This window comes from Pseudomonas sp. NFPP02 (assembly GCF_900119355.1).
Lineage (GTDB): Bacteria > Pseudomonadota > Gammaproteobacteria > Pseudomonadales > Pseudomonadaceae > Aquipseudomonas > Aquipseudomonas paracarnis.
Genome location: NZ_FPJI01000011.1, coordinates 169,529 through 227,199 on the forward strand (window position 1 = coordinate 169,529; position 57,671 = coordinate 227,199).

Below are 57,671 nucleotides of genomic sequence, written 5' to 3' on the forward strand. Positions count from 1 at the left end.
TCACCAGCGACACCGATGAAACCTGCGTGCTGGTATGCAACGACCACGAAGAAGTCGGCTCCTGCTCGGCCTGCGGTGCCGATGGCCCGATGCTGGAACAGACCCTGCGTCGCCTGCTGCCCGAAGGTGAAGAATTCGTACGCACCATTCAGAAATCCCTGCTGGTATCGGCAGACAACGCCCACGGCGTGCACCCCAACTACGCCGAGAAACACGACGCCAACCACGGCCCGAAACTCAACGCCGGCCCGGTGATCAAGGTCAACAGCAACCAGCGCTACGCCACCAACAGCGAAACCGCCGGGTTCTTCCGCCACCTGTGCATGGCCCAGGAAGTGCCAGTGCAAAGCTTCGTGGTGCGCAGCGACATGGGCTGCGGCTCGACCATCGGCCCCATCACTGCCAGCCACCTGGGCGTGCGCACCGTGGACATCGGCTTGCCGACCTTTGCCATGCACTCGATCCGCGAGCTGTGCGGCAGCCATGACCTGGCGCATCTGGTCAAGGTGCTGGGGGCGTTCTACGCCAGTCGCGATTTACCCTGAGACCCAGGCGCGCCCATCGCGGGCAAGCCCGCTCCCACATTTGATCTGTGAATGCATTTCAGTGTGGGAGCGGGCTTGCCCGCGATGGGTTTCCAAACAGATATAAGGCTATCTGACTCACATCAACTGCACTTCTGCCAATCCGGCCTAGACTTGTCAGAACTTCCAGTCCGACAAGGCCGCCCCTCGCCATGATCTCAATGTCCTCATTCCACGCCATGCTGATCCCCATCGTGATCGGCATGATCATGCTCGCGGTCGGCTTCAACTTTCGCGACAAGCCTCTGGGCGTGTTTGGCATGTGGATCGGCATGCTGTTGATCCTCGGCACCGTGCTCTACAAGATCCTCGCCAAACTGGCGCAGTGACAAATGCGCTCGCATTGGGCATAGCGGCCTCGTACACTCGGTCAATTCGTCGTTTTCAAGGTTGACCGCCTCGTGCTTTCCCGTCTGTTTGCCCTGCCCTGCTACCTGCTGATCGCCCTGCTCACGCTGCTGCCAGTGATGCCCGCCCAAGCCGTGGGCTTGCCCGGGATGCTGGGCGGCTCCAGCAAGACCCAACCCCGGGCGGAAGTGCCCCTGGGGCAGTCGCTGGACGAAGTGATCAAGACCCTGGAAAACGACCAGCAACGCACCCAGTTGCTCAGCGACCTGAAAAAACTGCGCGCCGCCACGCAAAAGGCCCAGCCCGCCGCCGAACTCGGGGTACTCGGGTTGATCGGCAGTACGCTGTCGGGCTTTGAGCAGCAGTTTTCCGGCGCCGACAGCCCGCTGGGGCGCTGGTCCAATGAAGTCGACCTGGCCAAGGATGAACTGGCCGCCCTGATGTTGCCGGCCAGCGAATGGCTGCCGATCATCTTCGGTTTTGCCGTGATCCTGGCCGTATGGAGTCTGCTGGCCGCTGCGCTGATCTGGCTCAGCCATCGGGTGCGCGAGCGTTTCGGCCTGCCCGAAGAGCTGCCGCAGCACCCGCGCACCTGGGACATGCTGCGCTTTGCCCTGCGCAAGCTGGGCCCCTGGCTGATCGCTTTGGTGATTACGGTTTACCTCAGTTACGCCCTGCCTTCCTCCCTGGGCAAATCCCTGGCCATGGTGCTGGCCTATGCCTTGGTGGTCGGCACCTGTTTCTCGGCAATCTGCGTGATTGCCTTCTCCGTACTCGACGGCCCGCACCGCCACCGCGCCTTGTATATCCTGCGCCACCAGGCGTTCCGCCCGCTGTGGTGGATCGGCAGTTTTGCCGCCTTCGGCGAAGCCTTGAGCGACCCGCGCCTGGTTGCCGCGCTCGGCCAGCATCTGGCCCACACCGCCGCGACCGTGGCCAATGTCATGGCGGCGTTGTCCACCGGGGTGTTTATCCTGCGTTTCCGCCGGCCCATCGCGCACCTGATTCGCAACCAGCCGCTGTCGCGCCGACTGACCCGCCGCGCCCTCACCGATACTCTGTCGATCATCGGCACCTTCTGGTACATCCCGGCTCTTCTGCTGGTGGGCATCTCACTGTTCGCCACCTTCCTGTCGGCCGGCGACACCAGCACCGCCCTGCGCCAGTCGTTGCTGTGCACGGTGCTGCTGGTGTTGTGCATGGTGATCAACGGCCTGGTGCGCCGCCACGCTCTCAAGCCGCAACGCGGGCACAAACGCCACGCGCTGTACTCCGAACGCCTCAAAGGCTTTGTCTACACCCTGGTGCACCTGGTGGTGTGGCTGGTATTCATCGAACTGGGGCTGCGGGTCTGGGGCCTGTCGATGATTCGCTTTACCGAAGGTGAAGGTCATGAAATAGCCGTAAAGCTGTTCGGCCTCGGTGGGACCTTGTTGTTTGCCTGGCTGATCTGGATCCTCAGCGACACCGCGATTCACCACGCACTGACCCGTTCGCGCAAAGGCCTGGCCAACGCGCGTGCGCAAACCATGATGCCGCTGATCCGCAACGTGCTGTTCGTGACCATCTTCATCATCGCCGCCATCGTGGCCTTGGCGAACATGGGTATGAACGTCACGCCCCTGCTGGCCGGTGCGGGCGTGATCGGTATCGCCATCGGCTTTGGTGCGCAATCGCTAGTAGCCGACTTGATCACCGGCTTGTTCATCATCATCGAAGACTCCCTGGCCATCGACGACTACGTGGACGTCGGCGGCCACCTCGGTACCGTAGAGGGCCTGACCATCCGTACCGTGCGCCTGCGCGATATCGACGGCATCGTGCACACCATCCCGTTCAGCGAAATCAAGAGCATCAAGAACTACTCCCGCGAGTTCGGCTACGCCATCTTCCGGGTGGCGATCCCTTACAACATGGAAATCGACGACGCGATCAAACTGATGCGCGAGGTCGGCCATGCCATGCGCAACGACCCGCTGCAACGCCGCAATATCTGGTCGCCGCTGGAGATCCAGGGCGTGGAAAGCTTCGAGTCCGGCAGCGCGATCCTGCGCGCACGCTTCAAGACCGCGCCGATCAAGCAGTGGGAAGTGTCGCGGGCATTCAACCTGTCGCTCAAGCGGCACCTGGATGAAGCCGGGCTGGACCTGGCGACACCGCGCTTGAGCGTGCAGGTGCAGACTGCCGGCAGCGTGCAGGAGAAAGATCCACAACAATAAGCAAGGAGAGGTTGGTATGCGAATGAACGGTCTGACACACCAATGGGTTTTGGGTCTGCTCGGCGCGGTCGCGAGCAGTGCAGTGATCGCCGCCAGCAGCGGCCAGGACAGTGCCCGGGAAACCATTGCCGCCCAGGCAAAAATCCTCGAACCCAGCCTGTTGGAAACCCGCCGCGATATCCACGCCCATCCGGAACTGGGCAATACCGAAACCCGCACCGCCGAGTTGGTCGCCAAACAGTTGCGCGAACTCGGCCTTGAGGTGAAGACCGGGGTGGCCCGCACTGGCGTCGTCGCCATCTTGAAAGGCGCCCTGCCCGGCCCGACCGTGGCCCTGCGCGCAGACATGGATGCGCTGCCGGTCAAGGAAGTCGCCGACCTGCCCTTCGCCTCCAAAGCCAAGGGCACCTACCTGGGCAAAGAAGTCGACGTGATGCACGCCTGCGGCCACGACGCCCATACCGCTATCCTGCTGAGCACTGCGAAGATTCTCACCGGGATGCGCGAGCGCCTGCCCGGCACCGTGGTGTTTTATTTCCAACCGGCCGAAGAAGGCCCCAGCGACTTTATCCCCGACGGCAAGAACACCTGGGGTGCGAAGATGATGGTGCAGGAAGGCGTGATGAAAGCGCCCAAGCCCGATGCGGTATTTGGCCTGCATGTGTGGGCCGGTGTGCCTGCCGGGCAAATCGCCTACCGCCCTGGCCCAACCCTGGCCAGCTCCGATGACCTGCGCATCAGGATCCTCGGCAAACAGACCCACGCCGGCCGCCCCTGGGACGGTATCGACCCGATCACCGTTGGCGCTCAAACCATTGTCGGCCTGCAGACCGTGGTCAGCCGCCGTACCGATATTTCGTCATTCCCCTCTGTGGTGAGCATCGGCACCATCAACGGTGGCACCCGCTATAACATCATCCCCGAGTCGGTGGACATGAGCGGCACCATTCGCTCCTACGACTACGGTATCCGCCAGAAGCTGCATGCAGACGTGCGTCAAACCGTAGAGAAAATCGCCGAAAGCGGTGGCGCCAAGGCCGAAGTGACGATCATCGAGAAGTACGACCCCACCATCAACAACCCGGCGCTGACCGAGAAAATGCTGCCGAGCCTGCGCTGGGCGGCTCAGGATGATGTGGTGCAAGGCCCGTTGGTGGGTGGCGCCGAAGACTTCTCGTTCTATGCCAAGGAGGCGCCGGGGCTGTTTGTCTTCCTGGGGGTGACCCCAAGGGATCAGGACATGAGCAAGGCGGCGCCGAATCACAACCCAGGGTTCTTTGTGGATGAGTCGGCGTTGGTGGTAGGCGTGAGGACGCTGGCGTCGTTGGCGACGGATTACCTCTATACCCATACCCCCCTGTAGGAGCGAGCTTGCTCGCGAAAAACTTCAGAACGCCGCGTTTATTCAGGGTAAACGCGGCGTTCTTGCGTTCTTCGCGAGCAAGCTCGCTCCTACAGTGTATTGGGGTGAATCAGTTGGCGAGGGCCGCGCCATCCATTTTCTGGCGCAGGCTCAACGGCCGCATGTCGGTCCACACTTCCTCGATATACGCCAGGCATTCCTTCTTCATGCCACTCTTGCCCACGGTGCGCCAGCCTTCCGGCACGGCCTTGTAGTCGGGCCAGATCGAATACTGTTCTTCATGGTTGACCACTACCTGAAAGAGGATGTCGTCGCGGTCAAATACTGAGGTCATTGCTGTTCTCCGTCGCTCAAAGGCTGGCTGCGCACCACGCGCAGCACCGATATCTGTAGAAACGTACCAAGGGCCTGGAAAATTACAGGCTGGCCACGGCCGCCGCCAAGGCACGCCCGAAAATCTCAGCCACCTGGTCGACTTCGCCAGCGGTGATCACCAGCGGTGGCAGGAAACGCACCACACTGCCATGGCGCCCGCCCAGTTCCAGGATCAGCCCGCGCTTGAGGCATTCGCGCTGCACCAGCGGCGCCAACTGGCGATGCACCGGTGGGTGGCCCTGACTATCAGGCGTGCCAGTCGGGTCTACCAGCTCCACCCCCAGCATCAGCCCACGCCCACGGATATCCCCCAGGTGCGGGAAGTCGCGCTGCAGGATGCGCAGGTGTTCGCCCAGGCGCTCGCCCATGGTCGCCGCATGGCCTGCCAGGTCGTGATCCTTGAGGTAGCGCATCACCGCCGAGCCCGCCGCCATCGCCATCTGGTTGCCGCGGAACGTCCCGGCATGGGCGCCCGGCAGCCAGGTGTCGAGCCAGTCGCGATACACCACCACCGCCAACGGCAGGCTGCCGCCAATCGCCTTGGACATGACCACCACGTCCGGAATGATGCCGGCGTGTTCGAAGGCAAACATTTTGCCGGTACGCCCAAAACCGCTCTGGATCTCATCGACGATCAGCGCCACCCCCGCTTGCGCGGTGATACGGCGCAGGCCACGCAGCCAGTCGAGGTCCGCCGGGATTACGCCGCCCTCACCCTGGACCACTTCGACAATCACCGCCGCTGGCAACAGCACGCCGGCTTCCGGGTCGTTGAGCAGGTTTTCCAGGTAATGCAGGTTGACCCGCACACCTTCGGCGCCACCCAGCCCAAACGGGCAACGGTAGTCATACGGGAATGGCAGGAATTGCACGCCATTGCCGAGCAAGGCGCCCAAGGGTTTCTTTGGCCCCAGGCTGCCCATCAAACTCAGCGCGCCCTGGCTCATGCCGTGATAGCCGCCCTGGAACGACAGCACGGTGCTGCGCCCGGTAGCAGTGCGCACCAGCTTCAACGCGGCTTCCACCGCATCAGTGCCGGTGGGGCCGCAGAACTGGATTTTCGCTTCTCGCGCCAGTTCCGACGGGAGCAAACCGAACAGGTCCTGCACGAATTGATCCTTGACCGGCGTGGTCAGGTCCAGGGTATGCAGGGGCAGTTCGTCGCTCAGCACTTGCTGGATGGCCTGGATCACCACCGGGTGGTTATGCCCCAGCGCCAGGGTTCCGGCGCCGGCCAGGCAGTCGATAAACCGCCGCCCCTCCACGTCCTCCACGTAAATGCCCTTGGCGCGTTTGAGTGCCAGGGGGATGCGCCGTGGGTAGCTGCGGGCGTTGGATTCCTGCTGGCGCTGGCGGGCCAGCAGCGGGCTTTCGTCAAACTGATAGAGCGTTTCCGCGGCCTGCACCGGGGCGTCTTCGATACGGCTGGTAGCGACTGACATCTGTGGATCCCTCAATACGCTGATGATCGTGACCAAACTGCCGATCCGTTGGCGTCTGGCCCAAGGGCATGCGCACGGATTTCCTGTTGTGGAGACGCTTCAGCGTGAAAAGGATTTAGGGGACGAGGGTTGTTAACTGATGAATGAAGATCCAATTGTAGGAGCGAGCTTGCTCGCGAAAAACTCCCCGGCGCCGCGTTTATCCAGAAAGCCCGCGGTATCGTTGACGTTTTTCGCGAGCAAGCTCGCTCCTACATTTGAACAGTGCTCGGTATTAAATCCCGCGGTACTTTTCGTTCAGGGCATACAAGATCGCGCACGTCTCTGCATCCAGGAATCCACAATAATCCCGTGGCCGAAAGTGCATCTGGAACGCCCGGGTGCGCTGTTCAAAGGCCCGGCGATTCTGCGCGGGCTTGTAGCCATAACGCTGAAACGCCCGCTCCACTTCGACCTCCGGCGGCAAGCCGAGACAAAAGCGGCGCTGGTACATCGCCCGGCTCGATTCATCAAACCAGGCCCCGATGCCGGCCTCATGCAGCACACGCCAGGGCAACCGAGGCCCAGGGTCGCTCTTTCGCCAGTAGGCCACGTCCGAATGCCCGAGCCAGTCAGTGGGGCCCACCTGTGGATAGCGCTCCAGCAGGTCGCGAAGCAATTCAATCAGTAGGTCAATCTGTGCCGGTGCGTACTCCGGAAAGGTAAAGACCCCCGCTTCATCCCGCGCCAGGTTGACGATTTCAATGCCCACCGAGCGGCTGTTGAGATCGGCCTTCCCCGCCCAATAGCTCACGCCTGCGTGCCAGGCGCGCTGGTCCTCGTCCACCAGGCGAAACACCCGCAGCTCTTCATAACCGGCAGCGCGGTAGCTGGGTTCAGCGGGATCGGGCACCAGATAGTGGGCGCTGACGCCATCTTGGGTGAGGGTGCGTAGCGAGGAAGCAAAGGGCGCGGCGGTGTAGTGCACAAGCACCTGCTGCACGGATTCGCCGCGGCGGTCGTTGAAATCCCTGGCGGGGAAACTGGTGTCGATCACCAACATAAGAACAGTCCTTTTCAATTCAGGCCGACTCATTCGGCCCGTTCAAGCGCAAAAAAATTACCGCCATCCTGAAGGCTTGAGCCTCAGGCGGGCGGTAATTATTTGCCACGTGAATAGGACTGCTCAGCGCCGCAACGGCATGCCCAGGTCGACCCGCATACCATCGGGCTGACTGTCGAAGTGCAACGAGCAGGAACAGCGCTGCACGATCGCCTGGACAATCGCCAGGCCCAGGCCACAGCCTTCGCTGCTGCCATTGCGCCAGAAGCGTTGGGTGAGGTATTGCAGGTCTTCGCTGGAGATTTGCTGGCCATGGTCACGCACGCGGAACACCACGTTAGCCGGAGTAGAAAACACCTGCAGTTCCACGCGGGTATCGGCCGGGGTATGGCGCAAGGCGTTGTCCAGCAGGTTACGCAAGGCCGCGACGGCAAGGCCCACAGGCATTGCCACTGGAACAGGGGAAAGATCCGGTGCCAGGATCAGATCAATGCGTGAATTGTCGCCGGCGTTGGCATCCTGGATCGCCAACCGAGCGACTTCCTCGGCACTGGACTGCAGGCCATCGTCAAACGACAGGCTGCCCTCCACCCGCGCCAGCAACAACAGTTGCTCCAGGGTGCGATGCAAGCGATCGGCGCCCTCCTCGGCGTGCGCCAGGGACTGGTCGCGGGCCGCGCCCTCGGTCATGCGCGCGACTTGCAGGTGGGTCTTGATCGCGGTCAACGGGCTGCGCAGTTCATGGGCGGCGTCACCGGTCAGGCGACGTTCGCGCTCGATGGTCTTGGCGATGCGCTGCAGCAATTGGTTCTGGGTGTCGAGCAACGGCTTGAGTTCACTGGGCAGCGGGTGAATCTGCAGAGGCTCGAGGGAGTCGACACTGCGCCGCATCAGGGCATCCCGCATACGGTTGAGCGGCACCAGGCTCTGGCCAATGCCCAGCCACAGCAGGCACAGGCAGCCCAGCAATGCCACGCCGACCGGCACCGACGCCGCCAGCAGGATCGACAGGTTGAGGGCTTCACGCTCCACCTGGCGGTCGGCGGTGGTGATCAACAAGTCGCCACGGGACAGGGTAAAACTGCGCCAGCCCACGCCGTCGATGATCTGGTCGCGAAAGCCGCTGCGGCGCGACTCCAACCCTTCCTCCGGCGTGGTATGGCTGCGCGCCAGGATCTCGCCACGCAAGGAGCTGACCTGGCAAGCCATGCCACCCGGCACATTCAGTTGTTCGGTGCGCAAATGCGCGCCCCCGCTGACGCTGGCCAGGCCCGGCATCTGCTCGGTGAGCCCGGCCACCATGCGCGCAGAAGCCACCAGGCGCTGGTCGAGGGAAAACATCATCTGGTTGCGCAAGTCGTTGAGCATCCAGGCGGCCGCCAGCACCCAGATCAGTACAAAAGCGGCGCCCAGCTTGAACGTCAGGCGCAGACGCAAGCTCTTCACGGCGTGTTTTCTCCCCCATCAGCCGTGCCGAGGCGATAGCCCAGCCCCCTGACGGTTTCGACGATGCCATTGCCCAACTTGCGCCGCAGGTGGTGGATATGCACGTTGAGGGCGTTGCTTTCCAGTTCGTCGCTGAAGCCGTAGACGCTGTCCTTGAGCTGTTCGCTGGACAGTACGCGGCCCTTGTTGTGCAACAGTGCCTGCAACAACGCCTGTTCACGCCGGGACAGATCCACCGGCTGGCCGCCGAGGAAGGTCTCGCGGCTGCTGGGGTCGTAGGCCAGGCGCCCATGTTCGATCAGGTTGACGCTGCGCCCCGCCACCCGGCGCAACAGGGTTTGCAGGCGAGCGGCGAGTTCACGCAAGTCGAAGGGCTTGAGCAGGTAATCGTCGGCGCCGGCTTGCAAGCCATCGACGCGGTTGGTCACCGAGTCCCGCGCGGTGAGGATCAGCACCGGAATGTCCAACCCCTGGCTGCGCTGTTGTTGCAGCAGCTTGAGGCCGTCTTCGTCGGGCAGGCCAAGGTCGAGCACCATGATGTCGAAGGCCGCGGCCTTGAGCATCGCCCGCGCCGCCGAGGCCGTGGCCACGCGCTCCACGGTAAAGCCCTGGGCGGTCAGGCCGGCCACGATGCCACTGGCGATCAGTTCGTCGTCTTCACAGACCAGTACGTGCATGGTTAACCCTTCATGAAAGATGGCGCGATTAGAAAAGCCACGGATTAAGCGCGCATTATGCCGCTAAAGTTCGCAACACCGGACAATCCCTACGCTCTAGAATAGCGGCGGTTAATCATCGGTTAATCAACGCCACACATTGTGTGCCTCACTTGCATCGAACTAAGGCTTGACCATGCGGCATCTGTTTACCTTTCTGCTGGTGTTGTTCGCGGGATTCGCGCAGGCAGCGCCGGGCAGCCCCTTCGAAACCAAACCCGACTTCCTCCCGGTAGGCAAAGCCTTCGCCTTTACCTCCGAACGTCTTGAAAGCGGCGAAACCCAGCTGTTTTGGCAGATTGCCGACGGTTACTACCTGTACCAGCAGCGCATGAAGTTCGACGGCCTGGCCGAAAAACCCGTGCTGCCCGAGGGTGAAGCCCATAGCGACGAGTTCTTTGGTGAACAACAGGTGTATCGCCAGGGCCTGGAAGTGAAGATCCCCGCTGGAACCACTGGCCAGGTCAAGCTCGGCTGGCAGGGCTGCGCCGATGCGGGCCTGTGCTATCCGCCGCAGTCGATCACCGTGGACCTGGGCGGCAACCCGGCCGTCGCCGCGACCGCGCAAGCCCAGGATCAAAGCCTGGCCAGCGGCCTGCAGCAGCGCAGCCTGGGGTGGAGCTTGCTGGTGTTCTTCGGCCTGGGCCTGCTGTTGGCGTTTGCGCCCTGCTCGTTGCCGATGCTGCCGATCCTCGCTGGCCTGGTGGTCGGTAGCGGCGCCAGCCCGCGTCGCGGCTTTGCCCTGGCCGGCAGCTACGTGGTGTGCATGGCGCTGGTGTATGCCGCCCTGGGGGTGATGGCCGCGTTGCTCGGCGCCAACCTGGCGGCGTTACTGCAAACCCCGTGGATCCTCGGCAGCTTTGCGGCGTTGTTCGTGCTGCTCGCCCTGCCGATGTTCGGCTTCTTTGAACTGCAACTGCCCGCCTTCCTGCGCGACCGCCTCGATAACGTCAGCCGCCAGCAAAGCGGTGGCAGCCTGGTAGGTGCCGGTGTGCTCGGCGCGTTGTCCGGCCTGCTGGTGGGGCCGTGCATGACCGCGCCCCTGGCTGGCGCCCTGCTGTACATCGCCCAGAGCGGCAATGCGCTGCACGGGGGGCTGATCCTGTTTGCCATGGGCATCGGTATCGGCATCCCGCTGTTGCTGCTGGTGACTGTGGGCAATCGCTTCCTGCCCAAGCCGGGCACCTGGATGAACGTGCTCAAGGGCATCTTCGGCTTCCTGTTCCTGGGCACCGCGGTGCTGATGATTCGCCCGGTGGTCGGCGACAGCCTGTGGATCGGCCTGTGGGGCGCCTTGGCGCTGGTGATGGCGTACTGTGGCTGGGCGCTGGCCCGTGAGTCCGGCCTGGCGGCCAAGGTATTCGGCGCTGGTTCCCTGGTGCTGGGCCTGTGGGGCGCGGTGCTGGTGGTGGGGGCGGCCGGTGGCAGCGATGAGCTGTGGCAACCCTTGAAGGTCTACAGCGGCTCAAAGGTCGCCGGAGCACCGAGCGCCCACGATGCCTTCACCACGATCAACGACCCGGCCGTGCTGCAAAGCCAGCTCGACAGCGCCAAGGCCCAGGGCCAATGGGTGCTGCTGGACTACTACGCCGACTGGTGCGTGTCGTGCAAGATCATGGAGAAACAGGTGTTCGGCAAACCCGAGGTGATGGACGCGCTCAAAGACGTGCGCCTGTTACGCCTGGACGTCACCGCCGACAACGCCGCCAGCCGCGAGCTGCTGGGCCGCTACAAAGTGCCAGGGCCACCGAGCTTCGTGTGGATCGGCCCGGACGGTGAAGAACGCCGCGCCCAACGCATCACCGGCGAAGTAGACGCCGCCGCCTTCCTGCAACGCTGGACCCAGACGCGGGACGCTCTCTGATGCTGACCCTCACCATCGGCACCTTCGCCATCGCCCTGAATCACCTGCTGCTGATCAGCGCGCTGATTCTCGCCACCCTGGTGGGCTGGCGCGTGGCCAAGCGCGGCGGCGAAAACCCGGAGTCGGTGCTGTTCAGCCTGTTTCTGCTGGGCCTGCTCGCCGCCCGCGTCAGCTTTGTGCTGATGTACTGGAGTTATTACAGCCACGACTGGGTGGAGATGGTCGACCTGCGTGACGGCGGCTTTCTCGCCTGGCCCGGGATCATCGCGCTGATCCTCGGCGCGCTGGTCTACGGCTGGCGTCGCCCTGCCCTGCGCAAGCCGCTCAGCGCCGGGGTGATCACCGGCCTGGTGTTCTGGGGCATGACCAGCCTGTCCCTCAGTCTGTACGAAAAAGGCACGCGCCTGCCGGATATCACCCTGCGCAATGCCAATGGCGAGGTGGTGCAACTGGCGGATTATCAAGGCGGCCCGTTGGTGATCAACCTCTGGGCCACCTGGTGCCCGCCGTGCCGACGCGAAATGCCGGTGCTGGAAAACGCCCAGCGCATGCGCCCCGATGTGACCTTCCTGTTCGTCAACCAGGCCGAAAGCATGCAAAGCGTCAGCACTTATCTGGCCACCCAGGGCCTGAACCTCGACAACGTGCTGTTCGACGCCAGCGGCCGCCTCGGCCAGGCTGTGGGTTCCATGGCGCTGCCGACCACGTTGTTCTACCAAGCCGATGGGCGCCTGATCAACAGCCACCTGGGCGAACTCTCCGAAGCCAGCCTGGCCCGTGCCATGGAACCCTTCGACAACACCACGACAAGGAAACCGACATGCCTCGCCTCCGCCACCTGCTGACCCTGCTGCCTTTGACGCTAGCCGCTACGCTGGCCCAGGCCGAAGACCTGCCGGCCCCGATCAAACAGATCGAAGCCAAAGGTGCCAAGATCATCGGCAAATTCGATGCCCCCAGCGGCCTCACCGGCTACGCCGCCCAGTACCAGAACCGTGGCATGGCCCTGTACCTGACCGCCGACGGCAAGCACGTGATCGCGGGCAACCTGTACGACGCCCAAGGCAATGACCTGAGCACCGCGCCCCTGGAAAAACTGGTGTACGCGCCGATGGCCAAGGAAGTCTGGGCCAAGATGGAAAACAGCAGCTGGATCCAGGATGGCGATAAAGACGCCCCGCGCACCGTCTACCTGTTCAGCGACCCCAACTGCCCGTACTGCAACATGTTCTGGGAACAGGCCCGCCCGTGGGTGAAGGCCGGCAAGGTGCAGTTGCGCCACATCATGGTCGGCATCATCCGCGAAGACAGCCCAGGCAAATCCGCCGCCCTGCTCGCCGCCAAAGACCCGCAAAAAGCCCTGCAAGAACACGAAGCCGCCGGCAAGGGCAGCAAGCTCAAGGCGCTGGAAAAGATCCCGGCCGAGGTCGAGGCCAAGCTTGATGCCAATATGAAGCTGATGGATGAACTGGAGTTGTCGGCGACGCCGGCGATCTTCTATCTGGATGACAAGGGTGGGTTGCAGCAGCAGCAAGGGGCGCCTTCGCCGGATAAGTTAGTGAAAATTCTCGGACCAAAATAAGCGCCGCCCTCGCGGGCGCCATCGCAGGCAAGCCAGCGATGAGCATAGGTATCTACACAACTTCGGCACGACGCTAAATCTGTGGCGAGGGAGCTTGCTCCCGTGACGGCCTGGCAGCCGACACAGATATAACTGATGCCCCGCGATCCAATGTGCGAGCTGGCTTGCCTGCGATGAGCATAGGTATCTACACAACTTTGTGGGTTGTAACAGCAGACGGTAACCACGATGCGAAGCGAGTCGCTCTTGCTCTTGATCTGCTTTTGATCTTGATCTTAAGCGCCCCGTTAAACCACGCTGGCCGGAATTCGACAGGGATTTGGGGGGTAAACCGGCAGGGATGCCGGTTTAGCCGCCCCGCGCCATGGATGGCGCGTGGCGGCGGCCCCCCAAATCACTGACGGATTACGGGCACACCGAGCCTAGGCGAGGTGCCGAGTGGTGGGGCAGGAGCCCTTTTGGTTACTTTTGGGGCTCTTTTCCAAAAGTGACCCGCTGTAAGAGCGGAACCCTAAGTGGCCGTTACCGCAGGAATGGATATGTACTCGGTCTGACACCTGTGTCGGCTGTCAGGCCGCTATCGCAGGCAAGCCAGCTCCCACAATTTGATCACGGGGCCTCAGGTAGATAGGTGTCGGCTGGCAGGCCGTCTTCGCAGGCAAGCCAGCTCCCACATTTGGATCGCGGTGCACCAGCTCGATCAGCGTCGGCTGCCAGGCCGTCACGGGAGCAAGCTCCCTCGCCACAGGTCCAGCTGTGTAGATGCCTATGCTGCAATGAGGCCCTGATAGACAACGAAGATCAAAGCCCCTCCAACTCCGCCATCAAATCACTCAACCGATCCACCTTCTCGGCACTGATCTCATTGTCTGCCACCCCCTCGATATACTCGGCCAACTCCGCCACGGTGCTGCACTCGAACATCGCCCGCAACGGCACATCGCGCTGCAGTGTCTTCTGCACCCGCGAGGCAATCTGCGTGGCCAGCAGCGAGTGCCCGCCCAGTTCGAAGAAGTTGTCCTGCACCCCGACCCGCTCGACCTTCAGCACCTCGGCCCAGATACCCGCCAACGTGGTTTCCAGTTCAGTGCACGGCGCCACATAGTCCTGATTGTGCAACTGGCCGATCTCCAGGGCCGGCAGGGCCTTGCGGTCGAGCTTGCCGTTGGCATTCAGGGGCAGGCGGTCAAGCCATAGCCAATGCAGTGGCACCATGTATTCCGGCAGTTCGGCACGCAGGCGTTGCTTGATGCGCTCCAACTGCTCGCTCGGGTCGAGTGTGGCATCGGCGGCCACCAGGTAGCCGACCAGATGTTTGCCATTGGCCCCCTCTTGCACACCCACCGCCGCGTCGCGCACGAGGGGTTGTTCATGCAGGCGCGCTTCGATTTCACCCAGTTCGATGCGGTAGCCGCGAATCTTCACCTGGTGGTCGATACGCCCGACATACTCCAGCACCCCATCGCTGCGACGCCGTGCCAGGTCGCCGGTACGGTAGAGGCGCTCACCAGGCGCGCCAAAGGGGTTGGGTACAAACACCTGGGCGGTGCGCAGCGGATCGCTGACATAGCCACGACCGACACCGGTGCCGGCGACGCACAACTCGCCCACCGCCCCTTGAGGCACCAGCTCTAAAGCGCCGTCCAGCAGGTACAAGCGGTTGTTGTCGGTCGGCGTACCAATCGGCAGGTAAGTGCCACGGGTCGACGCCAGATCGACGCGGAAGAACGCCACATCATCGGAGCATTCCGCCGGGCCGTAAGCATTCACCAGGCCAATCTGCGGGTAACGCAGCAGCCACTGATGGGCCAGCTCAGGTGGCATGGCCTCCCCGGTCGGCAACATCCAGCGCAGGCCCTCGAGGCTGATACGCTCCTGGGCCAGCATGCCCTGGATCAGCGACGGCACACTCTCCAGCACGGTGATGCCCTGTGCTTGAACATGGGCCAGCAACCCTTGCGGATCATGGGCGATGGTATTGGGCACAATGTCCACCCGTGCGCCAAACAGCGGCGCGGCGAGGAACTGCCACACAGAAATATCGAAGCTTTGCGACGCGGTCTGGGCAATCACATCGGCATCGCTCAGGTTCAGGTACGGCACCTTGCTCAACTGGTTATTGAGCATGCCACGCTGTTCGACCATCACGCCCTTGGGCAAGCCGGTGGAACCCGAGGTGTAGATCACGTAGGCAAGATTGTCCGGGCCGCTGTAGACACCGGGGTTTTCGCCACGGGCGGGCACTTCCTCCCACACCAGCAGTTGGCAATCAACCCCTTGCAGCAACTCGACGGCCTGCTCGCGGCACGCCTCGGTGCACACCAGCAGCGGCGTGCGGCTCATGTCGATGATGCGGCTCAGGCGCGGGCCGGGCAGCCCTGGGTCCAGCGGCAGGTAACCGGCACCGGCCTTGAAGCTGCCGATGATCATGCCGAGCAAGTCCAACCCACGTTCAGCCAGCAACGCCACCGGTTGGTCCAGGCCCACACCGGCCGCAATCAACGCGTGGCCCAGGCCGTTACTGCGGCGGTTCAGTTCGTCGTAGCTCCATTGCTGGTCCAGGCAACTGGCGGCGATGCGCTGCGGATGCTCTGCCACCTGGGCCTCGAACAGCTCGATGTAGCTCGTCTCCAGCGGATAGGCTCGCTCACTCTGGTTACAGCCCGCCACCAGGAATTCACGTTCCTGCTCGCCAATCAGCGCCAGCTCGGCCATGTCGCCATGGAAGCCCTGCACCAGCGCCAGCAACAGGCGCTTGAACTCAGCGAGCATGCCTTGCACGGTGCTTTCGTCGAAATAACGCTGGTCGTAGGACAGGTGCAAACCGAGGTCATCGCCGGGGTAGCACACCGCCGTCAGCGGGAAGTTGGTGTGGGTACGCCCGGAATCCGAGGTGGCGTTCAGGCTTTGTGCACGGTCCAGCACCGAGACTTCCACTGGCGCGTTCTCAAACACAAACAGGCTGTCGAACAGCGGCTGGCCTTTGGGCAATTCGCTGTGTTCCTGGATCGTCACCAACGGCAGGTATTCGTACTCGCGCAGTTGCATATTGCTGTCGAGCAAGGCGCTCAACCACTGGCGCACGCTGCACGTCTGGCCGTCCTCGGGCAGTTTCACCCGCAGCGCGATACTGTTGATAAACAGCCCCACGGTGCGTTGCATCTCGGGCATGTCCACCGGGCGCCCGGCCACGGTGACGCCGAACAGCACGTCGCGATCGCCACTCAAACGCCGCAGCACCAAGGCCCACGCCGCCTGGGCGAAGGTGTTGACGGTGAGCTGATGCGCCTGGGCCAGGTCGCGCAGTTGCGCACCGTCGCGGGCATCCAGGCGGGTGTAGCAGTCGCCCACCACCATGCCGCCACTGCCACCGGCGTGTTCGCGCAGGAACGGGCGGTCACTCGGGATCGGCGTGGCGCGCTCGAAGCCTTGCAAGTTTTGCTGCCACCACTGGCGCGCCTCGTTGAGGTCCTGGCGTTGCAGCCAGGCAATGTAGTCGCGATAGCGCGGCGGCGTCGCCAGTTGCGCATCGCGGCCTTCGCCCAGGGCTGTGTAGATATCGAAGAAGTCATTCATCAGCAGCGAACGGCACCAGGCATCGATCAGGATGTGGTGGTTGCTCATCATGAACCAGTAGCGCGCCTCGCCCACGCGAATCAGGCGCAAGTGGAAAGGCGCCTGGTTGAGCAGGTCAAAACCGGCTTCGCGCTCGGCCTTGAGCAAGGCTTGCAGACGCGGCTCCTGCTGATCCTGCGGGTCGGCGCTCCAGTCCAGGTACTCGATCGGCGTACTGCCGGGCTTGTGGATCACTTGCAGCATGTCTTCGCCGACGTTCCAGCAGAACGAGGCGCGCAAGGCCTCGTGGCGGGCAATCACCGCTTGCCAGGCCTGGGCAAAACGCTCCGGGTCCAGGGCGCTGTTGATGCGATAGCGGTCCTGCATGTAATACAGGCCGGTGCCGGGCTCCAGCAGGGTGTGCAGCAGCAAGCCCTCCTGCATCGGAGTCAGCGGGTAGACGTCTTCGATGGCGCTGGCCGATACCGGCAAGGCGTCCAGTTGCACCTGGGTCAGGCGCGCCAGGGGGAAGTCGGACGGCGTGAGGCCACCGGCATCGTCCTGCAGGCAATGGGCGATAAGGCTGTGCAATTCGGCCAGGTAAGCTTCGGCCAGATCGCGAATTACCTGCTGATCATGCCGCTCACGGCTGAACGTCCAGCGTAGCACCAGCTCGCCGCCGTAGACCTGGCTGTCGATGCTCAGTTCATTGGGCAATGGCGCATCCGGGTCATGGGCCAGGCCGGCGGATTCCTCCAGCGGATGGAACAGCGCGTCAGTGCCAAAGCTCTGGTCGAACTGGCCAAGGTAGTTGAAGGTGACCTGCGCGCTCGGCAATGCGGCCATGCTCTGCTTGCACAGGTCATCGGCCAGGTAACGCAGCACGCCATACCCCAAACCTTTATGGGGCACGCCACGCAGTTGCTCCTTGATTGCCTTGATCGAGTCGCCCTGCTCGGCCTGCGGCGTCAGACGCAACGGATAGGCGCTGGTGAACCAGCCCACGCTGCGGGTCAGGTCGATATCATCGAACAAGGTTTCGCGGCCATGGCCTTCCAGTTGGATCAGTGCCGAGGCCTGCCCGCTCCAGCGGCACAGTACGCGGGCCAGGGCGGTCAGCAACAGGTCGTTGACCTGGGTGCGATAGGCACTCGGCGCCTGTTGCAGCAACTGCCAGGTGCGCTCGGCATCCAGGCGCACGCTAACCGTTTCGGCATCGCTATTGCGCCGTGCGCCTTGGGGACGCTGTACTGGCAAGGCCACGGTGGGGCCAGCTAGTTGCGCTTGCCACAGGCTCAGCTCTTCGCGCAGTGACTCACTGTGGGCATAGGCTTGCAAACGTGCAGCCCAATCACGCAGCGCGCTGGTTTTGGCCGGCAGGCTGACGGACTGGCCTTCACTGAGTTGGCGATAAACATTTTGCAGGTCTTCCAGCAGGACGCGCCACGACACGCCGTCCACCACCAGGTGATGGATGGCGATCAGCAAGCGCTGCTGGCCTTGCGGCCCGTCCACCAGCAAGGCGCGCAGCAGCGGCCCCTGTGCCAGGTCGAGGCTGCGCTGAGTGTCGGTGAACAACGCCGTGCACGCGTGCATGTCGCGCACCTGCGCCTGCAGCAGCACGCCGCCTTCCGGCACGCCCAGGTGTTCGGCATGCCATTGCGCATCGCGCGGGGTAAAGCTCAAGCGCAGCGCGTCGTGGTGTTCCAGCACCGCCAGCAGCGCTTGCTCCAGGCGATGGGCATCGAGCAGTTGCAGTGGCTTGAGCACCAACGCCTGGTTCCAGTGCTGGCGCGCCGGGATATCGGTGTCGAAGAACCAGTGCTGAATCGGCGTGAGGCCCGAGGGGCCGGTCAGCAGCCCTTGCTCGGCGATGATGAGCTCCGAGCGAGTCGCCACGGCAGCCAGGCTCTGTACGGTCTGGTGCTGGAACAGGTCACGGGGGCTGAAATGAATGCCGGCCTGGCGCGCCCGGCTCACCACCTGGATCGACAGAATCGAGTCGCCGCCCAGTTCAAAGAAGTTATCGTCGAGGCCCACTTGCTCCACGTTCAGCACCGCGCACCAGATGGCGGCCAGGCTGTGTTCCAGCTCGCTGCGCGGCGCCACGTAGGCTTGGCGATTGGCCTCTGGGTCCGGCTCAGGCAAGGCGCGGCGGTCGAGCTTGCCGTTGGCGGTCAGCGGCATGCTCTGCAGCACGATCAGATGCGCGGGCACCATGTAGTCCGGTAGTTGCGCCTTGAGGTACGCCTTCAACGCGTCGCGCAAGGCGGCGTGCTCGGCATCGCTGACCAGGTACGCCACCAATTGCTTGCCGCTCGGCGCATCCAGTGCCAGCACCACCGCTTCGCGCACAGCTTCATGTTCGAGCAAGCGCGTTTCGATTTCGCCCAGCTCGATGCGAAAACCGCGGATCTTCACCTGATGGTCGATGCGCCCTAGGTACTCCACCAGGCCATCGGCGCGTTGGCGTACCAGGTCGCCGGTGCGGTACAGGCGCCCGCCCTTGCCAGCAAACGGGTCTGCGACAAAGCGCTCCGCCGTCATCCCCGGCCGCTGGTGATAACCCTGGGCCAGGCCGGCGCCGCCGATGTACAGCTCACCGCTGGCGCCCTGGGGCACCAGCGCCAGGTCGGCGTCGAGAATGTAGGCCACGCGCTCGCCGACGATGCTGCCGATCGGCACGCTGCCAGCGCCCTCCTCCAACTGCTCGGGCGCCAGGCTGGCCAGGGGCATCACCACGGTTTCGGTGGGGCCGTAGGCGTTGAAGAACAACTGGGGCGTGAACGCTGCGCGGATGCGTTGCAGGTGTTCGCCGGTCAAGGCTTCGCCACCGGTGATGCACATGCGCACCGGCAGCGTCTGTTGCTGGGTCGCCAGCCACTGCGCCAACTGGCTGCCGTAGCTCGGGGTGAAACCGAGCACATTGATGCGATGGGTACGGATCAGCGCGCAGATTTCCTCCGCATCCCACTGGCCCTGGGCGCGCAATACCACCCGCGCCCCGCACAGCAGCGGCACCAGCAAACGCTCGGTGGCAGCATCGAAGTTGATCGAGTAAAAGTGCAGCTCGCAGTCATCCGGGCGCATATCAAAGCGCTCGATCACCGCCTGGCAATGCATGGCGATCTCACCGTGGGACACCACCACACCTTTGGGCTTGCCCGTGGAGCCCGAGGTGTAGATGAGGTACGCCTGGTGTTGTGCCAGACTCACGAACGGCAGCGCTTCGGCGGGGTAATTCGCCAGCACCGGCGAGTCATCCTCCAGGCACCAGCACGCCACCGTCGCCGGCAACTCACCAAGAGCTTCGAACAGCGCCGCATCACTGAGCAGCAGGCCGATGTCACTGTCTTCGATCATGTAATGCAGGCGGTCCAGCGGGTATTCCGGGTCCAACGGCACATAGGCACCGCCGGCCTTGAGGATCGCCAGCAAACCGACGACCATTTCCAGCGAACGCGGCAGCGCCAGGCCCACGCGCATCTGCGGGCCCACGCCACGCTCGCGCAGCATCCAGGCCAGGCGGTTGGCGCGCTCATCCAGTTGCGCATACGAGAGGGTCACACCGGCAAAGGTCAGCGCCGGGGCCTCCGGCCGCTGGCTGGCCTGCTGGCTGAACAGTTGATGGATGCACTGGTCGAGGCGATGCTCGCCCTTCTCCACCCCCAGGCTGTCTTGCAAGGCGCGTTGTTCATCTGCGCTCAGCAACGGCAATTCGCTCAGGCGCTGGCCAGGATCGGCGACCAACGCTTCAAGCAAGTTGCGCCAATGCTCGGCCATACGCGCAATACGCGGCTCGTCGAACAGGTCGGTGCTGTAGGTCAGGCAGCAACCCAGGCGATGGTCGAGGTCGGTGACTTCCAGGTTGAGGTCGAACTTGGTCGCCCGCGCATCGTTGGCCAGGTACTCCACGGTCATGCCAGCCAGTTGGCGGCTTTGCTGGAACTCCCAGCGCTGCACGTTGCACATCACCTGGAACAACGGGTTGTACGCCGCGCTGCGCGGCGGTTGCAGGGCTTCCACCAGATGGTCGAACGGCAGGTCCTGATGGGACTGGCCCTCGATCACGGTATGGCGCACCTGCTCGAACAGCTCGCTGACCTGCATCTGCCCATTGAGCTGGCAACGCAGCACCTGGGTATTGAGGAACGCGCCAATCAAGCCTTCGCTTTCCGGGCGGATACGGTTGGCCACTGGCGCGCCGATGCGCAGGTCGGTCTGGCCGCTGTAGCGGTAGAGCAACACCGCCAGGGTCGCGGTCATGGTCATGAACAGCGTGAGGCCGTGCTGGGCGTTGAAGGCTCGCACGCGGGCGGCCAGCTCATCGCTCAAATCAAACCGGTACAGCTCGCCCCGATGGCTTTGCACCGGTGGCCGCGGACGGTCGCCGGGCAATTCCAGCAACGGGTGTTCGTTGCCCAGTTGGGCGGTCCAGTAGTCCAGCTGACGCTGGCGCTCACCGGCTTCCATCCACTGGCGTTGCCATACGCTGTAGTCGAGGTACTGCACCGGCAACGCTGGCAGCGGTGAGTCGCGCTCGTCGATAAAGGCTTCATACAAGGCGCTGAGTTCACGGGCAAAGATGTCCATGGCCCAGCCTTCGGTGACGATATGGTGCAGGGTCAGCACCAGGTAATGTTCCTGCTCGCCGGCCTTGACCAGGCAGGCGCGCAAAAGCGGCCCGGTTTCCAGGTTGAACGGCGTGTGCGCCTCGACATCGGCCAGTTGCTGCAAACGCTGCTGGCGCTGCGGCTCATTCAGCGCGGAGAAATCCTGCCAGTCCATGCGCACATTGGTTTGCGCCGAGACCTTTTGACAGGCCACACCATCGACACTTGGGAAAGTGGTGCGCAGGGTTTCGTGACGCATGATCAAGGCCTGCAAGGCGGCCTCGAAACGCCCCACATCCAGCACGCCGCGCAGGCGCGCCATGCCGCCGACGTTGTAGGCCGGGCTGTCCGGTTCCATCTGCCAGAGGAACCACATGCGCTGCTGGGAATAGGACAAAGGGACCGGCTGGCTGCGGTCGACTTTGGCGATGGCAGTCTGTTGGTTGCGCTGGCCCGCCGCCTGCATCAGCCCGACCTGCTGGGCAAAATCGCCCAGCTCGCTGGCTTCGAACAGCGTGCGCAGGGGCAGTTCGACGTCGCAGGCCTGGCGGGTGCGGGAGATGATTTGCGTGGCCAGCAACGAGTGCCCGCCGAGTGCGAAAAAGTCATCGCGCAGGCCGATGAGTGGCAGGCCAAGCACCTCGCGCCAGATCGCGGCGATTTGCAGCTGCAAAGGTGTGTGCGGTTCGACGTGTTCGCGGGTTTGCCATACCGGCTCTGGCAAGGCACGCCGGTCGAGCTTGCCGCTGGGGCTCAGGGGCATGGCGTCAAGGCGCATCAGCAGCGCGGGCACCATGTACTCCGGCAACTCGGCGGCCAGGGCGGTTTTGACCCTTTGCTCATCCAGTTCGGTGTCGGCGGTGTAGTAGCCGATCAACTGTGCATCACGCACCAGCACCACGGCCTGGGCAACGCCTACCTGGGCCAGCAGGCGCGCTTCGATTTCTTCCGGCTCCACCCGGAACCCCCGCAGTTTGACCTGCTGATCGAGGCGTCCGAGGTATTCGAGCACGCCATCGGCGTTCCAGCGCGCACGGTCACCGGTGCGATACAAGCGGGTGCCCGCCGCGCCCAGCGGGTCGGCGACAAAACGTTCGGCTGTCAGCCCGGCACGGCCCAGGTAACCCCGCGCCAGGCCGATACCGCCGATGCACAGTTCGCCCGGCACACCGGCCGGCAACGGGTTGAGCTGCTCGTCCAGTACGCGGCAGATCACATTGCCCAACGGCCGGCCAATCGGCGAGCGCTCGCCATCCGAGGCGGCGCACTGCCAGTGGGTGACGTTGATCGCGGTTTCGGTCGGGCCATAGCGGTTGTGCAATTGCACCGCTGGCAAGCGCGCCAGTACACGGTTACGCAGTTCGGCGGGCAAGGCTTCGCCGCCGGAGAACAGGCGACGCAGGCTGGTGCATTCGGCCACCAGCGGCTCGTCGATAAACAGCTGCAACAGCGGCGGCACGAAGTGCAGCGTGGTCACCCCATGTTCCTGCACAAGCTGCGCGATGCGGTTCGGGTCGCGATGTTCGCCCGGCCCGGCCAATACCAGGCGGCAGCCGGCAATCAATGGCCAGAAGCATTCCCACACCGACACGTCGAAACTGATCGGCGCCTTTTGCATCAGCACATCGGTTTCGTTCAGTTGATAGGTGGCCTGCATCCACTGCAAACGCTCGGCCAGGGCGCCGTGGGTGTTGCCCACGCCTTTGGGTTGGCCGGTGGAACCGGAGGTGTAGATCACGTAGGCGAGGTTATCGCCGTGCAGGTGCAAGCCTGGCGCCTGGGTCGGCCAGCTGTCGAGGTGCAGGCTGTCCATGGCAATCACGCACACGCCTTCGGCGCTGGGCAGTTGGGGCAGCAACGCGGTCTGGGTGAGCAGCAGTTGCACGCCGCTGTCCTTGAGCATGTAGGCCAGGCGTTCGGCGGGGTAATCCGGGTCCAGCGGCACGTAGGCGCCACCGGCCTTGATGATGGCGAGCAGGCCGATCAGCAGTTGCGGCGAACGCTCGGCGGCGATGGCCACGCACACGTCCGGGCCGACGCCTTTGTCGCGCAGGTAATGGGCCAGGCGGTTGGCCTGGGTGTGCAATTGGGCGAATGTCAGGCTGCCGTCCTGCCAGACCAATGCGGTGGCGTCCGACGTCTGCTGATTGAGCAGCTCGGGCAGCCAGTGCCGGGCCGGCGCGCAGGGGGCCTCGCTCCAGGGTTGCTGTTCGTCAGCCTGCATAAACGGCAGATCGCCGATGGCGTGTTGTGGTTGCGTACACACAGCTTGAAGTAGATGGATGAAGTGCTCGGCCAGACGCTGGATGGTCGCGCAATCGAACAGCTCGTCGGCGTAGTCGAACGACAGGCTCAAGCGCCCATTGCGGTCTTCTTCGCTGTGCAGTTGCAGGTCGAACTTGGCTTCGCGGCTGTGCCAGGGCAACTCATCGGCCAGCAGGCCCGGCAGGCGGCGCAAGGCACTGAGGTCGCGCTGCTGGTGGTTGAACATGACCTGGAACAGGCCCTGCTCGCGGGCCTGGGGGAAGGCTTCCAGCAGTTGTTCGAAGGGCAGGTCCTGATGGGCCTGGGCGGCCAGTGTGGTCTCGCGGGTGGCGGCCAACAGTTGGTTGAACGGCAGGCGCCCGTCCAGCTCGGCGCGCAGCACCAGGGTGTTGATAAAGAAGCCGATCAGGCCCTGGGTTTCATGGCGTGGGCGGTTGGCATTGGGCACGCCGATACGGATGTCGCGCTGGCCGCTGTAGCGATAGAGCAAGGTCTGGAACGTCGCCAGCAGCAGCATGAACGGTGTTGAGTCATGGGCCTGGGCGGTCTGGCGGATCGCCGCACTGAGGCGCGCATCCAGGCGCTGGCGATGGCGCGAGGCGCTGTGCCGATGCTGGGCGGCACGCGGGTGATCGGTGGCCAGGTTCAGGGCCGGATGCTCGTCACCCAACTGCGCTTTCCAGTACGTCAGCTGTCGCTGGCCCTCGCCTTCAGCCAGCCATTGGCGCTGCCAACTGCCGTAGTCGGCGTATTGCAATGCCAGCGGCGGCAGCTCCAGGGACTGGCCTTGGGCGGCAGCGGCGTACAGGCGCGAGAACTCGTCGATCAGGATATTCAGCGACCAACCGTCAGCAATGATGTGGTGCAGCGTCACCAGCAGTTGGTGCTCTTCATCGCCCAGGCGCACCAGGGTAACCCGAAGCAACGGGCCTTTTTCCAGGTCGAACGGGCTGCGCGCCTGGTCTTCGCGAACCTCTTGCGCACGGGCTTCGCGCACGGCGTTTGGCAAGTCGCTGAGGTCGATGGTCGACAGTTCGAAATCCGCCGTAGCCTCGACACGCTGGAACGCCTGGCCGTCGCGCTCGTAGAAGCGCGTGCGCAGGGCTTCGTGACGCTGGATCAGTTGCTGGAAGCTGTGGCGCAGTGCGTCTTCATCCAGCTCGCCGCGCAGGTGCAAGGCGCCTGGAATGGTGTAGGCACTGCTGTGAGGGTCCAATTGCCAGGTGATCCACAGGCGGTTCTGTGCCAGGGATTGGGGCAGGTCTTCTTGACGTGACAGCACGTGGATTGCGCCTTGGGCCACGCCGCCATCCTGTTGCAGTTGCGCGACGGCCGTGGCGAAGGCGGCGAGGGTCGGCGCTTCGAACAGCAGGCGCAGGCTCAGTTCCAGCCCCAGGCTTTCGCGCAGGCGGGCGACCACTTGGGTCGCGGTGATGGAGTTGCCCCCCAGCAGGAAAAAGTGATCGTCGCCCGCCACATGAGCCAGTTGCAGTTGTTCGCACCAGATCGCCGCGATCTGCTGTTGCAGGTCCGATTCCAGCGCCACTTCGCTCGCCTGCCCCGGCTGCCCGGGGAACTGCGCGTAGCTGTCGAGGCTGCCATCGGCATGCCGAATCGCACAGGCCGCACGCTGCACTTTGCCGCTGGAGGTCTTCGGCAAAGCGCCTGGGTTGAGCAGCACCACCACGCTCGGAGCTTGCTGGCAGGCCTCGGCCACGGCTTGGCGGATCGCTTTGATCAGCGCTTCGGGCGGCAGGATTTTCTGCACGCTGCGGCTGATTTCCGCGGCGATGCCGATGCCTTCCAGGCCCTGGTCATTGACCGCAAACGCGGCGACCCGCCCCTTGCGCACCACTTCCACTTCGCGCTCGATGGTCTGTTCGATGTCCTGGGGGTAAAGGTTGTGGCCGCGCACGATCAGCAGGTCTTTCAGGCGCCCGGTGATGTACACCTCACCGTCGCGGATAAAACCCAGGTCACCGGTGCGCAACCAGGTGCGGCCAGCATGCTGGACGAAGGTCTTGGCGCTGGCTTGCGGGTTGCGCCAGTAGCCGTGGGCGATGCTCGGGCCCGTGGCCCAGAGTTCGCCGACGCACTGGTCGGGCAGCTCGGTGAGGGTGTGCGGGTCGGCGATCAGCACGGCGTGGTCCGGCTGGCTGGTGCCGCAACTCATGATCGCAGGGCCCTGCCCCGGTTCGGCACGGTTGGCGGCCAGCGCCTGTTCGTCCAGGCGCAGGGCGGGAATGCCATGGCCACGGGTGCCGCCGGCGACAAACAGGGTGGCTTCGGCCAGGCCGTAGGAGGCGAAGAAATTATTCGGGGTGAAACCACAGGCCGCGAATTTTTCCGCGAAGCGTTCCAGGGTGTCGAGGCGGATCGGCTCGGAACCCGAATAGGCGACGCGCCAGCGACTCAAATCCAGGCGCTCCAGGGCCGACTCACTGACCCGTTCGCTGCACAGGCGGTAGGCGAAGTCCGGGCCACCGCTGATGGTGCCGCCGTATTCGCTGATCGCCTCCAGCCAGCGCAAAGGTCGGCCAAGGAAGTAGGCCGGCGACATCAACACGCAGGGCACGCCGCTGAAGATCGGTTGCAGCAGGCCGCCGATCAGGCCCATGTCGTGGTACAGCGGCAACCAGCTGACGATCACGTCATCGGGGTTGAGGTCGATGCCAAAACCACGGCGGATCAGCACTTCGTTGGCCACCAGGTTGCCGTGGCTGACTTGCACGCCTTTGGGCAATGCGGTGGAGCCGGAGGTGTATTGCAGGAACGCGATGTCGTCCGCCTTGAGGTCGGGCTCGACCCACTGGTCGGCCTGCTGCGCCTCCAGGGTGTCGACGCTCAACACCTTGGGCGCGTTTTCAATCTGCGCCAAGCCCTCGCTGAGGCTGGCAATGGTCAACAGCAGCCGCGGCTCGGCATCGCTGATGATCGACAGCAGGCGCTCCTGGTGATGACGACGCGTGGATTCCGGTGGATACGCCGGCACCGCGATCACCCCGGCGTACAGGCAACCAAAGAACGCCGCCACATAGTCCGGGCCACTCGGGAACAGCAACACCGCACGCTCGCCCAGGCCAGCGTTGGCTTGCAAGGCGGCGGCGATGGTGCGGGCGCGTTGGTCGAGGTCGCGATAACTGAGCACCACACTGTGCTCGGCACTCTCGGCGAGGAAGCGCAACGCCACCTGGTCCGGCGTCTGCGCAGCACGCTGTTGAAGGGACTGGGCCAAGGTGCGGGGGAGTTCGAAGGCGTCCATCATGGGGTTCCTGCCTGAAATCGGCTTACGGGAAATTCGGGAAGTCGGTGGGGTTCAGCCGGCGACGAGCTGCCGCGTCGCACCAATGCGCCAGCGCGCCAAGTGCTCGTCGGCATAGCGACGCACGCAGCGCAGCACGGCGCTTTCGTGCTGCACGAGGAAGAAGTGATGGCCGTCAAACATGTCCAGGGAAAACCCACTGGCGGCGTCGAGTTGCCAGTCGAGCAACTGGTCGGCACGCACGCTGTCTTGCTTGCCACCGAACACGTGAATCGGCAGCGTCAGAGGCTGACGCTCGCCATAGGTGAAACTGCCGCACAGCAGGAAATCAGCGCGCAGGATCGGCAACATCAGTTGCATCAGCTCGGGGTTGGCCAGGGCTTCTTCGGTGGTGCCCTGCAATTCGCGCAGCCGGGCAATGAGTTGGGCATCGGTCTTTTCGACGGCGTACTCGCTCACATCACGACGCGCCGGGCCCGCCGTGCCGGACGCGAACAACGCCAGGGGCGCGGGCAGATTGCGCGCGTTCAGAGCGTGAGCCAATTCAAACGCCAACAGCCCGCCAAGGCTGTGGCCGAACAAGGCATAGGGGCCATCGAGATCACGGCTGATTTCTTCAGCAAGCTGCGCGGCCAAGGCCTTGATATCGCGCTGCAATGGCTCGTCCATGCGCATGCCGCGTCCCGGCAATTCCAGCGGGCACACTTGCAGCCAGTCCGGCAGGACCCGGCGCCAGCGAGCGTAGACCGAGGCGCTGGCGCCTGAGTGGGGCAGGCAAAACAGGCGCAGCCGCAGGGACGTACTCATCCCGCGAGGACTCCGAACTGAAACACGCTGAATGCACGATAAAAACCCATCTGGTCCTCCTGCGGGTGCTGATCCTTGGCCGTTGTACTAACGAACCTGTCACCCATGAGAACGGACGGAGCCTTCAAATAATTAGTCGCCGGGGGCGAGCGAGACGTGGTTCACACCTTTGCCCAAGGCATAAGATTAGTTCGTCTTCTCATTTGACAATCATTATCATTAAGCATAATTTGTTGCCCGATATGTAGGAGGCCTCAGCAGGGATGCCCTCCCCTAACCTATTCGCAGCAAGGTGATTTCCATGACGGAACAAGTATCCACAGGCAGGTGCGATTCACCCCTTCTCCAGGCGTTCGTCGACAATCGACTGATTTTGGTGAAGATCGCGGCCCGTATCACCGGGTGCCGCTCCCGCGCCGAAGACGTGGTGCAGGACGCCTACTTCCGGCTGCAGTCGGCGCCGACCATCACCTCATCGTTCAAGGCCCAACTGAGTTATCTGTTTCAGATCGTGCGCAACCTGGCGATCGATCATTACCGCAAGCAGGCCCTGGAGCTCAAATACTCCGGGACCGAAGAGGAAGGCTTGAATGTGGTTATTCACGGCGCTTCACCGGAAACCTCGCACATCAATTTCAACACCCTGGAAAACATTGCCGACGCCCTGACGCAACTGCCCCAGCGCACCCGCTACGCGTTCGAGATGTACCGCTTGCATGGCGTGCCGCAAAAAGACATCGCCAAGGAGCTTGGGGTGTCTCCGACCTTGGTGAACTTCATGATTCGCGATGCGCTGGTGCATTGCCGCAAGGTGTCGGGCAGTCATAGCGATACGTTTGCGCGGCGGGTTTAATGCAGCGCAGACATATGTGGGTAAGGGCTCCACGGTAACTACGATGCGAAGCGAGCCGCTCTTGATCTTGATCTGCTTGTGATCTTGATCTGCTTGTGATCTTGATCTGCTTGTGATCTTGATCTGGCTTTTGATCTTAGGCGCCCCGTTAAACCACGCTGGCCGGAATTCGACAGGGATTTGGGGGGTAAACCGGCAGGGATGCCGGTTTAGCCGCCCCGCGCCATGGATGGCGCGTGGCGGCGGCCCCCCAAATCACTGGCGGATTACGGGCACACCGAGCCTAGGCGAGGTGCCGAGTGGTGGGGCAAGAGCGTTTTGCTTACTTTTGCGCTTTTCAAAAGTGAGCCGCTGTAAAAGCGGAACCCTAAGTAGCCGTTACCGCAGGAATGGATATGTACACGGTCCAACTGCGTTGACTGTCAGGCCGTCTTCGCAGGCAAGCCAGCTCCCACAGTTGATCCCACTGAGCCCGAAGGATTTTACTTGCTAAGACCTCAGGGCAGCGCCGTCACATCAATACGATACGGCTCAAAAATCTTCAGCATCTGGCCACTGTCGCGCAGACGCTTGAGCAGTTCGGCAAACGCCGGACCAGTGATCGGTGCCTTGGGCCGCAACAACGCGTAGTGGTGATACACCTGGTCAATACGCTCCGACACCAAAAACTGCCCCGCCATGTCTGCGTTGCGCACCATGAAATCACTCAGGTACGAACGGGTAACCAGTGCAATATCCGCACGCCCACGAGCAACCATCAGCAAATTACTGTCATGGGAATAGGTCAACGTCGCGTTGAAACGCTCGGCCATGTTCTTGGGATCGGGATTGAAGTCGGCAAAGGCATAGTGATACCCGCTGAATACCGCCAGGCGCTTACCGGTGAGGTCGGCGAAGTAGCTCTGGTCGCGCCCGGGTTGACGCTGGGCAACGAATATTTCCGCATCTTCCAGCCCCATATCAACACTGGTATGGGCAATATTCTGCCAACCCCAGGACGGGTTTTCGAAGATCGCCATGTCGACCCGGCCTTGCTCGAAGTCACGAAAACGCCGGGGGATCGAGGTAGGCACCACCACAAACTGGTAATCGGTTTGCGCAGCGTTCAACGCCTCGACCAATTGCGGCAGCAACCCGGTGTCGGCGCCTTGTTCAGGGCGTACGGTGTAGGGCGGAAAATGCGCCGCGCCGATTCTCACCAACTGCGCGGCACCGGCCTGCGTCCACGCGGCGGTGCCCAGTGCCCATAAAGTAAGTCCTGCAGCCAGCCGCCATGGCGAAAACATCGAGGCACGCACCGTTGAAGAGTTCAATGCCGATAAGCTAGGCGTTTTTACTGGGGGAGACAACTTTCGCCAGCAAATTAATAACTTGCGCCTCAGTCCGACTTCAGCACCATCAACAAAGCCTCTTCGGCCAACTCTTCAAGGGTCAGGCTGCCTTGGGCGCGAAACCAGGTGGTGGTCCAGGACAAGGCGCCAGTGAGGAAGCGCCGGGTGATAAACACATCGCCCCGGATGTAGCCAGCGGCCTTGGCCTCGCCCAGTACCTGCAACCAGATCTGCTCATACACGTCACGCAGGGCCAGCACGTGCGCCTGGCCTTCGGCCGACAGCGAGCGCCATTCGTAGACCAGCACCGCCATGGCCTCGCCACTGCCACCCATGATCGACTGCAACTCGCAGCGGATCAGCGCCAGCACGCGTTCGCGCACCGTGCTCGCCTCTTCCAGTGAAGCGCGCATCATCGCGGTGTTGTAATGGATGGTTTCCTCCATCACCGCACGCAATATCTCATCCTTGCTCTTGAAGTGATGAAAGATGCTGCCGGACTGGATGCCCACGGCGCTGGCCAGATCTCGCACAGTGGTGCGCTCGAACCCCTTGTTGCGAAACAGATGAGCTGCGGTTTGCAGCAACTTGCCGCGGGCGCTCTCGGGGTCGGTCAATTGGCCACCATCGACCATGGTGCGCATCACCCCCAGGGCTTTGTGCTCATCCATGCTGCTCTCCTTCACGTCTACTGTCGTCTTGGCCGGCAATTTAGGCCGTGACTGCCACCCAAGCAAGCGCTTGGGTAAAACTTGTGACTGGAGTTTACAAACCAAGCGCTTGCTTGGTAGTCTCGGCACCAGCCCTTGGAGGAAGGATTTCTCATGAGCAAGACGGTACGTATCGGCTGCGCCAGCGCCTTCTGGGGCGACACCTGCACCGCCGCCGCCCAATTGGTGCAGGGCGGTGCCTTGGATTACCTGGTGTTCGATTACCTGGCGGAAGTCACCATGTCGATCCTCGCCGGTGCCCGCCTGAAAGACCCCAAGGCCGGTTACGCCACGGATTTTGTCGAGGTGCTTACGCCCCTGCTGGCGGATATCCAGCGCCAGGGCATCCGAGTGGTCAGCAATGCCGGCGGTATCAACCCCCAGGCCTGCGCCGCCGCCCTGCAAGCGGCCTGCGATAACGCCCACATCCCCCTGAAAATCGCCGTGTTGCTCGGCGATGACCTGCACCCTCAACTCAAACAGCTGCCGACTGTCACCGACCTGTACAACGGCGCCCCGCTGCCGCCCCTGTGCGTGTCCGCCAACGCCTACCTCGGCGCACCGGGCATTGCCCAGGCTCTGGGGCTCGGCGCTGATATTGTCATCACCGGCCGGGTGGTCGACAGCGCAGTGGTCAGCGCGGCACTGGTGCATGAATTCAATTGGTCATGGCAGGACTACGATCACTTGGCCCAGGCCGCCCTGGCCGGGCATATCATCGAGTGCGGCGCCCAATGCACCGGCGGAAACTTCACCGACTGGCGTGACGTGCCCGACTACGAACACATCGGCTTCCCTATCGTCGAAGTCAGCGCCGACGGCCAGTTCACCGTCAACAAGGTCGAAGGCAGCGGGGGGCTGATCAGCGAACTCAGCGTGGCCGAACAACTGCTGTATGAAATCGGTGACCCGCGCGCCTATGTGCTGCCGGACGTGATCTGCGATTTCAGCCAGGTCAAACTGCAGCAACAAGGCAAACACGCGGTGCGCCTGCACGGCGCCAAGGGCCTGCCACCCACCGACCAGTACAAGGTCAGCGCCACCTACCCCGATGGCTTTCGCTGCACCGCCAGTTGCCTGCTCGCTGGCATCGACGCGGTGGCCAAGGCCGAGCGGGTCAGCCAGGCGCTCATCAACAAGACTTCGGAGCTATTCAGCCAGCGCGGCTGGGCGCCCTACACCGACGTCAACATCGAACTGCTTGGCAGCGAAGCCACCTACGGCGCCCACGCCCGGCGTGCGGATTGCCGTGAAGTGGTGGTGAAGCTGGCGGTGCGGCATCCGAACAAGCAGGCGCTGGTGCTGTTCGCTCGCGAGATCGCCCAGGCGGCCACCGGCATGGCACCGGGGCTGACCGGCATTGTTGGCGGGCGGCCGACGGTGTATCCGCTGATTCGGCTGTTTTCGTTCCTGGTCGACAAATCACGGTGTAGCGTCGCCATCGAGTACCAAGGCCAACGTCATGCCGTCGAGCTGCCCGCCTCCGCGTCTCTGCTCACGCCGGCTGTGCCCATCGAGCCGGCCAAGCCGGAGGGCCGTGCCGATGCCAGTGTGCCGCTGGTGAAACTCGCCGTGGCGCGCTCAGGTGACAAGGGCAACCACAGCAATATCGGCGTGATCGCTCGCCACCCTGACTACCTGCCGTGGATCGCCGAAGCCCTGACCCCGGAGGTGATCGTCGACTGGATGGACCACGTGCTCGACCCGATCCATGGCCGCGTCGAACGCTGGTACTTGCCCGGCAGCCACAGCCTGAATTTCCTGCTGGAGAATGCCCTGGGCGGCGGCGGTATCGCCAGCCTGCGCATCGACCCGCAAGGCAAAGCCTTCGCTCAGCAACTGCTGGAAATCCCCATCGCCGTGCCGCAATACATTGCCGATCAACTCACCTAAAGGACCGTCGCCGTGGCCTTCGACTCGATCTTCAAAGCCGACCTGTTCAAGGGGCAAACCGTGATTGTCACCGGAGGCGGCAGTGGCATTGGCCGCTGCACCGCCCATGAGCTGGCGGCCCTTGGTGCCTGCGTGATCCTGGTGGGGCGCAAGCCAGAAAAACTGCAGAAGGTCGCGGCGGAAATTGCTGAAGATGGCGGCGTCGCCCATTGGCATGCCTGTGACATTCGTGAGGAAGAGGCGGTGAAAGCGCTGGTCACGCAGATCCTGCACGACCACGGCCCCATCCATGGCCTGGTGAATAACGCGGGCGGCCAATACCCGTCGCCACTGGCGGCGATCAATCAGAAGGGCTTTGAAACCGTACTGCGCACCAACCTGGTGGGCGGTTTCCTGATGGCGCGGGAAGTGTTCAACCAGTCGATGAGCAAGCACGGGGGCGCGATCGTCAACATGCTCGCCGACATGTGGGGCGGCATGCCCGGCATGGGCCACTCCGGCGCGGCGCGCTCCGGCATGGACAACGTCACCAAGACCGCCGCGTTTGAGTGGGGCTATGCCGGGGTGCGCGTCAACGCCGTGGCGCCTGGCTGGATTGCCTCCAGCGGCATGGACACCTACGAAGGCGCGTTCAAGGCGGTGATTCCCACCCTGCGTGAGCATGTACCGCTCAAGCGCATCGGCACCGAGTCGGAAGTCAGCGCGGCCATCGTCTTCCTGCTCAGCCCGGCTGCGGCCTTTATCAGCGGTAGCACCCTGCGCATCGACGGCGCCGCCAGCCTGGGCAGCCGCGCATGGCCGCTGCACAAGGCGCAGGCGCCGAGCGAGCCATTCAACGGGTTCCACCGCGCCTACCTGCCGGATGTGCTCAAGGCGGAGCAATAACGCCATGCCAATCATTGAAACCATGATCGAGCCTAACAGCCCAGCGTTCGCGCAAAACCGCGAAGCCATGCTGGCGTCCATTGCCCAGCTACGCCAACTGGAACACACCCTGCTGGCCAAGGCCCAGGAAGCCAAGCCCAAGTTCGACAAGCGCGGCCAATTGCTGCCCCGTGAGCGCCTCAACCTGCTGCTGGACCCCGGCGCGCCTTTCCTGGAGCTGGCCAGTCTGGCCGGCTACAAACTCCACGACGACAAGGACGGTAGCGCCGCCGGTGGCGGGCTGATCGCTGGTATCGGCTATGTCAGCGGCGTGCGCATGCTGGTGGTGGCCAACAACAGCGCGATCAAAGGCGGCACCATTTCCCCCTCCGGGCTGAAAAAATCCCTGCGCCTGCAACAGATCGCCATGGAGAACAAACTGCCAGTGGTGACCCTCGCCGAAAGCGGCGGCGCCAACCTCAACTACGCAGCCGAGATTTTCGTCGAAGGCGCGCGCAGCTTTGCCAACCAGGCACGCATGTCCGCCATGGGCTTGCCGCAGATCACCGTGGTGCACGGCTCGGCCACGGCCGGCGGTGCGTATCAGCCGGGCCTCTCGGATTACGTGGTGGTGGTGCGCGGCAAGGCCAAGCTGTTCCTCGCCGGGCCACCGTTGCTCAAGGCCGCCACCGGCGAAGTCGCCACCGATGAAGAACTGGGGGGTGCGCAGATGCACGCGCAAACCGCAGGCACCGCTGAGTACCTGGCCCAAGACGATGCCGACGGCGTGCGCATCGTGCGTGAAATTGTGGGCCTGCTGCCCTGGAATGACCGCTTGCCGCACGCGCCCCCCCGCGCCTATCGCGAACCGCTGTACCCGATTGAAGAGCTGTTGGGGCTGATTCCCGATGACCCGAAAAAGCCCTATGACGTGCGCGAGATCCTGGCGCGCCTGGCCGACGGTTCCAACCTGCTGGAATTCAAAGGCGAGTTCGACCCCCACACCGTCTGCGCCCATCTGCATATCCAGGGGCGCGCCGTGGGAGTGATCGGCAATAACGGCCCCATCACCCCAAAGGGCGCGAGCAAGGCCGCGCAGTTTATCCAGCTGTGCGACCAGAGCCGTACGCCGCTGCTGTTCTTGCATAACACCACCGGCTTCATGGTGGGCACCGAGTCGGAACAGCAAGGGGTGATCAAGCACGGCGCGAAGATGATCCAGGCGGTGGCCAATGCCCGCGTGCCTAAACTCACCATCGTGGTCGGGGGTTCCTACGGTGCGGGCAACTACGCCATGTGCGGCCGCGGCCTGGACCCGCGCTTTATCTTCGCCTGGCCCAACAGCCGCACCGCGGTGATGGGCGGCGCACAAGCGGGCAAGGTGCTGCGCATTGTCACCGAGGCCAAGCAACTCAAGGACGGCCTGGTGCCCGACCCAAAGGTGCTCGACATGCTCGAACAGGTCACCGCGCAGAAGCTCGACAGCCAGTCCACCGCCCTCTACGGCAGCGCCAACCTGTGGGACGACGGGCTGATTGATCCACGGGACACCCGCACCTTGCTCGGATTTTTGCTGGATATCTGTCACGAAGCCGAACTGCGGCAACTGCAACCGAACACCTTCGGCGTGGCGCGCTGATCATTCCCACGCTCCACGTGGGTGATCGTTCCCACGCTCCGCGTGGGAATGCAAACCAGGACGCTCCGCGTCCCAACAGGGAGAACAATAAAAATGATCTTCACCCAGGAACACCAGGAACTGCGCCGCACCGTGCGCGCCTTCGTCGACCGCGAGATCAACCCGTACGTGGATGAATGGGAAAAAGCCGGGCGCTTCCCCATTCACGAAATCTTCCGCAAGGCCGGCGACCTCGGCCTGCTGGGCATCTCCAAACCGGAAAAATTCGGCGGCATGGGCCTGGACTACAGCTACTCCATTGTCGCCGCCGAAGAGTTCGGCACCATCCGCTGCGGCGGCATCCCCATGTCCATTGGTGTGCAGACCGATATGTGCACTCCGGCCCTGGCGCGCTTCGGCTCCGATGAACTGCGCGAAGAGTTCCTGCGCCCGGCCATCAGCGGCGAACAAGTGGGCTGCATCGGCGTCTCGGAAACCGGCGCCGGCTCCGACGTGGCCGGGCTCAAGACCCATGCGCGCAAGGACGGCGACGACTACGTGATCAATGGCAGCAAGATGTGGATCACCAATTCGCCCAGCGCTGACTTCATCTGCCTGCTGGCCAACACCTCGGACGACAAGCCGCACATCAACAAATCCCTGATCATGGTGCCGATGAACAGCCCCGGCATCAGCGTCAGCCCGCCGTTGGAAAAACTCGGCATGCACAGCTCCGAGACCGCCCAGGTGTTTTTCGACGGCGTGCGCGTACCGCAACGCAACCGCATCGGCCACGAAGGCGCGGGCTTCATGATGCAGATGTTGCAGTTCCAGGAGGAACGCCTGTTTGGCGCGGCCAATATGATCAAGGGCCTGGAGTACTGCATCGACAGCACCATCGAATACTGCAAGGAGCGCCAAACCTTCGGCAAGGCGTTGATCGACAACCAGGTGATCCACTTCCGCCTGGCGGAACTGGCCACCGAAATCGAATGCCTGCGCGCCTTGGTCTACCAGGCCACCGAGCAGTACATCAAGGGCCAGGACGTCACGCGGCTGGCCTCCATGGCCAAACTCAAGGCCGGGCGCCTGGGCCGTGAGGTCAGCGACAGCTGCCTGCAATATTGGGGCGGCATGGGCTTCATGTGGGACAACCCGGTGGCCCGCGCCTATCGCGACGTGCGCCTGGTGTCGATTGGCGGCGGTGCCGACGAAATCATGCTGGGCATCATCTGCAAACTGATGGGCACCCTGCCCGGTAAAAAGCCATGAGCACCTTGCTGCTAGAAGCCCACAACGGCGTGCTGCATATCACCCTCAACCGGCCCGAATGCCGCAATGCAATGAGCCTTGAAATGGTCAATGAGCTGCGCGCGGTACTGGCGCAGTTGGACAGCCAGGTGCGCGCCGTGGTGATCAGCGGCGCGGGCGGGCATTTTTGCGCGGGGGCCGATGTGAAGGATCTGGTCAGCGCGGGGGATCAACTGCAAGCGTTGAACCGCGCATTTGGCACCTTGCTGCAAGAGGTGCAGGCACTGACACCCGTGGTGATCGCGGTGCTGCAAGGCGCGGTGCTGGGCGGTGGGTTCGGGCTGGCGTGCGTGAGTGATATTGCGATTGCAGAGGGCCAGGCGCAGTTTGGCTTGCCCGAGACCCGCCTGGGCTTGTTGCCGGCGCAGATTGCGCCGTTTGTGGTCAAGCGTATTGGCCTTACTCACACGCGGCGCCTGGCGCTGACGGCGGCGCGGTTTGATGGGGTGGAGGCTGGGCGGCTGGGAGTGGTGCATTTTGTCGAGCACGACGCCCAGGCATTGGCGCAGCGGGTGGATGAGGTATTGGGGCAGGTGTTGCAGTGTGCGCCGGGGGCGAACGCACGGACTAAAGCGCTGTTGCTGGCCAGTGTGGATGAGCCCCTTGAGGCCGTGCTGGATCGCGGGGCGCAGTGGTTTGCCGAGGCGGTGAGGAGCGAAGAAGGGGTCGAGGGGACGCAGGCGTTTGTGCAGAAGCGAAAGCCGAGTTGGTCTCGATGACGCCATCGCAGGCAAGCCAGCTCCCACAGGGGGAGACATTTCAAATGTGGGAGCTGGCTTGCCTGCGAAGAAGCCCCAACACACGCCACATCCACCAAGGGATAACCCAATGCCCGCATTCACCAAGATCCTGATCGCCAACCGCGGTGAAATCGCCTGCCGCATCCAGCGCACTGCCCAGGCCCTCGGCTACCGCACCGTGGCCGTGTACAGCGACGCGGATACCGATGCCCTGCACGTGCAGATGGCCGACGAAGCCGTACACATCGGCCCGGCGCCCGTCCACCAGTCCTACCTGAACACAGAGGCCATCCTCGCCGCCGCCCAACTGACCGGCGCCGACGCCATTCACCCCGGCTACGGCTTCCTCTCGGAAAACCCCGACTTCGCCCGCGCCTGCCAGCAGGCCACGCTCACCTTCATCGGCCCCAGCGCCGAGGCGATCGAACTGATGGGCAGCAAACGCCTGTCCAAACTCGCCATGCTCGACGCCGGCGTACCTTGCATCGCCGGTTATCAAGGCAGTGCCCAGGACGATGCCACCCTGCAACGGGAAGCCGAACGCATCGGCTTCCCACTGATGATCAAGGCCAGCGCCGGTGGCGGTGGGCGTGGCATGCGCCTGGTGCACCAGCGCGAACAGCTGCTGGAGCAACTGCGCACCGCACGCTCGGAAGCCATGAATGCGTTCGGCAGCGACGAGTTGATCCTCGAACAGGCGCTGATCGACCCGCGCCACGTGGAAGTGCAGCTGTTCGGCGACAGCCATGGCAACCTCATTTACCTCGGCGAACGCGACTGTTCGATACAGCGCCGCCATCAGAAAGTCATTGAAGAAGCGCCCTGCCCCGTGATGACGCCCGATCTGCGCCAGGCCATGGGCGAAGCCGCGCTCAAGGCCGGGCGGGCGGTGAGCTATGTAGGTGCCGGCACCGTGGAGTTTCTGCTCGACCGCAACGGCCAGTTTTATTTCCTGGAAATGAACACGCGCCTGCAAGTCGAACACCCCGTCACCGAGATGATTACCGGCCTCGACCTGGTGGACTGGCAGTTGCAGATCGCCGCCGGCCAACCGCTGCCACTCACCCAATCACAGGTGACCCTGACCGGCCACGCCATGGAAGTACGCCTGTACGCCGAAGACCCGGCCCAGGGCTTCCTGCCGCAAACCGGTGACGTGTTGCGTTGGGAACCAGCCCCCGGCGTACGCATCGACCATGGATTGCTTGAAGGCCAAACCGTCAGCCCGTTCTACGACCCGATGCTGGGCAAGATCATCGCCCACGGCGCCAGCCGCGAAGAAGCCCGGCGAAAACTGCTGCGGGCCGTGGAAGACAGCGTATTGCTGGGCGTGGCGACCAACCAGCGTTTGCTCATCGACCTGCTCAAGCACCCGGACTTTATCAATGGCGACTTCAGCACGGGGTTGATCGCCGAACACTTCAGCGTCATCCCACAGCAGACGGCGACCGCTGAACAGCTCAAGCTGGCCGCCGCGCTGTTTTATCAACACAGCGCCAACCAGCACACCCAAACACTTGCGCGCTGGCGCAATACGGCGAGTGTCCCCGTAACGTACCGTCTGGAGGCCAACGGCCAACTCCAGAGCGTCAGCGTTGACGACCTGCAACTCACCACCGACGGCCGTCACGCCAGCCTCGTCATCAAGGGGGTCCGCCGCCGCATCGCTTATCACCTGGACGGCAACCGGCTATGGCTACCAGGGCTGACCGTCACAGACCGCACCCAGCAAGTCGCCAGCCGCCAGGCCGACGCCAGCAGCGGCACGGTCCAGGCGCCCATGGACGGCGCCATCGTCGATATACGGGTGTGCGTCGGTGAGACCGTCAGCAAAGGCCAACTGTTGCTGGTGGTCGAAGCGATGAAAATGGAGCACCCGTTGAAGGCCGGCATCGATGGCACCGTCAAGGAGATGCGCGTCATGACGGGCGACCAGGTGCGCAACCGTCAGGTTTTGCTGGAGATCGAATAACGCCCCTAGGCGGAACTACAGGGCCGGGCTACGCTCTATCCCCATCAGGAAGGGACGAGTACGGGAACCTGCACATGCCTCATTGGCTGATTATTGACCTTGAAGCCACAACGGATGACGGCGGCTGGCCCGTGACAGAGATGGAAGTCATCGAGATCGGCGCCAGCCTGGTCAACCGCCAGGGCCGCGAACTGGACCACTTCCAGCGCTTTGTGCGGCCCTTGCGCCGGCCGTTGCTGACACCCTTTTGCCGCAAACTCACCCATATCACCCAGGCCAATATCGACATGGCCGCGCCGATCACCGAGGTGTGGCCGCTGTTCGAGCGCTGGCTGGGCCAACATCAGCCACGCCTGGAAGGCTGGGCCAGTTGGGGTGACTATGATCGCGTGCAGCTTGAGCTGGAGTGGCAGCGCCATGGCCTCGCTAGCGCCTTGGGCGACACCCCGCATGTGAACCTCAAGCAACGCTTTGCCAAGGCCCGGCGCCTGGACAAGCCGCTGGGGCTCAATGGTGCGCTGCAATTGGCAGGAATGCAGTTCAATGGCCAGCAGCATCGCGCCCTGGAGGATGCACGCAACACCGCACGCCTGCTGCCGCTGATATTGCCGGTCTAGGCAGCGTCCACAGCCTTGGGCATACTGGCCAGCCATTTTCCTTTGATGCTGCCCACCTGCACCAACGAAATCCTGTGGCGAGCAAGCTTGCTTGCGCTGGGGTGCGAAGCTCCCCCAAAAAACGGGGACTGCTACGCAGTCAACGGGAGCAAGCTCCCTCGCCACAGAAGCCCGCGCCTGCAGTGATGAGCGTAAGCATCCATCTTTTCCGAGGATTCACCCATGTTCAAAGTCAACGAGTACTTCGACGGCACCGTCAAGTCGATCGCTTTCGGCACCGCAGAAGGGCCGGCGACCATCGGCGTGATGGCTCCGGGTGAATACGAATTCGGCACCGCCCAACGTGAAATCATGCACGTGGTCTCCGGCGCCCTGACCGTGAAGCTGCCCGACAGCAGCGACTGGGAAACCTTCGCTGCCGGCAGCCAGTTCAACGTACCGGCCAACAGCAAGTTCCAGTTGAAGGTTGCGGTGGACACCGCCTACCTGTGTGAATACCGCGGCTAAGCGGTACCCGGCACACAAAAAGCCCGTCTCCCACGAGACGGGCTTTTTTATTCCAGCACCGTTACCGGCATGCCGACTTCCAGGCGCCCGATGCCATCGTTGACCAGGTTCTGGCCGAACATCGCGCCCTTTTCGGTCTGGCGGTAGGTTTGCAGCGTCGCGAAAGGCTCGCGGTCGGGGCTGCGCTCACCGGTCTGGGGGTCGACTGTGGTGAGGATGCACCGCGAGCACGGCTTGACCACCCGAAACTCCACGTCGCCGATGCGCAAGCGCTTCCAGCCGTCTTCGGCGAAAGCCTCGGCGCCCTCGATGACCAGGTTGGGACGAAAACGCAGCATCTGCATCGGGCGGCCGATCTTTTCACACAAGTCGTCGAGGGAGCCCTGGCCGATCAACAGCAACGGGTAGCCGTCAGCGAAGCCGACCTTGTCGTCATCCTTGCCATACCCGGCTTCGGTGGTGCGCGCACGTTCCAGGGGCAGTTGCACCAAGCGCGTCGGCTTGCCAATGAATGCACTGACCCAGGCCGCGGCCTCATCGCCAGCATCCGGCACACGCAGGGTGTCGCGCCAGATGGTCACACCACGCAGTTCGCTGGCGCTGCCCGGCAATGCCACATCCAATGGCGCGTAGCCCGGCGAACTCAGGGTCAGGCCCCCGCTGCTGTTCCACAACGCCGAGAGCTGGCTCATCTTCGCCACGGCCCGTTGCGTCAGGAACCGCCCGCTGGCTTCATCCACCAGCATCCAGCGTCGATCCCCGTCCAACCCGAGTTTATCCAGGCCAATCTGCTGCAAGGCTTCGGCCTTGCCGGACTTCAAGGGGTAACGGTACAACGCGCTGAGACGCAGCATGGGCCTGCCTTCCTAGGAAACAAAGTGTCATCCTAAAGTCAGGCGGGCATTTCGTCCAACATCAGTCGCTGGCGTACCACGTCCACCAGCTTGTCCGGCTGGAATTTGGAGAGGAAATTGTCGCAGCCGACCTTTTTGACCATCGAGTCATTGAAGCTGCCCGACAGCGAGGTGTGCATCACCACGTACAGACCACGCAGGCGCGGGTCGTTGCGGATTTCGGTAGTGAGACGGTAGCCATCCATCTCGGGCATTTCGGCGTCGGTGAAGATCATCAGCAGTTTGTCGGTCATCACCTGGCCGCTGTCGGCCCAAGCCTTGAGCATGTTCAGTGCCTTGAGACCGTCGCTGGCGACGTGCATCTTCACGCCCAACTGGCCCAGGGTGTCACGCAACTGCGACAACGCCACGTTGGAATCATCCACCAGAAGCACTTCGCGGCCACGGGCACGCTCCAGCACCGGATCTTCAAGTTTGTCCCGGGAGACCTTGGCGTTGTAGGGCACGATCTCGGCGAGGACTTTTTCCACGTCGATGATTTCCACCAGTTGCTCATCGACCTTGCTGATGGCGGTGAGGTAGTGCTGGCGACCGGCGCTGGTCGGCGGCGGCAGGATGGCTTCCCAGTTCATGTTGACGATGCGGTCGACGCCGCCCACCAGGAACGCCTGCACCGAGCGATTATATTCGGTGACGATAATGGTGCTGTTGGGGCCCGGCGCCAAAGGACGCATGCCGATGGCCTGGGACAGATCGATCACCGGCAGGGTCTGGCCACGCAGGTTGACCACCCCACACACGAACGGGTGGCGCTGGGGCATCAGGGTCAGCTTGGGCAATTGCAGCACTTCCTGCACTTTGAACACGTTGATCGCGAACAACTGCCGTCCGAAGAGGCGGAACATGAGAATTTCCAGGCGATTCTCACCCACCAATTGCGTGCGTTGATCTACCGTGTCGAGAATGCCGGCCATTAAAAGCTCCTGGTGTACACGCCGCAGGCGCGTGAAAGGGTATGCAGCTGTATAAGCACGTTATCGGCGGCAAGCGCCGGACCTTGACCCCAATAAAATGCCATGTAAATCCATTGATGTCACACTGACATCATGCTTTACTGCTTGGGCCCTTGATGCTCTTTCAAGCCGCCTTGCGCGACAGTCGAATTGACGTGCAGTTCCACCACATAGGGGATTCCCCTATACGCAATCAGGCCCAACCTGATATTCGCGATATCTAATAGCCATTAATGTGACGCCATTCTCATTGCATGAATGGAGTCAGGCTTTTGTTTGCCCACCCAAGCCCTTGGTCTACGGGCCTTTCAGGCACTCACGTATCGGCAACTGAAGTTGCGTCATCCCGCCTAACAGCGGTTAAAGGCGGCATTCGTGAGTTTTTCAATAAACGTCCTACTGGATTATCGGAAGCAACCTACACGCCCCAGTCGTATTTCAGCGCTAGTTTTAAGCCATTCACCCGGTGCGACATCTCATCACCCGACCTTAAGTTGTGGAGACTTGCATGATGAATAGCGCGAACGAATGGCAAACCGCGCTTCCCGAGTTTTTGCTGGAAGCCGAAATGCTGCTGGCCAAGTCCGAGGAATGCCTAAACCACCTGCATTTGATCCGCAATGACAGCGACGCCATCGACTGCATGAAAACCAGCTTGGCCAAACTGGCAGAAAAAGCCGATGGCCTGGCCTTGCAGGCGATCAGCGAGTTCTCCCGGCATATTCAATACCTGATCGCCAATGCCGTGAGCCCGGTGCAACTGCATGACCAGGCCCTGGAGGCGTTGCACGACTGCCTGAGGTTACTGGCTTGGCAACTGGAGCTGATTGACATCCGTACCGGGGAACTGGGCCTGGATGACAGTGAGCAAACTTCGCTGATTGCCACGGTGACCTCGCAGATTCCGCAAAAAGACTACGGCCATCAGCAGCGTCTACAGCAGAGGTCTTAAACCAAGGAGAGGTCGTATTTAATACCCGTGTTATCTAAAAGCGACCGTTTAAGCCAAAGATGAAACACTTCTAGAGACTGAAGAAATATCAATTAGCCAGCACCTTAAAAATTGTACAAATCAGTCTAACTAATACAACTCAAGAGCGCTGGCCTGACCGTCAGGGCATTTACGTGGTTAATATATCGAGGGAGGAATATGCCAGGCGACCAACGGTAATAGTGGTGGTACCATGCCCCGCTCGAAATGAAGCAACTTCATTATGGATAACCACGATCCGGCACCGCACTCTCGACAGAGCCCAGTCAACCGCCGTGACCGGTCTTCGCGCAGTGAACCCTCATTGGCTCCATCCGCTATGTACGCCAGCCTCAAGTCACTCATCGCAAGGTTCGTGTCCCGCCGCCATGCGCGCCCCCTCATCCTTGCCCTGTGCCTGTGCTCACTGCTGGTCAGCCTGTGGGTTTACCTGCAAGGCGCGCCGCTGCCATTAGTGATTGTGTTGCTCAACCTGGTCACGTTGGCAGTGGTCGCCCTGCACCAGTGGCGCTCGCGCAAAGCCATCAAGTTCCAGCCCCAGGAGCTGGCCGACCGCCTGCTGCAAGTCCAGGAAAACGAACGCCACCGCCTCAGCCGCGAGCTGCACGATGACATCGGCCAACTGCTGACCGCCGCCAAGTTGCAGAGCGAATGGTTGCAGCGTCGACTGCCCCAAGACCTGCAAATTCATTGCTCGGTGCTATGCAATACGCTCAATGAAACCCTGGCCAAGGTGCGCGACGTGTCCGCCATTCTCAACCCTCGCCAACTGGCAAGCCTGGGGCTGGAAGCCAGCCTGCGCGCGCACCTGCTCAAGGCCCTGGAAAATACCCAGGTGTGCTGGAGCCTGGAGTGCCAGCAACGCCTCACCGGCATTCCCGAAGAAATGGCCGTGGCGGCCTTTCGCATCACCCAGGAAGCGGTCACCAACATGCTGCGCCATGCGAAGGCACACAACCTGCTGGTGCGCCTGCAACGCTTGCCGGAAGGGCTGTCCCTGACGATATGCGATGACGGTCAGGGCTTCGCACCTGCCGCCGACCCCGGCAAGGAAGGCCAACGGGGTATGGCCGGCATGTGCGAACGGGCCCACCAGTTGGGCGGCACCGTGTCCGTCAGCAGCCAGCCGGGCAACGGCACACGCATCCACGCACTTTTCCCCTGGGCCCCCCGCGCCCTCGAACGGGCCAGTGCCCATAAGGTTCTCCGGTGACCTGCAATCTGCTCCTGGTCGATGACCATGCCTTGATCCGCGCCGGCGTGCGCGCGCTGATCCTGGATATCCCCGGCTACGCCGTTGTTGGCGAGGCCAGCGACGGCGCGCAACTGCTTGAGAAATTCTGCGCCCTGCAGCCCGACATTGTGCTGCTGGACCTGTCGATGAAACACACCGGGGGCCTGGATGCCTTGCAGCAACTCAAGCGCGCCTACCCCAAGTGCAAAGTGCTGATCCTGTCGATGCACACCGATCCCGAGATGATCATGCGCGCCCTGGAGTCTGGTGCCCACGGCTACCTGCTCAAGGACACCACCGCCAACGAGCTGGAACATGCCCTGCTGGCCCTGCGTAACAACGAACGCTACCTGAGCCCCGCCATCGCCCACACAGTGATCAACCAGGCGCTGATCCGTAGCCAGGCCCCCAGTGCGCCTGTCGCCCACAGCCACAGCCTGACGGCGCGGCAACTGGAAATCCTGCGCTTGATCGTGCGCGGCAAATCCACCCGGGAAATTGCCCACGGCCTGGGCCTGAGCATCAAGACTGTCGAAGCCCACCGCTCGCAGATCATGAAGCGCTTGCAGATTTTTGACGTGGCGGGCCTGGTGTTATTTGCCGTGCGTGAGCAGATCATCAGCCTGGACGACTAACGGCGAACCCAGCGGCAAGTGCACGCGCAGGGCCTTGGGCAGCGCCTCGAAGTGCAGGTCGTCGCCTTCCAGCGGCTCGCCGTCGAGGTTGATGTACAAGCCTTGTGCGACCTTGATCTTCACCCACGGCAAGCGTGCGCGCACGAACATGGTGTCCAGGCCCCAGCCGTTGTTCATCAACTCACGCAACGTGCCCACCACTTCCTGGGGCGCCGGCAGGATGCTGACATCCAACAGCCCGTCATCAGCCAATGCACCGGGGCACAGCACATGCCCGCCACCGGCCTGGCGACCGTTACCGATGCCCAGCGCGAGCAACTCGCCTTTCCAATGGAAATCCGGGCCTTCCAATTCACCGTAGGCGGCTTTCAATTCACTGAAGCGGGTTAAACCGGTAAACAGGTACGCGGCACCGCCCAGGACCTTCTTCAGGTCTTCGGACGTGTTGGCCGTGACCTGGCTGCCAAAACCACCGGTGGCCATGTTCAGGAAGATTTGCCCACCGACCTGGCCCAGGTCAATCGCCTTGGGCTGTACGTCCAGCAAGGCCAGGGCGCCTGCCGGCTCCAACGGCACGCCGGCGGCCTTGGCGAAATCATTGGCGGTGCCCAGGGGCATCAGCACCAGGCTGGCGTCGGTGTTGGCATGGGCCATGGCTTCGGCCACATCGCGCAAGGTGCCGTCGCCACCGCCGGCAATGATATGGGTGTACCCCTCGGCCAGGGCTTCATTGACCAGTCGCCGGGCATCGCCGCCCTCCCAGGTCACCCGCACCGCCAACTCCCCACCCTGCTCACGCCGCGACAGCACAGCAGCGCGCACATCCTCGTTGAGGGCTTGTTTGCCGTGGAGGATCAACAGGGCTTTGGGGGCGGTCATTTGGGAGAATCTCCTGGGTCAAGGTGCTTGAAGGATGTTGACCTTTGGGGAACAGGAAAAGTCTGTGGCTGGAGAAAATTGATTGAGGTATGCAGATCAAAATGTGGGCTGTCAGGCAGATAGATGTCGGCTGGCAGGCCGTCATCGCAGGCAAGCCAGCTCCCACAGTTGGATCGTTGGGCGCAAGGTAGAGAAGCGTCGGCTGCCAGGCCGCTATCGAGAATCAGCCCTTGTGCAACTTACTCATCAACTGCGCCTCAGCCTGGGTCAGCCCACACGACTGCGTCAGCTCATCCACCGTCGCCCCCATGCCGACCAGCTTGGCCGCCTGGGCAAACGACAGGTTCGACGGATCACGCTGCTCCAACTGCACCAACCTGTCGGGCAACGGCGCGAGAATCGCGCGCAGTTCATGCACTTCATCCCCAACCCGCACCGCACTTTGCTGGAAGTGATCAACACGCTTGACCAGTTCCAGAATGCGCCGGTCGCGCACCGCATCGCGCTCGGCCTGTTGCAAGGCTGACTCCCGCTGCTGGCGCATAGAGCGCAGCACAAACGCCAAGGTCCCGGCCCACAACAGGGCCAGGACAATCACCGCTGCCTCAAGGAACAATCAGATGCTCTCCAGTTCCGACCACTCTTCTTCGCTCATCATCTTGTCCAGCTCAACCAGAATCAGCAGTTCGCCGTTCTTGTTGCACACGCCCTGGATGAACTTGGCCGACTCTTCGTTACCGACGTTCGGTGCGGTTTCCACTTCCGATTGGCGCAGGTAAACCACCTCGGCCACGCTGTCGACCAGGATGCCGACCACTTGCTTGTCGGCCTCGATGATCACAATACGGGTGTTGTCGCTGACTTCAACCGTGTCCAGGCCGAACCGCTGGCGGGTGTCGATCACCGTCACCACATTGCCGCGCAGGTTGATGATGCCCAGCACGTAGCTTGGCGCGCCTGGAACCGGGGCGATCTCGGTGTAGCGCAGCACTTCCTGCACGCGCATCACGTTAATGCCGTATGTTTCGTTGTCCAGCTTGAAGGTCACCCATTGCAGGATCGGATCATCCAAACCTTGTGCGGACGCTGACTTGTTCATTCATCTGACCCCTTCAAATGCCGCTATCGACGGCGTGTGTGCACGTAGGCCGCGCAACCGCACGGCCCTTATTGTTCAATCAACTGCGTTTGTTCTGTGGCATTGCCTTCACCGCACCGCTGGCGATCAACTCGGCCAGTTCGGCGACATCCAGCAACGCGCACATGTGTTCAATCACCGTGCCCGCCAGCCACGGCCGCTGGCCGCGGTGGCTGCGCCATTTGATTTCATTGGGGTCCAGGCGCAACGAGCGGCTGACTTGATGCACCGCCAACCCCCACTCGTAGCCCTGCACCGAGATCACGTATTGCAGGCCCTGGCGAAAATCATCGCGGTAGCGGTCGGGCATCACCCAGCGCGCCGTATCCAGCACCTTGAGGTTGCCGGCCTGGCTGGGCAGGATGCCGAGGAACCACTCCGGCTGCCCGAACAGCGGCGTCAGCTCCTGGCCTTCCAGGGAATAGATCGAGCCCAGGCACACCAGCGGCACCGCCAGGGTCAACCCGGCAACGTCGAACAGCAGGCACTCGAACGGCTCGGCGGCCCACGAAGGGCGACCGTCGCCCGTCACCGGCGGCGGCGTGAGGCTGGGCGGCAGGTGCACTTCCACCAGCGGTTCAACCACCGGGGGCGCCAACACCGCCGGGACGCTTGGCACCACCACGGGAGCCTCCACCACCTGCGCATCCCGCGCCTGTTCTTCCATCACCGCCTGCTGGAATTCATCCAGCGGGCTTTCGGGTTCGACAGCAGGCTCAAGTACCAGAATCGGTTCTGGCAGTTCCTCGGCCGTCGCATCCTGCAGCAAGGCATCCAGGTAGGATTCCAGAGCCAGTTGCGGGCGGGTCTTGAGTTCGACAGGACGGTTCATCACGCCACCTGCGCCACAAGCTGTTGCGACAGCAGGTGCTTGAGCAACGCACGGTAGGCCAGCACGCCACGGCTCTTGCCGTCGAACTGCGACGGTGTGAGCCCGGCACGGCTGGCGTCACGCAGGCGCGTGTCCACCGGGATGTAGCCATTCCAGATAGTGTCCGGGTAGGCATCGCGCAATACGCGCAAGGTGCCGAGGGACGCCTGGGTGCGACGGTCGAACAAGGTCGGCACGATGCTGAACGGCAGCGCCTGCTTGCGCGAACGGTTGATCATCGCCAGGGTGCTGACCATACGCTCCAGGCCCTTGACCGCCAGGTGCTCGGTCTGCACCGGGATCACCAATTGCTGGCTGGCCGCCAACGCATTGACCATCAGCACGCCGAGCAACGGCGGGCTGTCGATGATCGCGTAATCGAAGTCCTGCCACAGCTGCGCCAGGGTCTTGGCGATCACCAGGCCCAGGCCGCTCTGGCCTGGCGACTGGCGCTCCAGGGTGGCCAGGGCGGTGCTCGACGGCAGCAGGGAAATGCTTTCGTTGCTGGTGGGCAACAGCAGTTGCCCAGGCAGATCCGCCGGGACGCTGCCCTTGTGTAAAAACAAGTCATAGCAGCTGTGTTCCAGCGCATCCGGGTCGTAGCCGAAATAGCTGGTCATGGAACCGTGGGGGTCCAGGTCGACCACGACCACACGCTTGCCCGCTTCGGCCAGCAAACCGGCCAAGGCGATGGAAGTGGTGGTCTTGCCGACCCCACCCTTTTGATTGGCAACTGCCCAGACTCTCATTCGGTTGGTTCCTCCCGGCGGGCACAGGCGCGACCGAGACATTGCATACGGTTATTGAGCCAGCGACGGAGAATTGACGTTACTCGGTCGGACCGGCGGCTTGACAACGGGCGGTGCAGTTTGTGTGCCAGCACGCTTCAACGCCGCATCCGGGGTGGCATTGGCAGTGCCAGTACCGGTCAGGCTGCGACGCACATCCAGGTTGCGCGAGACCACCAGCACCACCCGGCGGTTACGGGCGCGGCCTTCCACCGTGGCGTTATTGGCCACCGGCTGGAATTCACCATAGCCCACCGACGCCAGGCGCTGGGGGTTCACGCCCTGCATGGCCAACATGCGCACGATGCTCGACGCGCGGGCCGAGGACAGTTCCCAGTTGGTCGGGTACTGCGCGGTGCTGATGGGGAAATTGTCGGTGAAGCCTTCCACGTGGATCGGGTTTTCAAACGGTTTGAGGATCGCCGCCACCTTGTCGATGATCGTGAACGCCTGGTCACTGGGCAACGCATCGGCACTGGCGAACAACAGACTGGAGTTCAGCTCGATCTCCACCCACAACTCATTGCCGCGCACGGTCATCTGGTTGGAGCTGATCAGGTCGCCAAAGGCGGCACTGATATCGTCGGCGATACTTTTGAGCGGGTCGCTGGTGCCTTGGATGCCGGCGGCGGTTTCATCACTGTTATTGACCAGGGGCTTGGCCGGGGTCACCGTCTTGGGCCGCTCTTCGCCGATGGGGATCGGCTTGAGCGCCCGCTCGGCATCGTTGAACACGCCGACCAGCGCCTGGGAAATGATCTTGTACTTGCCTTCGTTGATCGACGAGATCGAGTACATCACCACGAAAAACGCGAACAGCAAGGTGATGAAGTCCGCGTAGGACACCAGCCAGCGTTCGTGGTTGACGTGCTCTTCAGGCTCGCGACGGCGACGGCTCACAGGCAAATACCTCCCTGACCGCTATTGGCCGCTTTACTGTGGCGAGCGAGCTTGCTCGCGCTGGGGCGCGAAGCGGCCCCCATCCAGGCAACGCGTTTGTTCAGACAGATTGCGGTACCTGGTTTTGGGGCTGCTTCGCAGCCCAGCGCGAGCAAGCTCGCTCGCCACATAAAGCTCACTGGCCACAGGTCAATGTGCATACCCATCAATCCATGAAGCCCTGAAGCTTCAATTCGATGGAGCGCGGGTTTTCGCCCTCGGCAATCGACAGGATGCCTTCGAGCAACATTTCGCGATAACGCGACTGGCGCATGGCAATCGACTTGAGCTTGCTGGCCACCGGCAGCAACACCAGGTTGGCACTGGCCACGCCGTAGATGGTCGCGACAAATGCCACGGCAATGCCGCTGCCCAGTTGCGAAGGGTCGGCCAGGTTGCCCATCACGTGGATCAGGCCCATCACCGCGCCGATGATGCCAATGGTCGGCGCATAGCCGCCCATGCTTTCAAAGACTTTGGCCGCATTGATGTCACGGCTTTCCTGGGTGTAGAAATCCACTTCGAGGATGCTGCGGATCGCTTCCGGTTCGGCGCCATCGACCAACAGTTGCAGGCCTTTGCGCGCGTAGCTGTCAGGCTCGGCATCGGCCACGCCTTCCAGGCCCAGCAGGCCTTCCTTGCGGGCGGTGAGGCTCCAATTGACCACACGGTCGATACCGCCTGCCAGGTCGACCCGTGGCGGAAAAATGATCCACACCAGAATCTGCATGGCACGCTTGAATGAGCTCAGGGGCGACTGCAACAACGCCGCGCCCACGGTGCCACCGATCACGATCAGCGCTGCCGGGCCGTTGGCCAAGGCGCCGAGGTGGCCGCCTTCCAGGTAGTTGCCACCAATGATGGCGACAAACGCCATGGTGATGCCGATCAGGCTCAACACATCCATCAGAGGCAGGCCTCCACCAGGTGCTTGCCGATGTCGTCCAGGCTGTAGACCGCATCGGCCAGGTCAGCCTTGACGATGGCCATGGGCATGCCATAGATCACGCAACTGGCTTCATCCTGGGCCCAGATGGCGCTACCGCCCTGTTTGAGCAGGCGCGCACCTTCACGGCCATCGGCTCCCATACCGGTGAGCACCACCGCCAGAACTTTGTCGCCATAGGACTTGGCCGCCGAACCGAAGGTGATGTCCACACACGGCTTGTAGTTCAGGCGCTCATCGCCCGGCAGGATTTTGATCGCGCCACGCCCGTCCACCATCATCTGCTTGCCGCCCGGCGCCAGCAGTGCCAGGCCAGGACGCAGAACGTCGCCATCCTCGGCTTCCTTGACGGTGATACGGCACAGCTTGTCCAGGCGCTCGGCGAAGGCTTTGGTGAACGCCGCCGGCATGTGTTGCACCAGCACAATCGGCGCCGGGAAGTTGGCCGGCAGTTGAGTCAATACCCGCTGCAAGGCCACCGGGCCGCCGGTAGAGGTGCCGATGGCGACCAGCTTGTAAGCCTTGCGCTTGGGCGCGGGCGAATGCGCACTCGACGCTGCGGCGGCACGTACCGGCGCGACCGCAGGCCGGGCCACGGGCGCAGGCGCCGGGCGCGCAAACGACGAGGTCGGCGCCGCTGCTGCGGGCGCAGGCGTGGCAGCTGGCGCGGGCGTGCTGATCAAGCTGCGACGGTTACTGCGGGAAATGCTGTGCACCTTCTCGCACAGCATCTGCTTGACCTTGTCAGGGTTGCGCGAGATGTCTTCGAAATTCTTCGGCAAAAAGTCCACCGCGCCGGCATCCAAAGCGTCGAGGGTCACCCGCGCGCCTTCGTGAGTCAGCGAGGAAAACATCAATACCGGTGTAGGGCAGCGTTGCATGATGTGGCGCACGGCCGTGATGCCATCCATCATCGGCATCTCGTAGTCCATGGTGATCACGTCCGGCTTCAAGGCAATGGCTTGATCGATCGCCTCTTTGCCGTTGGTGGCCGTGCCGACCACCTGGATCGTTGGATCAGCGGAAAGAATTTCCGAGACGCGGCGGCGGAAGAAACCCGAATCGTCCACCACCAGGACCTTGACTGCCATAAACACTCCGTTAGGCGGGGCGGGCATGACCGCCCTGCCCCACCAAAATCAAATACGCCGTGCGGCGTAACGCTTGAGCATGCTCGGAACATCGAGAATCAGTGCGATGCGACCGTCACCGGTAATGGTTGCGCCCGACATGCCTGGGGTTCCCTGCAGCATCTTGCCCAAAGGCTTGATCACCACTTCTTCCTGGCCCACCAGTTGGTCGACCACAAAGCCGATGCGCTGGGTGCCCACGGACAGAATCACCACATGGCCTTCGCGCTGTTCTTCATGGGCGGCCGAGGCCACCAGCCAGCGCTTGAGGTAGAACAGCGGCAACGCTTTGTCGCGCACGATCACCACTTCCTGGCCGTCCACCACGTTGGTGCGCGACAGGTCGAGGTGGAAGATCTCGTTGACGTTGACCAGCGGGAAGGCGAACGCCTGGTTGCCCAGCATCACCATCAGGGTCGGCATGATCGCCAGGGTCAACGGCACCTTGATGACGATCTTGGAGCCCTGGCCCTTGGTCGAGTAGATATTGATCGAGCCGTTGAGCTGGCTGATCTTGGTCTTCACCACGTCCATGCCCACGCCACGCCCGGACACGTCGGAGATCTCGGTCTTGGTCGAAAAGCCCGGGGCAAAGATCAGGTTGTAGCACTCGGTATCGGTGAGGCGGTCGGCGGCGTCCTTGTCCATCACGCCGCGCTTGACCGCGATATTGCGCAAGATGGTCGGGTCCATGCCTTTGCCGTCATCGGTGATCGACAGCAGGATGTGGTCGCCCTCTTGCTCCGCCGCCAAAATCACCTTGCCGTTGCGGGACTTGCCGGCGGCTTCGCGTTCTTCCGGGGTTTCTACACCGTGGTCGACCGCGTTGCGCACCAAGTGGACCAGCGGGTCGGCCAGGGCCTCGACGAGGTTTTTGTCGAGGTCGGTTTCTTCGCCCACCAGCTCCAGGTTGATTTCTTTCTTGAGCTGGCGCGCCAGGTCGCGAACCAGGCGCGGGAAACGGCCGAAGACTTTCTTGATCGGCTGCATCCGCGTTTTCATCACCGCGGTTTGCAGGTCGGCGGTGACCACGTCGAGGTTCGACACGGCCTTCTGCATGGCTTCGTCGCCACTGTTCAGGCCCAGGCGCACCAGGCGGTTACGCACCAGCACCAGTTCGCCCACCATGTTCATGATGTCGTCCAGGCGCGCGGTATCCACGCGCACGGTGGTTTCGGCTTCGCTGGCAGGTTTTTCCGCTGCCGCTGGGGCCGCTGCACGCGCAGGGGCCGGGGCGGCGGCAGGTGCTGGCTTGGCAGCCGGCGCAGGTTTGGCAGCAACCGGTGCCGCAGTGGCTGGTGCTGCAACCTGCGCGGCCGCGGCCGGGGCCACTTCGCTGAACTTGCCTTTGCCGTGCAACTCGTCGAGCAGAGCTTCGAATTCGTGATCGGAGATCAGCCCATCATCGGCAGGTGCTGCGCTGGCCGCTGGCGCAGCGGCGGCAGTGGCCGCCACCTCAGGCAGGGCTTCAGCCACAAAGGTGCCTTTGCCATGCAGTTGGTCGAGAAGTGCCTCGAACTCGTCGTCGGTGATGTCGGTGCTGGCGTTGGCAGCGGGTGCTTCTGGCGCAGCAGCAGGCGGGGCCACGGCATCTGCTGCGAACTGGCCTTTGCCGTGCAACTGGTCGAGCAACGACTCGAATTCGGCGTCGGTAATGTCTTCACTGCTCGGCGTCGCGGCAGGCTGCACCGGCGCTTCAGCTTCGGCCTTGACCGCGCTGAGGGAGTTGAGCAGTTGTTCGAACTCACTGTCGGTCACGTCCGGCTCGGCTTGCGCCACCGGCTCCGGTGCGGCCTCGACCACCGGCGCAGCCGCGGTGTCGGCAGGTTCGGCCAGGCGCGCCAGGGCGGCCAGCAGTTCCGGGGTGGCAGCGGTGATCGGTGCACGTTCACGCACCTGGCTGAACATCCCGTTGACCGCATCCAGTGCTTCGAGAATCACGTCCATCAATTCCGAGTCGACGTGACGCTCACCCTTGCGCAGGATGTCGAAGACGTTCTCGGCGATGTGGCAGCACTCCACCAGCTCATGGAGCTGGAGGAAGCCGGCGCCCCCTTTTACAGTGTGAAAACCGCGAAAAATTGCATTGAGCAGGTTCGCATCATCCGGTCGGCTTTCCAGCTCGACCAGTTGTTCGGACAGTTGCTCTAGAATTTCGCCGGCCTCTACAAGGAAATCCTGAAGGATTTCTTCATCGGCGCCGAAGCTCATGTGGGTGCTCCTTAGAAGCCTAAACTGGATAACAGGTCATCTACGTCATCCTGACCTGACACAACGTCTTCACGTTTATCGGCATGAATCTGCGGACCTTCACCCTTGGCGAGATGTTTTTGTGGATCTTTTTCCGAGAGGATCGCTTCGCGGTCATGTTCGATGCCGGCAAAACGATCGACCTGGCCGGCCATCAGCACCAATTTGAGCAAGTTGCTTTCCACTTCGGTGACCAACTGGGTCACGCGCTTGATCACCTGGCCGGTGAGGTCCTGGTAATCCTGGGCCAGCAGGATGTCGTTGAGGTTGCTGGCCACCGTGCGGTTTTCCTGTTCGCTGCGCGACAGGAACCCGTCGACGCGACGCGCCAATTCACGAAACTCTTCAGCGCCCACTTCGCGGCGCATGAAGCGGCCCCAGTCCTGGCTCAAGGCCTGGGCTTCGGTGGCCATGCCGTTGACCAGGGGCGTGGCGTTTTCCACCAGGTCCATGGTGCGGTTGGCCGCTGCCTCGGTCAGCCTGACCACATAGGACAGGCGCTCAGTGGCATCAGTGATCTGGGAAATTTCTTCGGCCTGGGGCATGCGCGGGTCAATCTGGAAATTGACGATTGCGCTGTGCAGCTCGCGTGTGAGCTTGCCCACTTCCTGGTACAGGCCGCGGTCACGGGTCTGGTTAAGCTCATGGATCAACTGCACCGCATCGGCGAACTGGCCTTTTTCCAGGCTGTCGACCAACTGGTGAGCATGTTTTTTCAGGGTCGACTCAAAGTCGCCCTGTGACGTTTCGTTATGCTCCATAGCTCCCCCGCGATGGCATTAGCCGTGGATGCGTTCGAAGATTTTCTCGATCTTCTCTTTCAAGGCCAGTGCCGTGAATGGCTTGACCACGTAACCGTTGACCCCGGCTTGGGCGGCTTCGATGATCTGTTCGCGCTTGGCTTCGGCGGTCACCATCAGCACAGGCAGGCTGCGCAGTTTTTCATCGGCGCGCACATGGCGCAGCAGGTCGATACCGGTCATGCCCGGCATGTTCCAGTCGGTCACCAGAAAGTCGATGCTCCCGCTGTTGAGGATCGGAATGGCCGTCAGGCCGTCATCCGCCTCGACCGTGTTGGTGAACCCAAGGTCACGCAACAGGTTTTTAATGATCCGCCGCATCGTTGAGAAGTCATCAACGATGAGGATTTTCATGTTCTTGTCCAATTCGACCTCCAAGCAGTCTTAAACGCGCCCAGCACCTGGACGCGCCATTTCAATCAACAGGCGTTACACAAAAAGGACTGCCCAGGGCACCACGGCACACACCCGCGAAACCTTGCGATCTCACGGCAGCGTCTGCAGTGCCCCCACACTGCCTGTCAGCGCGCGCGCCACTCGGCCAATCGGCCCCGCAAGCGGGCTGCGCACTGGCTATGCAACTGGCTGACACGCGATTCGCTGACCCCCAGGACCTCACCGATTTCCTTGAGGTTCAGCTCTTCGTCGTAGTACAGCGCCAGCACCAGCCGCTCACGCTCTGGCAAATTGGCGATTGCATCGGCCAACGCGCCCTGGAAACGTTCATCTTCCAGGTCGCGCGACGGCTCCGTATGCGCGCTCGCGCCGTCCTCGTGCAGCCCTTCGTGCTCGCCGTCCTGTAAAAGGTCGTCGAAACTGAACAGGCGGCTGCCCAAGGTATCGTTCAAAATCCCGTAGTAATCGTCGAGACTCAATTGGAGTTCGGCCGCAACTTCATGATCTTTAGCGTCACGGCCGGTTTTTGCTTCAATTGCCCGAATTGCATCGCTGACCATGCGCGTATTGCGGTGTACCGAACGCGGCGCCCAATCGCCTTTACGCACTTCATCGAGCATCGCGCCACGGATACGGATACCCGCATACGTTTCGAAACTGGCACCCTTGCTGGCGTCGTATTTGGTCGAGACTTCAAGCAGGCCGATCATGCCGGCCTGGATCAAGTCTTCGACCTGCACACTCGCGGGCAGGCGCGCCAACAGGTGATAGGCAATGCGCTTGACCAACGGCGCATAGCGCTCGATCAATTCGCCCTGGCTGTCACGTGCCGACTTTTTGTAAAGGTTGTAGCCGCTGGATGTCATAGCACCGGTCCTGCGCTCGTCTGATGCACCAAACGCTCGACGAAAAACTCCAGATGCCCCCGCGGGTTGGCGGGCAACGGCCAGGTATCGACCTTCTGGGCAATGGCCTTGAACGCCAGTGCGCATTTCGAACGAGGGAACGCTTCGTAGACCGCACGCTGCTTTTGCACGGCCTTGCGCACACACTCGTCATAGGGAACTGCGCCGACGTATTGTAAAGCCACATCGAGGAAGCGATCCGTGACCTTGGTCAACTTGGCGAACAGGTTGCGCCCTTCCTGCGGGCTCTGGGCCATGTTGGCCAGAACGCGGAAGCGGTTCATGCCGTAGTCACGGTTAAGCAGTTTGATCAGCGCATAGGCGTCGGTGATGGAGGTGGGTTCGTCGCACACCACCAACAGCACTTCCTGCGCTGCGCGCACAAAGCTGACCACCGACTCGCCGATCCCGGCGGCGGTGTCGATCACCAGCACGTCGAGGTTGTCGCCGATGTCGCTGAACGCCTGGATCAGCCCGGCATGCTGCGCGGGGCTCAGGTGCACCATGCTCTGGGTGCCCGAGGCCGCCGGCACGATGCGAATGCCTCCGGGGCCCTGGAGCAGCACGTCGCGCAGCTCACAGCGGCCTTCGATCACATCGGCCAGGGTATGTTTGGGTGTCAGCCCCAGCAGAACGTCCACGTTCGCCAAGCCCAGGTCAGCATCCAGCAGCATGACGCGACGGCCAAGCTCTGCCAGGGCCAGGGACAAATTCACTGACACGTTAGTTTTCCCGACGCCACCTTTGCCGCCGGTCACCGCGATCACCTGTACGGGATGCATGCTGCCCATTTTATTTCTTTACCTTGTCTTGCTTAGACGCAGGCTACATGGCTTGGCCGCGTGAATCGCTTGCAGACCATCGATGTAGGTACATTTCACGGTGTTCATCCTGCCTCAACCCACCCGTTTAGCCGGGTGGTGGTAAAGGTCGGCGAACATATCGGCCATCGCTTCCTCGCTAGGCTCGTCTTGCATTTGCACACTCACGGCACGGCTGACCAACTGATGACGGCGCGGCAGATGCAGATCATCCGGGATCCGCGGCCCGTCGGTCAGGTAGGCAACCGGTAATTCATGGCTGATGGCCAGGCTCAACACCTCGCCCAGACTCGCTGTTTCGTCGAGCTTGGTGAGGATGCAACCGGCCAGGCCGCAACGCTTGTAACTGTGATAAGCAGCGGTAAGAACCTGTTTCTGGCTGGTGGTTGCAAGCACCAGGTAATTTTTTGACTTGATGCCTCGCCCGGCCAGGCTTTCGAGCTGCATGCGCAGCGCCGGATCACTGGCTTGCAGGCCGGCGGTATCGATCAGCACCACGCGCTTGCGCAACAACGGGTCGAGGGCATTGGCCAGGGACTGGCCCGGGTCGACATGGGTCACCGGCACGTTGAGGATGCGGCCCAGGGTCTTGAGCTGCTCCTGAGCGCCGATACGGTAACTGTCCATGCTCACCAGGGCGATATTCTGCGCGCCGTATTTAAGCACGTAACGGGCCGCAAGCTTTGCCAGGGTGGTGGTCTTGCCCATGCCGGCGGGGCCGACCATGGCGATTACACCGCCCTCTTCCAGGGGTTCGATTTCCGGCGTGGCAATCATGCGCGCCAAGTGCGCCAGCAGCATGCGCCAGGCCTGCCGCGGCTCTTCGACTTCAGCGGTCAAGGCCAGCAGGTCGCGGGACAACGGGCCGGACAGGCCGATGCGTTGCAGGCGACGCCAGAGGTTGGCTTGCTGCGGCTTGCTGCCTTGCAGTTGGGTCCAGGCCAGCGAGCCGAGCTGCACTTCGAGCAATTCACGCAGGCCGTTGAGTTCAAAACGCATCGAGTCAATCACGCGCTGGTCAACTGCGGCAGCCGGGGCAGGCGCTGCAGGACGCGGCGGTTCGACAAAGGTGGGTTCAACCAGCGGCTCGGCGGCGGTCAGCGGCAGGCCGGCAAACAGCTGGCGATTGGTGCTGGCATCGCTGTCGCCACGCATGCTCAGTTCAGCCTGGGCCGACACAAT

Annotated in this window: 44 protein-coding genes (2 of these 44 running past the window's edge); 19 read left to right on the forward strand and 25 right to left on the reverse strand. The window is 62.7% G+C overall.

Annotation, left to right across the window (positions count from 1 at the left end; all coding sequences use genetic code 11):
- The 4 genes from BT204_RS19905 to BT204_RS19915 form a co-directional block, all read left to right on the forward strand.
- Positions 1–545, forward strand: partial view of a M18 family aminopeptidase gene (locus BT204_RS19905; protein ID WP_003192841.1) — the 3' end only. The gene continues 745 nt to the left of window position 1, outside the view; only the last 545 of its 1,290 coding nucleotides appear in the window; the start codon falls outside the window, past its left edge; the stop codon is at positions 543–545.
- 191 nt (positions 546–736) lie between these two features.
- Positions 737–913 carry a hypothetical protein gene (locus BT204_RS27940; RefSeq protein ID WP_164692207.1) on the forward strand — a complete coding sequence of 59 codons (177 nt, stop codon included), beginning with the start codon at positions 737–739 and terminating at the stop codon, positions 911–913.
- A 72-nt stretch (positions 914–985) separates the two neighbouring features.
- Positions 986–3,151: a mechanosensitive ion channel family protein gene (locus BT204_RS19910; protein ID WP_072448033.1), complete on the forward strand. Its 2,166-nt coding sequence runs from the start codon at positions 986–988 to the stop codon at positions 3,149–3,151.
- 16 nt (positions 3,152–3,167) lie between these two features.
- Complete coding sequence (locus tag BT204_RS19915) at positions 3,168–4,514, forward strand: amidohydrolase (RefSeq protein WP_054896340.1); 1,347 nt, start codon at positions 3,168–3,170, stop codon at positions 4,512–4,514.
- A 109-nt stretch (positions 4,515–4,623) separates the two neighbouring features.
- On the opposite strand, the gene BT204_RS19920 is transcribed toward BT204_RS19915, so the two are convergent.
- From BT204_RS19920 to BT204_RS19940, 5 genes are all read right to left on the reverse strand, one after another.
- On the reverse strand, positions 4,624–4,848 hold the full coding sequence (locus tag BT204_RS19920) for an MbtH family protein (RefSeq protein ID WP_003192847.1): 225 nt from the start codon (positions 4,846–4,848) through the stop codon (positions 4,624–4,626).
- An 82-nt stretch (positions 4,849–4,930) separates the two neighbouring features.
- The gene (locus tag BT204_RS19925) at positions 4,931–6,331 is read right to left on the reverse strand and encodes an aspartate aminotransferase family protein (protein WP_054896341.1); all 1,401 of its coding nucleotides are present in this window, start codon (positions 6,329–6,331) and stop codon (positions 4,931–4,933) included.
- 274 nt (positions 6,332–6,605) lie between these two features.
- On the reverse strand, positions 6,606–7,373 hold the full coding sequence (locus BT204_RS19930) for an N-acetylmuramoyl-L-alanine amidase (protein ID WP_072448034.1): 768 nt from the start codon (positions 7,371–7,373) through the stop codon (positions 6,606–6,608).
- A 123-nt stretch (positions 7,374–7,496) separates the two neighbouring features.
- On the reverse strand, positions 7,497–8,819 hold the full coding sequence (locus BT204_RS19935; RefSeq protein WP_072448036.1) for an ATP-binding protein: 1,323 nt from the start codon (positions 8,817–8,819) through the stop codon (positions 7,497–7,499).
- Positions 8,816–9,496 (reverse strand): response regulator, encoded by a 681-nt coding sequence (locus tag BT204_RS19940; RefSeq protein ID WP_014719307.1) that lies wholly within the window; start codon positions 9,494–9,496, stop codon positions 8,816–8,818. Before BT204_RS19940 ends, BT204_RS19935 begins: the two co-directional genes overlap by 4 nt.
- A gap of 175 nt (positions 9,497–9,671) precedes the next feature.
- Here BT204_RS19940 and dsbD point away from each other — a divergent pair, with 175 nt between their 5' ends.
- Genes dsbD through dsbG form a run of 3 tightly spaced genes read left to right on the forward strand, consistent with a single transcriptional unit; the run spans position 9,672 to position 12,981 of the window.
- Entirely contained in the window at positions 9,672–11,399 is a 1,728-nt protein-coding gene (gene dsbD, locus BT204_RS19945; RefSeq protein WP_034126123.1) for a protein-disulfide reductase DsbD, read from the forward strand.
- Positions 11,399–12,244: a TlpA disulfide reductase family protein gene (locus BT204_RS19950; protein ID WP_034126122.1), complete on the forward strand. Its 846-nt coding sequence runs from the start codon at positions 11,399–11,401 to the stop codon at positions 12,242–12,244. Before dsbD ends, BT204_RS19950 begins: the two co-directional genes overlap by 1 nt.
- The gene (gene dsbG, locus BT204_RS19955) at positions 12,220–12,981 is read left to right on the forward strand and encodes a thiol:disulfide interchange protein DsbG (RefSeq protein WP_054896344.1); all 762 of its coding nucleotides are present in this window, start codon (positions 12,220–12,222) and stop codon (positions 12,979–12,981) included. Before BT204_RS19950 ends, dsbG begins: the two co-directional genes overlap by 25 nt.
- 801 nt (positions 12,982–13,782) lie before the next feature.
- Here dsbG and BT204_RS19970 read toward each other — a convergent pair.
- The gene (locus BT204_RS19970) at positions 13,783–26,679 is read right to left on the reverse strand and encodes a non-ribosomal peptide synthetase (protein ID WP_072448042.1); all 12,897 of its coding nucleotides are present in this window, start codon (positions 26,677–26,679) and stop codon (positions 13,783–13,785) included.
- A 51-nt stretch (positions 26,680–26,730) separates the two neighbouring features.
- Positions 26,731–27,483 carry a thioesterase II family protein gene (locus BT204_RS19975; RefSeq protein WP_072448044.1) on the reverse strand — a complete coding sequence of 251 codons (753 nt, stop codon included), beginning with the start codon at positions 27,481–27,483 and terminating at the stop codon, positions 26,731–26,733.
- Positions 27,484–27,784: 301 nt separating this feature from the next.
- On the opposite strand from BT204_RS19975, the gene BT204_RS19980 reads away from it, so the two are divergent.
- Positions 27,785–28,336, forward strand: coding sequence for an RNA polymerase factor sigma-70 (locus BT204_RS19980; protein ID WP_032904207.1), 552 nt, complete (start codon positions 27,785–27,787; stop codon positions 28,334–28,336).
- Positions 28,337–28,833: 497 nt separating this feature from the next.
- Here the strand turns inward: BT204_RS19980 and BT204_RS19985 are convergent, their stop codons facing one another.
- A complete protein-coding gene (locus BT204_RS19985; protein ID WP_072448046.1) occupies positions 28,834–29,622 on the reverse strand; it encodes a substrate-binding periplasmic protein in 789 nt (262 codons plus the stop codon).
- Between the two features lie 92 nt (positions 29,623–29,714).
- On the reverse strand, positions 29,715–30,338 hold the full coding sequence (locus BT204_RS19990) for a TetR/AcrR family transcriptional regulator (RefSeq protein WP_034126813.1): 624 nt from the start codon (positions 30,336–30,338) through the stop codon (positions 29,715–29,717).
- A gap of 153 nt (positions 30,339–30,491) precedes the next feature.
- Between BT204_RS19990 and BT204_RS19995 the strand changes: the two genes are divergently transcribed.
- The 8 genes from BT204_RS19995 (at position 30,492) to BT204_RS20030 (ending at position 39,899) form a co-directional block, all read left to right on the forward strand.
- Positions 30,492–32,270, forward strand: a complete 1,779-nt coding sequence (locus BT204_RS19995) for an acyclic terpene utilization AtuA family protein (protein WP_072448048.1) — start codon at positions 30,492–30,494, stop codon at positions 32,268–32,270.
- A gap of 12 nt (positions 32,271–32,282) precedes the next feature.
- Positions 32,283–33,155, forward strand: a complete 873-nt coding sequence (locus BT204_RS20000; protein ID WP_034126811.1) for an SDR family oxidoreductase — start codon at positions 32,283–32,285, stop codon at positions 33,153–33,155.
- A 4-nt stretch (positions 33,156–33,159) separates the two neighbouring features.
- On the forward strand, positions 33,160–34,773 hold the full coding sequence (gene atuC / locus BT204_RS20005) for a geranyl-CoA carboxylase subunit beta (RefSeq protein WP_054920420.1): 1,614 nt from the start codon (positions 33,160–33,162) through the stop codon (positions 34,771–34,773).
- 93 nt (positions 34,774–34,866) lie between these two features.
- Positions 34,867–36,024 (forward strand): citronellyl-CoA dehydrogenase, encoded by a 1,158-nt coding sequence (gene atuD, locus BT204_RS20010; protein ID WP_054896351.1) that lies wholly within the window; start codon positions 34,867–34,869, stop codon positions 36,022–36,024.
- Positions 36,021–36,782 carry an enoyl-CoA hydratase/isomerase family protein gene (locus tag BT204_RS20015; RefSeq protein ID WP_072448050.1) on the forward strand — a complete coding sequence of 254 codons (762 nt, stop codon included), beginning with the start codon at positions 36,021–36,023 and terminating at the stop codon, positions 36,780–36,782. Before atuD ends, BT204_RS20015 begins: the two co-directional genes overlap by 4 nt.
- Positions 36,783–36,891: 109 nt before the next feature.
- Entirely contained in the window at positions 36,892–38,775 is a 1,884-nt protein-coding gene (locus BT204_RS20020) for an acetyl/propionyl/methylcrotonyl-CoA carboxylase subunit alpha (RefSeq protein WP_072448052.1), read from the forward strand.
- Between the two features lie 74 nt (positions 38,776–38,849).
- On the forward strand, positions 38,850–39,392 hold the full coding sequence (locus tag BT204_RS20025; RefSeq protein WP_019818536.1) for a 3'-5' exonuclease: 543 nt from the start codon (positions 38,850–38,852) through the stop codon (positions 39,390–39,392).
- 222 nt (positions 39,393–39,614) lie between these two features.
- Entirely contained in the window at positions 39,615–39,899 is a 285-nt protein-coding gene (locus BT204_RS20030; protein ID WP_003226701.1) for a pyrimidine/purine nucleoside phosphorylase, read from the forward strand.
- Positions 39,900–39,946: 47 nt separating this feature from the next.
- On the opposite strand, the gene BT204_RS20035 is transcribed toward BT204_RS20030, so the two are convergent.
- The gene (locus BT204_RS20035; RefSeq protein WP_054920414.1) at positions 39,947–40,753 is read right to left on the reverse strand and encodes an MOSC domain-containing protein; all 807 of its coding nucleotides are present in this window, start codon (positions 40,751–40,753) and stop codon (positions 39,947–39,949) included.
- A 38-nt stretch (positions 40,754–40,791) separates the two neighbouring features.
- Positions 40,792–41,727, reverse strand: coding sequence for a chemotaxis protein CheV (locus BT204_RS20040; RefSeq protein ID WP_072448054.1), 936 nt, complete (start codon positions 41,725–41,727; stop codon positions 40,792–40,794).
- Between the two features lie 547 nt (positions 41,728–42,274).
- On the opposite strand from BT204_RS20040, the gene BT204_RS20045 reads away from it, so the two are divergent.
- From BT204_RS20045 to BT204_RS20055, 3 genes are all read left to right on the forward strand, one after another.
- On the forward strand, positions 42,275–42,718 hold the full coding sequence (locus BT204_RS20045; RefSeq protein ID WP_169918712.1) for a hypothetical protein: 444 nt from the start codon (positions 42,275–42,277) through the stop codon (positions 42,716–42,718).
- A gap of 358 nt (positions 42,719–43,076) precedes the next feature.
- Positions 43,077–43,970 carry a sensor histidine kinase gene (locus BT204_RS20050; protein ID WP_034126804.1) on the forward strand — a complete coding sequence of 298 codons (894 nt, stop codon included), beginning with the start codon at positions 43,077–43,079 and terminating at the stop codon, positions 43,968–43,970.
- Complete coding sequence (locus tag BT204_RS20055; RefSeq protein WP_054920408.1) at positions 43,967–44,626, forward strand: response regulator transcription factor; 660 nt, start codon at positions 43,967–43,969, stop codon at positions 44,624–44,626. The genes BT204_RS20050 and BT204_RS20055 overlap by 4 nt, the downstream gene beginning before the upstream one ends.
- Here the strand turns inward: BT204_RS20055 and yegS are convergent.
- The 14 genes from yegS to flhF form a co-directional block, all read right to left on the reverse strand.
- A complete protein-coding gene (gene yegS / locus BT204_RS20060; RefSeq protein ID WP_072448056.1) occupies positions 44,585–45,505 on the reverse strand; it encodes a lipid kinase YegS in 921 nt (306 codons plus the stop codon). The two genes, BT204_RS20055 and yegS, sit on opposite strands and share 42 nt — an antisense overlap.
- A 223-nt stretch (positions 45,506–45,728) precedes the next feature.
- Positions 45,729–46,121 (reverse strand): DUF2802 domain-containing protein, encoded by a 393-nt coding sequence (locus BT204_RS20065; protein ID WP_057976958.1) that lies wholly within the window; start codon positions 46,119–46,121, stop codon positions 45,729–45,731.
- Positions 46,122–46,604, reverse strand: a complete 483-nt coding sequence (locus BT204_RS20070) for a chemotaxis protein CheW (protein WP_003192896.1) — start codon at positions 46,602–46,604, stop codon at positions 46,122–46,124.
- Between the two features lie 79 nt (positions 46,605–46,683).
- Positions 46,684–47,475 (reverse strand): CheW domain-containing protein, encoded by a 792-nt coding sequence (locus tag BT204_RS20075; protein ID WP_072448058.1) that lies wholly within the window; start codon positions 47,473–47,475, stop codon positions 46,684–46,686.
- On the reverse strand, positions 47,475–48,263 hold the full coding sequence (locus tag BT204_RS20080; RefSeq protein WP_014719332.1) for a ParA family protein: 789 nt from the start codon (positions 48,261–48,263) through the stop codon (positions 47,475–47,477). The genes BT204_RS20075 and BT204_RS20080 overlap by 1 nt, the downstream gene beginning before the upstream one ends.
- A gap of 51 nt (positions 48,264–48,314) precedes the next feature.
- Entirely contained in the window at positions 48,315–49,202 is an 888-nt protein-coding gene (gene motD / locus BT204_RS20085) for a flagellar motor protein MotD (protein ID WP_072448060.1), read from the reverse strand.
- 205 nt (positions 49,203–49,407) lie between these two features.
- Entirely contained in the window at positions 49,408–50,148 is a 741-nt protein-coding gene (locus BT204_RS20095; protein WP_003192902.1) for a flagellar motor protein, read from the reverse strand.
- Positions 50,148–51,278 carry a protein-glutamate methylesterase/protein-glutamine glutaminase gene (locus BT204_RS20100; protein ID WP_072448064.1) on the reverse strand — a complete coding sequence of 377 codons (1,131 nt, stop codon included), beginning with the start codon at positions 51,276–51,278 and terminating at the stop codon, positions 50,148–50,150. Before BT204_RS20100 ends, BT204_RS20095 begins: the two co-directional genes overlap by 1 nt.
- A gap of 48 nt (positions 51,279–51,326) precedes the next feature.
- The gene (locus BT204_RS20105) at positions 51,327–53,528 is read right to left on the reverse strand and encodes a chemotaxis protein CheA (protein WP_072448066.1); all 2,202 of its coding nucleotides are present in this window, start codon (positions 53,526–53,528) and stop codon (positions 51,327–51,329) included.
- Positions 53,529–53,539: 11 nt separating this feature from the next.
- Positions 53,540–54,328, reverse strand: a complete 789-nt coding sequence (locus tag BT204_RS20110) for a protein phosphatase CheZ (protein ID WP_003192906.1) — start codon at positions 54,326–54,328, stop codon at positions 53,540–53,542.
- Positions 54,329–54,346: 18 nt separating this feature from the next.
- Positions 54,347–54,721 (reverse strand): chemotaxis response regulator CheY, encoded by a 375-nt coding sequence (locus BT204_RS20115; RefSeq protein WP_003192908.1) that lies wholly within the window; start codon positions 54,719–54,721, stop codon positions 54,347–54,349.
- A 167-nt stretch (positions 54,722–54,888) separates the two neighbouring features.
- The gene (fliA, locus tag BT204_RS20120; protein WP_003192909.1) at positions 54,889–55,629 is read right to left on the reverse strand and encodes an RNA polymerase sigma factor FliA; all 741 of its coding nucleotides are present in this window, start codon (positions 55,627–55,629) and stop codon (positions 54,889–54,891) included.
- Positions 55,626–56,459: a flagellar synthesis regulator FleN gene (gene fleN, locus BT204_RS20125; RefSeq protein ID WP_003192912.1), complete on the reverse strand. Its 834-nt coding sequence runs from the start codon at positions 56,457–56,459 to the stop codon at positions 55,626–55,628. Before fleN ends, fliA begins: the two co-directional genes overlap by 4 nt.
- 105 nt (positions 56,460–56,564) lie before the next feature.
- Positions 56,565–57,671: the 3' portion of a flagellar biosynthesis GTPase FlhF gene (gene flhF, locus BT204_RS20130; protein WP_003192914.1), read on the reverse strand. Its footprint extends 210 nt past the window's final position; 1,107 of the gene's 1,317 nt are visible here — the last part of the coding sequence; the start codon falls outside the window, past its right edge — the gene reads right to left on this strand; the stop codon is at positions 56,565–56,567.

Bases quoted from the DNA above. Each gene is read 5' to 3' on its own strand.
- BT204_RS27940 (WP_164692207.1), top strand. From the start codon at position 737: ATGATCTCAATGTCCTCATTCCACGCCATGCTGATCCCCATCGTGATC.
- BT204_RS19915 (WP_054896340.1), top strand. From the start codon at position 3,168: ATGCGAATGAACGGTCTGACACACCAATGGGTTTTGGGTCTGCTCGGC.
- BT204_RS19920 (WP_003192847.1), bottom strand. From the start codon at position 4,848: ATGACCTCAGTATTTGACCGCGACGACATCCTCTTTCAGGTAGTGGTC.
- BT204_RS19925 (WP_054896341.1), bottom strand. From the start codon at position 6,331: ATGTCAGTCGCTACCAGCCGTATCGAAGACGCCCCGGTGCAGGCCGCG.
- BT204_RS19930 (WP_072448034.1), bottom strand. From the start codon at position 7,373: ATGTTGGTGATCGACACCAGTTTCCCCGCCAGGGATTTCAACGACCGC.
- BT204_RS19940 (WP_014719307.1), bottom strand. From the start codon at position 9,496: ATGCACGTACTGGTCTGTGAAGACGACGAACTGATCGCCAGTGGCATC.
- dsbD (WP_034126123.1), top strand. From the start codon at position 9,672: ATGCGGCATCTGTTTACCTTTCTGCTGGTGTTGTTCGCGGGATTCGCG.
- BT204_RS19950 (WP_034126122.1), top strand. From the start codon at position 11,399: ATGCTGACCCTCACCATCGGCACCTTCGCCATCGCCCTGAATCACCTG.
- dsbG (WP_054896344.1), top strand. From the start codon at position 12,220: ATGCCTCGCCTCCGCCACCTGCTGACCCTGCTGCCTTTGACGCTAGCC.
- BT204_RS19970 (WP_072448042.1), bottom strand. From the start codon at position 26,679: ATGATGGACGCCTTCGAACTCCCCCGCACCTTGGCCCAGTCCCTTCAA.
- BT204_RS19975 (WP_072448044.1), bottom strand. From the start codon at position 27,483: ATGAGTACGTCCCTGCGGCTGCGCCTGTTTTGCCTGCCCCACTCAGGC.
- BT204_RS19980 (WP_032904207.1), top strand. From the start codon at position 27,785: ATGACGGAACAAGTATCCACAGGCAGGTGCGATTCACCCCTTCTCCAG.
- BT204_RS19985 (WP_072448046.1), bottom strand. From the start codon at position 29,622: ATGTTTTCGCCATGGCGGCTGGCTGCAGGACTTACTTTATGGGCACTG.
- BT204_RS19990 (WP_034126813.1), bottom strand. From the start codon at position 30,338: ATGGATGAGCACAAAGCCCTGGGGGTGATGCGCACCATGGTCGATGGT.
- BT204_RS19995 (WP_072448048.1), top strand. From the start codon at position 30,492: ATGAGCAAGACGGTACGTATCGGCTGCGCCAGCGCCTTCTGGGGCGAC.
- atuC (WP_054920420.1), top strand. From the start codon at position 33,160: ATGCCAATCATTGAAACCATGATCGAGCCTAACAGCCCAGCGTTCGCG.
- atuD (WP_054896351.1), top strand. From the start codon at position 34,867: ATGATCTTCACCCAGGAACACCAGGAACTGCGCCGCACCGTGCGCGCC.
- BT204_RS20015 (WP_072448050.1), top strand. From the start codon at position 36,021: ATGAGCACCTTGCTGCTAGAAGCCCACAACGGCGTGCTGCATATCACC.
- BT204_RS20020 (WP_072448052.1), top strand. From the start codon at position 36,892: ATGCCCGCATTCACCAAGATCCTGATCGCCAACCGCGGTGAAATCGCC.
- BT204_RS20025 (WP_019818536.1), top strand. From the start codon at position 38,850: ATGCCTCATTGGCTGATTATTGACCTTGAAGCCACAACGGATGACGGC.
- BT204_RS20030 (WP_003226701.1), top strand. From the start codon at position 39,615: ATGTTCAAAGTCAACGAGTACTTCGACGGCACCGTCAAGTCGATCGCT.
- BT204_RS20035 (WP_054920414.1), bottom strand. From the start codon at position 40,753: ATGCTGCGTCTCAGCGCGTTGTACCGTTACCCCTTGAAGTCCGGCAAG.
- BT204_RS20040 (WP_072448054.1), bottom strand. From the start codon at position 41,727: ATGGCCGGCATTCTCGACACGGTAGATCAACGCACGCAATTGGTGGGT.
- BT204_RS20045 (WP_169918712.1), top strand. From the start codon at position 42,275: ATGATGAATAGCGCGAACGAATGGCAAACCGCGCTTCCCGAGTTTTTG.
- BT204_RS20050 (WP_034126804.1), top strand. From the start codon at position 43,077: ATGTACGCCAGCCTCAAGTCACTCATCGCAAGGTTCGTGTCCCGCCGC.
- yegS (WP_072448056.1), bottom strand. From the start codon at position 45,505: ATGACCGCCCCCAAAGCCCTGTTGATCCTCCACGGCAAACAAGCCCTC.
- BT204_RS20070 (WP_003192896.1), bottom strand. From the start codon at position 46,604: ATGAACAAGTCAGCGTCCGCACAAGGTTTGGATGATCCGATCCTGCAA.
- BT204_RS20075 (WP_072448058.1), bottom strand. From the start codon at position 47,475: ATGAACCGTCCTGTCGAACTCAAGACCCGCCCGCAACTGGCTCTGGAA.
- BT204_RS20080 (WP_014719332.1), bottom strand. From the start codon at position 48,263: ATGAGAGTCTGGGCAGTTGCCAATCAAAAGGGTGGGGTCGGCAAGACC.
- BT204_RS20095 (WP_003192902.1), bottom strand. From the start codon at position 50,148: ATGGATGTGTTGAGCCTGATCGGCATCACCATGGCGTTTGTCGCCATC.
- BT204_RS20100 (WP_072448064.1), bottom strand. From the start codon at position 51,278: ATGGCAGTCAAGGTCCTGGTGGTGGACGATTCGGGTTTCTTCCGCCGC.
- BT204_RS20105 (WP_072448066.1), bottom strand. From the start codon at position 53,528: ATGAGCTTCGGCGCCGATGAAGAAATCCTTCAGGATTTCCTTGTAGAG.
- BT204_RS20110 (WP_003192906.1), bottom strand. From the start codon at position 54,328: ATGGAGCATAACGAAACGTCACAGGGCGACTTTGAGTCGACCCTGAAA.
- BT204_RS20115 (WP_003192908.1), bottom strand. From the start codon at position 54,721: ATGAAAATCCTCATCGTTGATGACTTCTCAACGATGCGGCGGATCATT.
- fliA (WP_003192909.1), bottom strand. From the start codon at position 55,629: ATGACATCCAGCGGCTACAACCTTTACAAAAAGTCGGCACGTGACAGC.
- fleN (WP_003192912.1), bottom strand. From the start codon at position 56,459: ATGGGCAGCATGCATCCCGTACAGGTGATCGCGGTGACCGGCGGCAAA.